The sequence below is a fragment of the Enterococcus sp. OL5 genome (assembly GCF_006491895.1).
Taxonomy (GTDB): Bacteria; Bacillota; Bacilli; order Lactobacillales; family Enterococcaceae; genus Enterococcus_D; species Enterococcus_D innesii.
Map to the genome: position 1 here is coordinate 1 of NZ_VHIL01000016.1, position 57,671 is coordinate 57,671.

The 57,671-nt window shown below is 44.5% G+C and carries 52 protein-coding genes, 1 pseudogene and 1 other annotated feature (1 of these 54 running past the window's edge); of the genes and pseudogenes, 15 read left to right on the forward strand and 38 right to left on the reverse strand.

What is annotated here, in order from left to right; translation table 11 throughout:
* Positions 1-292: 292 nt before the first annotated feature.
* Positions 293-778 (reverse strand): DUF2798 domain-containing protein, encoded by a 486-nt coding sequence (locus FJU10_RS15805; protein WP_077453201.1) that lies wholly within the window; start codon positions 776-778, stop codon positions 293-295.
* Positions 779-1,037: 259 nt separating this feature from the next.
* Here FJU10_RS15805 and FJU10_RS15810 point away from each other — a divergent pair, with 259 nt between their 5' ends.
* Positions 1,038-2,411: an MFS transporter gene (locus FJU10_RS15810; protein WP_077453203.1), complete on the forward strand. Its 1,374-nt coding sequence runs from the start codon at positions 1,038-1,040 to the stop codon at positions 2,409-2,411.
* A gap of 124 nt (positions 2,412-2,535) precedes the next feature.
* Here FJU10_RS15810 and treP read toward each other — a convergent pair whose 3' ends face one another.
* Complete coding sequence (gene treP, locus FJU10_RS15815; protein WP_140966352.1) at positions 2,536-4,515, reverse strand: PTS system trehalose-specific EIIBC component; 1,980 nt, start codon at positions 4,513-4,515, stop codon at positions 2,536-2,538.
* Positions 4,516-4,850: 335 nt separating this feature from the next.
* Here treP and FJU10_RS15820 point away from each other — a divergent pair, with 335 nt between their 5' ends.
* The 3 genes from FJU10_RS15820 to treR are packed head-to-tail and all read left to right on the forward strand — an operon-like array spanning position 4,851 to position 8,914.
* Complete coding sequence (locus tag FJU10_RS15820; protein WP_140966353.1) at positions 4,851-7,478, forward strand: glycoside hydrolase family 65 protein; 2,628 nt, start codon at positions 4,851-4,853, stop codon at positions 7,476-7,478.
* Between the two features lie 14 nt (positions 7,479-7,492).
* Positions 7,493-8,143 carry a beta-phosphoglucomutase gene (pgmB, locus tag FJU10_RS15825; protein ID WP_005232889.1) on the forward strand — a complete coding sequence of 217 codons (651 nt, stop codon included), beginning with the start codon at positions 7,493-7,495 and terminating at the stop codon, positions 8,141-8,143.
* Positions 8,144-8,197: 54 nt separating this feature from the next.
* A complete protein-coding gene (gene treR, locus FJU10_RS15830) occupies positions 8,198-8,914 on the forward strand; it encodes a trehalose operon repressor (RefSeq protein ID WP_005226457.1) in 717 nt (238 codons plus the stop codon).
* Positions 8,915-9,213: 299 nt separating this feature from the next.
* On the opposite strand, the gene rny is transcribed toward treR, so the two are convergent.
* The 7 genes from rny to yfmF all read right to left on the reverse strand — a co-directional run bounded on the left by rny (position 9,214) and on the right by yfmF (position 18,186).
* Positions 9,214-10,788 carry a ribonuclease Y gene (gene rny, locus FJU10_RS15835; RefSeq protein WP_005232891.1) on the reverse strand — a complete coding sequence of 525 codons (1,575 nt, stop codon included), beginning with the start codon at positions 10,786-10,788 and terminating at the stop codon, positions 9,214-9,216.
* A gap of 243 nt (positions 10,789-11,031) precedes the next feature.
* Positions 11,032-12,075, reverse strand: a complete 1,044-nt coding sequence (gene recA, locus FJU10_RS15840) for a recombinase RecA (RefSeq protein ID WP_077453209.1) — start codon at positions 12,073-12,075, stop codon at positions 11,032-11,034.
* A gap of 102 nt (positions 12,076-12,177) precedes the next feature.
* Positions 12,178-13,416, reverse strand: coding sequence for a competence/damage-inducible protein A (locus tag FJU10_RS15845; RefSeq protein ID WP_008376739.1), 1,239 nt, complete (start codon positions 13,414-13,416; stop codon positions 12,178-12,180).
* A gap of 127 nt (positions 13,417-13,543) precedes the next feature.
* A complete protein-coding gene (gene pgsA / locus FJU10_RS15850) occupies positions 13,544-14,125 on the reverse strand; it encodes a CDP-diacylglycerol--glycerol-3-phosphate 3-phosphatidyltransferase (RefSeq protein WP_005232894.1) in 582 nt (193 codons plus the stop codon).
* 132 nt (positions 14,126-14,257) lie between these two features.
* Positions 14,258-15,160, reverse strand: a complete 903-nt coding sequence (locus FJU10_RS15855; RefSeq protein ID WP_074535562.1) for a helix-turn-helix domain-containing protein — start codon at positions 15,158-15,160, stop codon at positions 14,258-14,260.
* A gap of 466 nt (positions 15,161-15,626) precedes the next feature.
* Complete coding sequence (yfmH, locus tag FJU10_RS15860; protein WP_005232896.1) at positions 15,627-16,925, reverse strand: EF-P 5-aminopentanol modification-associated protein YfmH; 1,299 nt, start codon at positions 16,923-16,925, stop codon at positions 15,627-15,629.
* Positions 16,918-18,186: an EF-P 5-aminopentanol modification-associated protein YfmF gene (yfmF, locus tag FJU10_RS15865; RefSeq protein WP_077453213.1), complete on the reverse strand. Its 1,269-nt coding sequence runs from the start codon at positions 18,184-18,186 to the stop codon at positions 16,918-16,920. Before yfmF ends, yfmH begins: the two co-directional genes overlap by 8 nt.
* 161 nt (positions 18,187-18,347) lie before the next feature.
* Between yfmF and mscL the strand changes: the two genes are divergently transcribed.
* The gene (mscL, locus tag FJU10_RS15870) at positions 18,348-18,794 is read left to right on the forward strand and encodes a large conductance mechanosensitive channel protein MscL (protein ID WP_077453215.1); all 447 of its coding nucleotides are present in this window, start codon (positions 18,348-18,350) and stop codon (positions 18,792-18,794) included.
* A 95-nt stretch (positions 18,795-18,889) separates the two neighbouring features.
* Here the strand turns inward: mscL and FJU10_RS15875 are convergent, their stop codons facing one another.
* The 12 genes from FJU10_RS15875 to FJU10_RS15930 form a co-directional block, all read right to left on the reverse strand.
* Entirely contained in the window at positions 18,890-19,342 is a 453-nt protein-coding gene (locus FJU10_RS15875; protein WP_077453217.1) for a GNAT family N-acetyltransferase, read from the reverse strand.
* 61 nt (positions 19,343-19,403) lie between these two features.
* Positions 19,404-19,649, reverse strand: a complete 246-nt coding sequence (locus FJU10_RS15880; protein ID WP_005226417.1) for a Veg family protein — start codon at positions 19,647-19,649, stop codon at positions 19,404-19,406.
* Between the two features lie 87 nt (positions 19,650-19,736).
* Positions 19,737-20,300 (reverse strand): sigma-70 family RNA polymerase sigma factor, encoded by a 564-nt coding sequence (locus FJU10_RS15885; protein ID WP_140966354.1) that lies wholly within the window; start codon positions 20,298-20,300, stop codon positions 19,737-19,739.
* 95 nt (positions 20,301-20,395) lie between these two features.
* Complete coding sequence (locus FJU10_RS15890; protein WP_005226413.1) at positions 20,396-20,914, reverse strand: NYN domain-containing protein; 519 nt, start codon at positions 20,912-20,914, stop codon at positions 20,396-20,398.
* A complete protein-coding gene (gene rlmB / locus FJU10_RS15895) occupies positions 20,911-21,750 on the reverse strand; it encodes a 23S rRNA (guanosine(2251)-2'-O)-methyltransferase RlmB (RefSeq protein WP_010748485.1) in 840 nt (279 codons plus the stop codon). Before rlmB ends, FJU10_RS15890 begins: the two co-directional genes overlap by 4 nt.
* On the reverse strand, positions 21,716-22,138 hold the full coding sequence (locus FJU10_RS15900; RefSeq protein WP_015508687.1) for a Mini-ribonuclease 3: 423 nt from the start codon (positions 22,136-22,138) through the stop codon (positions 21,716-21,718). The genes rlmB and FJU10_RS15900 overlap by 35 nt, the downstream gene beginning before the upstream one ends.
* Positions 22,135-23,547 (reverse strand): cysteine--tRNA ligase, encoded by a 1,413-nt coding sequence (gene cysS / locus FJU10_RS15905; protein WP_140966355.1) that lies wholly within the window; start codon positions 23,545-23,547, stop codon positions 22,135-22,137. Before cysS ends, FJU10_RS15900 begins: the two co-directional genes overlap by 4 nt.
* Positions 23,540-24,076 (reverse strand): serine O-acetyltransferase EpsC, encoded by a 537-nt coding sequence (gene epsC, locus FJU10_RS15910; protein ID WP_026008130.1) that lies wholly within the window; start codon positions 24,074-24,076, stop codon positions 23,540-23,542. Before epsC ends, cysS begins: the two co-directional genes overlap by 8 nt.
* Positions 24,077-24,141: 65 nt before the next feature.
* Positions 24,142-24,340: a binding site (T-box leader), on the reverse strand.
* The gene (gene gltX, locus FJU10_RS15915; RefSeq protein ID WP_140966356.1) at positions 24,337-25,794 is read right to left on the reverse strand and encodes a glutamate--tRNA ligase; all 1,458 of its coding nucleotides are present in this window, start codon (positions 25,792-25,794) and stop codon (positions 24,337-24,339) included. It overlaps the preceding feature by 4 nt.
* Positions 25,795-25,963: 169 nt before the next feature.
* Positions 25,964-27,103: a PIN/TRAM domain-containing protein gene (locus FJU10_RS15920; protein WP_005226396.1), complete on the reverse strand. Its 1,140-nt coding sequence runs from the start codon at positions 27,101-27,103 to the stop codon at positions 25,964-25,966.
* Between the two features lie 172 nt (positions 27,104-27,275).
* Positions 27,276-28,646 carry a DNA repair protein RadA gene (radA, locus tag FJU10_RS15925; protein ID WP_005226394.1) on the reverse strand — a complete coding sequence of 457 codons (1,371 nt, stop codon included), beginning with the start codon at positions 28,644-28,646 and terminating at the stop codon, positions 27,276-27,278.
* A 44-nt stretch (positions 28,647-28,690) separates the two neighbouring features.
* Positions 28,691-29,200, reverse strand: coding sequence for a dUTP diphosphatase (locus FJU10_RS15930; RefSeq protein ID WP_005232909.1), 510 nt, complete (start codon positions 29,198-29,200; stop codon positions 28,691-28,693).
* 189 nt (positions 29,201-29,389) lie between these two features.
* Between FJU10_RS15930 and proB the strand changes: the two genes are divergently transcribed.
* On the forward strand, positions 29,390-30,205 hold the full coding sequence (gene proB, locus FJU10_RS15935; protein ID WP_081117600.1) for a glutamate 5-kinase: 816 nt from the start codon (positions 29,390-29,392) through the stop codon (positions 30,203-30,205).
* Positions 30,202-31,446, forward strand: a complete 1,245-nt coding sequence (locus tag FJU10_RS15940; protein WP_140966357.1) for a glutamate-5-semialdehyde dehydrogenase — start codon at positions 30,202-30,204, stop codon at positions 31,444-31,446. The genes proB and FJU10_RS15940 overlap by 4 nt, the downstream gene beginning before the upstream one ends.
* 103 nt (positions 31,447-31,549) lie before the next feature.
* Here FJU10_RS15940 and FJU10_RS15945 read toward each other — a convergent pair whose 3' ends face one another.
* Positions 31,550-31,951, reverse strand: a complete 402-nt coding sequence (locus tag FJU10_RS15945; RefSeq protein WP_140966358.1) for a DUF4809 family protein — start codon at positions 31,949-31,951, stop codon at positions 31,550-31,552.
* 150 nt (positions 31,952-32,101) lie between these two features.
* Here FJU10_RS15945 and FJU10_RS15950 point away from each other — a divergent pair, with 150 nt between their 5' ends.
* Complete coding sequence (locus FJU10_RS15950) at positions 32,102-32,305, forward strand: hypothetical protein (protein WP_008376766.1); 204 nt, start codon at positions 32,102-32,104, stop codon at positions 32,303-32,305.
* Between the two features lie 54 nt (positions 32,306-32,359).
* On the opposite strand, the gene FJU10_RS15955 is transcribed toward FJU10_RS15950, so the two are convergent.
* On the reverse strand, positions 32,360-33,178 hold the full coding sequence (locus FJU10_RS15955; protein WP_081117597.1) for a ZIP family metal transporter: 819 nt from the start codon (positions 33,176-33,178) through the stop codon (positions 32,360-32,362).
* A gap of 208 nt (positions 33,179-33,386) precedes the next feature.
* Here FJU10_RS15955 and FJU10_RS15960 point away from each other — a divergent pair, with 208 nt between their 5' ends.
* Complete coding sequence (locus tag FJU10_RS15960; RefSeq protein WP_140966359.1) at positions 33,387-35,009, forward strand: ABC-F family ATP-binding cassette domain-containing protein; 1,623 nt, start codon at positions 33,387-33,389, stop codon at positions 35,007-35,009.
* Positions 35,010-35,108: 99 nt separating this feature from the next.
* Here FJU10_RS15960 and FJU10_RS15965 read toward each other — a convergent pair whose 3' ends face one another.
* The 14 genes and pseudogenes from FJU10_RS15965 to dnaA form a co-directional block, all read right to left on the reverse strand.
* Entirely contained in the window at positions 35,109-35,984 is an 876-nt protein-coding gene (locus FJU10_RS15965; RefSeq protein ID WP_016611673.1) for a DegV family protein, read from the reverse strand.
* Between the two features lie 140 nt (positions 35,985-36,124).
* Entirely contained in the window at positions 36,125-37,417 is a 1,293-nt protein-coding gene (locus tag FJU10_RS15970; RefSeq protein WP_005232916.1) for an adenylosuccinate synthase, read from the reverse strand.
* 247 nt (positions 37,418-37,664) lie between these two features.
* Positions 37,665-39,035 carry a replicative DNA helicase gene (dnaB, locus tag FJU10_RS15975; protein WP_005226374.1) on the reverse strand — a complete coding sequence of 457 codons (1,371 nt, stop codon included), beginning with the start codon at positions 39,033-39,035 and terminating at the stop codon, positions 37,665-37,667.
* A gap of 107 nt (positions 39,036-39,142) precedes the next feature.
* Positions 39,143-39,594, reverse strand: a pseudogene (gene rplI / locus FJU10_RS15980) (50S ribosomal protein L9).
* A 15-nt stretch (positions 39,595-39,609) separates the two neighbouring features.
* Positions 39,610-41,058: a DHH family phosphoesterase gene (locus FJU10_RS15985; RefSeq protein WP_005232918.1), complete on the reverse strand. Its 1,449-nt coding sequence runs from the start codon at positions 41,056-41,058 to the stop codon at positions 39,610-39,612.
* A 240-nt stretch (positions 41,059-41,298) separates the two neighbouring features.
* The gene (gene rpsR, locus FJU10_RS15990) at positions 41,299-41,535 is read right to left on the reverse strand and encodes a 30S ribosomal protein S18 (RefSeq protein ID WP_005226367.1); all 237 of its coding nucleotides are present in this window, start codon (positions 41,533-41,535) and stop codon (positions 41,299-41,301) included.
* 23 nt (positions 41,536-41,558) lie between these two features.
* Positions 41,559-42,083, reverse strand: a complete 525-nt coding sequence (gene ssb / locus FJU10_RS15995; protein WP_005226365.1) for a single-stranded DNA-binding protein — start codon at positions 42,081-42,083, stop codon at positions 41,559-41,561.
* A gap of 43 nt (positions 42,084-42,126) precedes the next feature.
* Positions 42,127-42,426, reverse strand: a complete 300-nt coding sequence (gene rpsF / locus FJU10_RS16000) for a 30S ribosomal protein S6 (RefSeq protein ID WP_005226363.1) — start codon at positions 42,424-42,426, stop codon at positions 42,127-42,129.
* Positions 42,427-42,689: 263 nt separating this feature from the next.
* Complete coding sequence (gyrA, locus tag FJU10_RS16005; protein WP_071859208.1) at positions 42,690-45,215, reverse strand: DNA gyrase subunit A; 2,526 nt, start codon at positions 45,213-45,215, stop codon at positions 42,690-42,692.
* Between the two features lie 23 nt (positions 45,216-45,238).
* The gene (gene gyrB, locus FJU10_RS16010; protein WP_140966360.1) at positions 45,239-47,188 is read right to left on the reverse strand and encodes a DNA topoisomerase (ATP-hydrolyzing) subunit B; all 1,950 of its coding nucleotides are present in this window, start codon (positions 47,186-47,188) and stop codon (positions 45,239-45,241) included.
* 5 nt (positions 47,189-47,193) lie between these two features.
* Positions 47,194-48,306 carry a DNA replication/repair protein RecF gene (gene recF / locus FJU10_RS16015; RefSeq protein WP_077453246.1) on the reverse strand — a complete coding sequence of 371 codons (1,113 nt, stop codon included), beginning with the start codon at positions 48,304-48,306 and terminating at the stop codon, positions 47,194-47,196.
* Positions 48,293-48,532, reverse strand: coding sequence for a S4 domain-containing protein YaaA (gene yaaA / locus FJU10_RS16020; RefSeq protein ID WP_077453248.1), 240 nt, complete (start codon positions 48,530-48,532; stop codon positions 48,293-48,295). Before yaaA ends, recF begins: the two co-directional genes overlap by 14 nt.
* A gap of 222 nt (positions 48,533-48,754) precedes the next feature.
* Entirely contained in the window at positions 48,755-49,885 is a 1,131-nt protein-coding gene (gene dnaN, locus FJU10_RS16025) for a DNA polymerase III subunit beta (protein WP_005226354.1), read from the reverse strand.
* A gap of 159 nt (positions 49,886-50,044) precedes the next feature.
* Positions 50,045-51,382 carry a chromosomal replication initiator protein DnaA gene (dnaA, locus tag FJU10_RS16030; RefSeq protein WP_140966361.1) on the reverse strand — a complete coding sequence of 446 codons (1,338 nt, stop codon included), beginning with the start codon at positions 51,380-51,382 and terminating at the stop codon, positions 50,045-50,047.
* A gap of 511 nt (positions 51,383-51,893) precedes the next feature.
* Here dnaA and rpmH point away from each other — a divergent pair.
* The 4 genes from rpmH (at position 51,894) to jag (ending at position 54,131) form a co-directional block, all read left to right on the forward strand.
* Positions 51,894-52,028, forward strand: coding sequence for a 50S ribosomal protein L34 (rpmH, locus tag FJU10_RS16040; RefSeq protein WP_002356012.1), 135 nt, complete (start codon positions 51,894-51,896; stop codon positions 52,026-52,028).
* 148 nt (positions 52,029-52,176) lie between these two features.
* Positions 52,177-52,512, forward strand: a complete 336-nt coding sequence (gene rnpA, locus FJU10_RS16045; RefSeq protein WP_015510644.1) for a ribonuclease P protein component — start codon at positions 52,177-52,179, stop codon at positions 52,510-52,512.
* A gap of 18 nt (positions 52,513-52,530) precedes the next feature.
* Complete coding sequence (locus tag FJU10_RS16050; protein ID WP_077453252.1) at positions 52,531-53,355, forward strand: YidC/Oxa1 family membrane protein insertase; 825 nt, start codon at positions 52,531-52,533, stop codon at positions 53,353-53,355.
* A 17-nt stretch (positions 53,356-53,372) separates the two neighbouring features.
* The gene (jag, locus tag FJU10_RS16055; protein WP_005232929.1) at positions 53,373-54,131 is read left to right on the forward strand and encodes an RNA-binding cell elongation regulator Jag/EloR; all 759 of its coding nucleotides are present in this window, start codon (positions 53,373-53,375) and stop codon (positions 54,129-54,131) included.
* A 204-nt stretch (positions 54,132-54,335) separates the two neighbouring features.
* On the opposite strand, the gene FJU10_RS16060 is transcribed toward jag, so the two are convergent.
* Positions 54,336-54,665 (reverse strand): heavy metal-binding domain-containing protein, encoded by a 330-nt coding sequence (locus FJU10_RS16060; protein ID WP_005226284.1) that lies wholly within the window; start codon positions 54,663-54,665, stop codon positions 54,336-54,338.
* 238 nt (positions 54,666-54,903) lie between these two features.
* On the opposite strand from FJU10_RS16060, the gene mnmE reads away from it, so the two are divergent.
* Both mnmE and mnmG read left to right on the forward strand, forming a co-directional pair.
* Positions 54,904-56,301 (forward strand): tRNA uridine-5-carboxymethylaminomethyl(34) synthesis GTPase MnmE, encoded by a 1,398-nt coding sequence (mnmE, locus tag FJU10_RS16065; protein ID WP_081117591.1) that lies wholly within the window; start codon positions 54,904-54,906, stop codon positions 56,299-56,301.
* 33 nt (positions 56,302-56,334) lie between these two features.
* Positions 56,335-57,671, forward strand: partial view of a tRNA uridine-5-carboxymethylaminomethyl(34) synthesis enzyme MnmG gene (gene mnmG / locus FJU10_RS16070; protein WP_008376950.1) — the 5' portion only. 556 nt of this gene lie beyond the right edge of the window; only the first 1,337 of its 1,893 coding nucleotides appear in the window; its start codon is at positions 56,335-56,337; the stop codon falls past the right edge of the window.

The following is a 57,671-nucleotide window of genomic DNA, read 5'->3' on the forward strand; positions in this document are numbered from 1 at the left end:
CAGACGGAAAATAATTATAAGTTGATTTTTCGATCATGAAAATCAATCGATTTTCAACAATTTCATGTTTTGATGAAAAAATTGAACTTTCCTTTTGATCACACCATATTACTATATAGGTACATCCTGTATCCTATTTCATAGGGTAACCAGAAAAACCCATACCATCCTATGGGTTTTTTGTTGTCTATAAAAGCAAAAAAAACGTGCCGCAAGTCCAGTTATCGCCAAGCCAGCTATTTTAGCTAACCTTGGCAGAGCCTGTCTGCAGTACGTTTTTTCTAATGATCGATTATTCCCCTAGTGCTGGCTGTTCTTGCACAGTGCCAATAGGAAACAAGGCGCGAAACACCCGGCGAACGATTGGGCCTGCAATAAACAATTGCAATGGCAATGCGACGATCACATTTTTCCCAATGTTGCTTAGCCAATTGACGAACACCGAGTGATCAGGGTTTGGGTGCATCAACGCACCAAAAAGTGACATACAGATCACCATGCCGGCGATCATCAATGAAGAAATCAAACCGATTTTTTTCCAAGTAGCTGATTGATGGTCCAAAAATCGAAACGCCAAACCTTTTGCCGGACCAGAAACAATGAACCAATCCAAAATAAAGGCGACACAAAGGGCTAATGGCAATTCATTCCACGCCAATTGGAATGCCAATGCAGAAACACCGACTTGAAACATGAGGTTATAAACACTCATAAAATACACCATGAAAATACACATAAGTGTCGTATAGATCAAACTTTCTTTTTTGTTGATGGGCATGTAACAACTTCCTTTCTCTTTTTCGTACTCGACTATTCTAGCAGAAGAAAATTTTTCGTGTAAGTAAAAGTTTGAAAACTTTCAAAAAAGTTTTTTGCTATTTTTTTTATCCACTTCTCTTGACACTTTCTTATGAAGTCAGTAGAATAGCGATAGATTAAATCGTACAGATAACAAGCGGGTTCGCTTGTCGAGAGAGAGGCGGTTTCTATGAGAATAGAAACGGTCTCTTTTTTTGCGAATTTTTAGAGGTGAGAATATGGAAAACAACAAAAAACTCGTGGGGGCGATCCTCGCAACCGGATTGATGTCATTTGCAGGCGTGCTGATTGAAACAGCTATGAATGTAACGTTTCCGACATTGATCGATCAATTTACGCTTTCAACATCCGATGTGCAATGGGTGACGACCATCTACTTACTGGTCATCTCCATCATTGTCCCAATATCGACCTACCTTTTGAAACGATTCTCATTGAGAACCTTGTTTCTAGCTGCCAACGCCTTCTTCCTTGTTGGCTTGGTGATCGACTTTTTATCGCCGACGTTTGCCATTTTGCTGATTGGCCGCTTTTTCCAAGGTGCCAGCACAGGGATCGCACTGCCTTTGATGTTCCACATCATTTTGACTTACTCCCCCTTTGAAAAACGGGGAGCGGCAATCGGCTTAGGGAATTTGACCACTTCCATCGCTCCAGCGATCGGACCGACATATGGGGGCTTATTGACCGCCCATTGGTCTTGGAATGCGATCTTTCTTTTCTTGATCCCAGTCTTGCTGATCTCCCTAGTACTCGGCCTTTACTCGATCCCTAAAACGGCTGGGGCAAAAGACACTTCCCTGGATTTACTGAGTGTATTAGGAATCGTCTTGATGTTCAGCGGCTTCTTATTGTTCTTGAATCAAGTAGGCACCTTAGCGAGTCTACTGCCGCTGCTTTTCGGTTTCATTGGTGCTGGCTTGTTTTATCAACGCTCAAAAGGCTCGAACCCATTGATTCGTTTGGCTGTTTTGAAAAACCGCAGCTTCAGTTTGTTTCTGTTTGGCTTTCTTGTTTGTCAATTCCTTTTACTGGGCATCTCCTTTGTCTTGCCGAACTTTGTCCAACTCGTCTTGGGAAAAGATGCCTTTACTGCAGGATTAGTTATGCTTCCTGGGGCGGCGATCGGGGCGGTCCTTGCACCGATCTCTGGTCGGTTGCTGGATAAAGTTGGACCGAAAAAACCGATCCTGTCTGGTTTGACGTTGATTGCCATCGGTTGGCTTGCCTTAGCCCTCGTTTTGCGTTCGCCTTTCATTTGGAGCCTAGTTGCCGGACATGTCTTTTACATGATCGGGATCGGCTTAGCCTACAGCAATATGATGACCACCGGCTTAAACAAGCTGACTCCTGCGTTGTACGCGGACGGTAATGCGATCTTTAATACGCTGCAGCAGTTTTCTGGCGCAGTGGCGACGGCTGTGGTGGCGACCATTATCAATTTGGCACAAAATGCGGCGACTGATTACACCCAAGGGACGGTCATCGGCTCTCAAATCGCCTTATTCTTTTTGTGGGCCCTGGTCTTACTGACTTTCCTATTAACGATCAACTACTTCCGCAAAAACACCGACAAAAAAGCTGTAAGCTAACTGTAGCTTTGCCCATTGAAAAACAACGAAAAAAAGCCGCCTTCTCTCGAGGACGGTCCATAAAAAAATCCGCTTCCGATCCCCCTTCTTAGTCAAAGGGCGCTCTCGGAAACGGATTATTTTTTTAGTTTAATTCAGCTGAACCAACCGCTGTTTTGGCTGTCACTGTGCCTGTAGTCGTCAATGAAAGCTGACGCACTTTTTCGGCATTCGTGATGACCGTCAAGACATCGGTCTGTTTGCCAGCTGCGGTAACGGCATCTAGATCCATCACTGCAAGCTTCGTTTCTGGTGTGACCGTATCACCTTCAGAAACAAGAACCTCAAATGGCGTACCTTTTAATTCCACAGTATCTAAGCCCATATGAACAAGAACTTCCGCGCCACCAGGGGTTAAAATCCCGATTGCATGCTTTGTTTCAAAAATGCTAGAGATCGTACCTGCAACAGGAGCATAAATCGTTCCATTCGTTGGCTGAACAGCAAAGCCGTCACCCATCATTTTTTGAGAAAAGACAGGATCAGAAACTTCAGTGATGGCAACTACATTCCCATCAGCTGGAGCATAAAGGGTTTCTTCTGAAACTTGTGCTGCTTCTGGGGCTGCAGTTGTCGGTGCAGCAGTCGTTGGTGCAACAGCCGCTGCTGCAGCTGTATCAGCAGCCAATTGCGGTTCTAATTTATTTAAGAAGGTAACTTTTCTAAAGATGATGGTGCAAACAAAAGTGATCGCAATCGTCACCGCCATTGAGATGAAGACCATTGGATAGTTTTCAATTTTAAATGATAAGAAGCCAGGTAGTCCCCCTACACCAATACCTAATGCACGGGTATTCGTTGCAGTGATCAGCATACCACCAAAGGCAGAACCTACCATTGCTGCGACAAATGGGTAAACATATTTCAAATTGATCCCGAACATCGCTGGTTCAGTAACCCCCATGTAAGCAGAAATCGTTGCTGGAACAGAGACTTGTTCTTCTTTTTTATTGCCACGGTGAAGGAACCAAATCGCCAATACTGCCGTACCTTGCGCAATATTTGACAGCATGATCATTGGCCAAAGGTTGGTTGTCCCAAAATCCGCTACTAATTGAGAGTCGATCGCTAGCGTTGTATGATGCAATCCGGTAATAACCAAAGGCGCATACAGGCCACCGAAAATGAAACCAAATAACCAGTTTAATGGTGAGGTCAAGCCAGCATTTACGACCCAAGAAATGCCTGATCCGATTTGCCAACCGATTGGACCTAATACCATGTGGGCTGCTAAAATAGTTGGCAGCAATGAGAACAATGGAACGAAGATCATTGAAACCGCTTCTGGAATCCATTTCCGGAAGAATCTTTCAAGATAAACCAATAAGAAACCTGCCAGCATTGCTGGGATCACTTGTGCTTGATACCCAATTTTATCAATAGTGAAGAACCCGAAGTCCCACGTATAATTTTGAGCAATTTCTGCAGCAGAAGTTGAACTTACTGAATAAGCATTTAATAATTGCGGTGAAACCAATGTAATCCCTAAAACAATCCCTAATATTTGCGTGGTTCCCATCTTACGTGTAATACTCCAAGTAATCCCTACTGGTAGAAAGTGAAAGATCGCTTCACAGGGCAGCCATAAAAAGCCGTTGACACCGTTCCAAAAAGTAGAAGCTTGCGTAATGGTTTGTCCACCTAGAGCTTCTAGCGGTACACCTTCTAAGAAATTTCTCAGCCCTAGCATCAAACCACCGACAATAATCGCTGGTAATAACGGGGTAAAGATCTCAGCTAACGTAGCGATCGCTCGTTGCACGATATTTTGATTGTTTTTTGCAATCGCTTTACTTTGTTCTTTAGAAACACCTTCTATTCCTGATACATCGGTAAAATCATTGTAAAACGTTGAGACATCATTGCCAATAATGACTTGGAATTGTCCCGCATTGGTAAACATTCCTTTGACACTTGGAATTTCTTCAATTGCCTTTTCGTTTGCTTTTGACTGATCGTTCAAAACAAAACGCATCCGTGTCGCGCAATGTGTTACTGCGGCGATATTTTCTTTGCCGCCAACATATTCCAGCAGCTTCTCAGCATCATCACGATACTTTCCCATAATTAATAAACCCCTTTCATATCCACTTGTATATATATGTTTTAATTACGCACTAATCATAACTTGATAGTTTTGATATTGCAAGCGTTTCAAACCAATTTTTTCACTTTTTCTACAAACAATACAAGTAATTAAAAAAGGAACCGCATTAAAACCTTGATAAATAAACGTTTTTTAAAATATTTGATTAATATAAAATAATATTGCCAATAACTTTATTTACTGTTTATTTGACAAAAAAGAATAAAAAAACAGGTGAGATAAATTGAAATAGCTTACAACTTACGTTATAATCATCTTGCATGTATAGACAAGTTTAAAGGAGGACAACTACTGTGAATACGATTATATTGTCTAAGGAAGAATGGCTATTAACGGATCAAACCGGTACGACCTATCCGTTTTCTGGGACAGACAGTGAACGAGTTGCCGCACTGACCGCGCAGCTGCAGCAAATGGAAGGTGGCGGGATCGTCTCTGAATCGCTGGTGTTTACGAATGAAGAAGGGACTTTTTCACTGGACCAATGGTTGACAGAAAAATTGAATCGTCCCTTTGTTTGCACCACGAAAGAACAGTATGAAGAAAAAAGTGCTGAAATTCCTTGGACCCTCGAATACTATGGCTACACCCCTGGTAAAGATGAATACTCGGTGGAATCACTTTTAACCGTCGGCAACGGCTATCTAGGGCTGCGAGGCACGACGCCTGAGATGACCATTTGTGAAGCGAACTATCCAGGGCTGTATTTAGCAAGTCTTTACAATACGGTAGAATCGGATGTTTCTGGTCATACCATCAGCAATGAAGACTTCGTCAATGCACCGAATCTGCAAAAAATGTACGTGAAGATCGATGATGAAGTGATCGACATCGCCAACAATCAGCTCCTTTCCTTTAAACGGACATTGGATCTGAAGACCGGCTTGTTCCAATCAGTGGCAGAAATTGAAACCAACAAACAAAAGCGTCTGCGAATCGAAACGAAGAAAATCGCCAATATGCAAGACGTTCACCAATACAGCTTGGTCTATCAATTTACCCCACTGAACTTTTCCGGCACCGTTACTTTCGTCAGTGAAGCCGACGGATCGGTTTATAACTATAACGTCGCTCGTTACCGTAGCTTAACCAACCAGCATTTGACCGTGAAAGAGGCAGCAGCTGAACAAAACAAAGCGCATTTAGTGGTCACCACTAACCAGTCACAGATTACCGTTGTCCAATCCTCTGAACTGTTTTCACAGGACCTGCCATTGGCTGAGCTGCACGCTGAAACAAACGACCAGCTCGTCCGTCAGCAAGTAGCCCTTGAGGTGACGGAGGGCCAAACTTATCGGGTCGAAAAATCAGTTACTGCTACCGCTTATCGCCAAGAAGAGCCGCAACCGGCATTTACGTTTTCTTCCTTAGCATTACCTGATTTTGCGACGATGTATACCGCCTCAAAACAAGCCTGGGCTGAATTATGGGCGAAAGCGGCCATCGAAGTCACTGGTGACTTGATGTCGCAAAAAATGCTGAATCTGCATACGTATCATCTGCTAGTCTCCGCAGCACCGAATGCTTATCAGGAGTCCTTAGATGCCAGTATCACTGCCCGTGGCCTACATGGTGAAGCCTATCGCGGTCATATTTTCTGGGATGAACTGTTTATCTTACCGTTTTACATTCTACATTTTCCTGACACCGCCAAAGAAATTTTGCTGTATCGCTACCGCCGCTTAGCTGCTGCCAAAAAAGACGCCCAAAAAGCCGGCTACCAAGGCGCCATGTTCCCATGGCAATCCGGATTGGATGGCAGTGAGCAATCCCAAGAACTGCATTTGAATCCTATCAGCGGCGAATGGAAAGAAGACCACAGTCGCTTGCAGCGCCACGTCTCCTTAGCGATCGCTTATAACATTTGGCAATACTGGCACAACACGCAAGATCGGGTCTTCATGGAACAATATGGGTTAGAATTGATGTTAGAAGTCGCCCATTTCTGGCAAAGTGCTGCCACCTGGGATGATGCTACTCAACGTTACTTTATCGATAAAGTCATGGGACCAGATGAATTTCATGAAAGCTACCCAAATAGTGAACAAGGTGGCTTGAAAAACAACGCCTATACCAATATGATGGTAGTATGGTTGTTTGAAGAGATCGAGAACCTCCAACAACAACTATCAGTAGAGAGCTTCCAAGCAGTATTGGAGAAAACGGCTTTAACCCCAGCGGATATTGCTGCTATGGCAGATATTCGTACCAAATTAGGCTTAGAGATCGATCAAGAAGGTATCATCGCACAGTTTGAAGGGTACTTCCAGTTGGAAGATCTGGATTGGGCCCATTACAAAGAAAAATATGGCAACATCTATCGGATGGACCGCATCTTGAACGCTGAAGGTAAGAGTGCTGACAGCTACAAAGTCGCGAAACAAGCCGATAGTCTGATGATTTTCTACAATTTCTCAAAAGAGCAAGTCAATCAGATTTTGGCAGATCTTTCTTACCAACTGCCAACAGACTATATTGAAAAAAATCTCCATTATTATTTGGCTCGCACCTCCCACGGCTCGACTTTGTCGCGGATCGTTCACGCTCAGTTAGCGGCAATGGTGGATGATCAGGAATTGGCTTGGTCGTTATACCAAGAAGCGCTCTCTTCTGATTACCGTGATATCCAAGGCGGAACCACGGCAGAAGGCATTCACGCCGGTGTCATGGCCGCTACGTTGTTTATTCCGTTAACCACTTTTGCTGGGATTGATATTCGAGAAGAGCAGCTCAAGATCACACCGAACTTGCCAAAAGCCTGGGACAGCTTAGCCTTCCAGCTAGAAGTTCGCGGCACCCACTTTGCAATGAATGTTACACATGAAACATTGACGATCACTGCTGATCAGCCAGTCACGATCTTAGTGAATGGGCAACAAGTTTCGTTAGAAGCAAACAAAGAAGCAATGATTACTTACTAAAAGGAGTGTTACACATGAAAAAAGGTTTTGTTTTTGATTTAGACGGCGTTATCACAGATACAGCTAAATACCACTACATTGCATGGAAAGAATTAGCTGCGGAGATCGGGATCGAGATCGATTTGAAATTCAACGAGCAGTTAAAAGGCATTAGCCGCATGGACTCTTTAGAGCGAATCTTAACACTAGGCAATAAAAATGATGCCTACACAGAGGTCGAAAAAGAAGCCTTAGCGACGAAGAAAAATACCCACTATGTACAATTATTACAAAGCTTGACTCCTGATGATCTATTGCCGGGGGTAAAGACGTTCCTTGATGAAGCCAAAGCAAAAAATATTCCTTGTGCGATCGCTTCGGCGTCCAAGAATGCGCCGTTTATTTTGGACAAACTAGGTGTCATGCAAGACTTTGATACGATCGTTGACCCAGCAACCTTGAAAAAAGGCAAACCAGATCCAGAAATCTTTATCCAAGCAGCGCTGGCACTAGGCATTGAACCGGCAGAAGCAGTTGGCTTTGAAGATGCTCAAGCAGGGATCGACGGCATCAAAGCTGCTGGTATGTATGCGGTAGGCGTTTATTCAGGAGAAGAACTACACGGTGCAGATGTGATCGTTGAAAAATTGACGGATCTAAACATTGACGAACTTTTGGCGAAATAGTCGATTGCATTTCCAAATTGGCCTCGCTATAATAGCCAAAGAGGGGGCAATCCGATGAACAAGTTCAAAGAGATATTTTTAGATTTAGAACAAAAAATTCTAGCAAACGAATACCCTCCGCATTCTTTGCTGCCTAGCGAAAACCAATTGATCAAAACTTATGGTGTCTCCCGCGAGACTGTCCGTAAGGCATTGAATTTATTGCGGGATGCTGGTTATATCCAAAAGAAACAAGGGAAAGGTTCGATCGTTTTAGACTTGAATCGCTTTGATTTCCCGATTTCCGGCTTGACGAGTTTTCGCGAGCTGCAAGATACCCAACGCATTCCTAGTGAAACAAAGGTTGTCGAGATCCGTAAGATCGCCGTTTCGCCAAAGCTGCACGAGACCACTGGTTGGCCTGTCGCTTCTGAGGCATGGAAACTGATCCGTCAGCGGAGAATCGATGGAGAAGTGGTGATTTTGGACAAAGACTACCTTGATGCTTCTATCATCGAAGAGTTGCCAGAAAACCGAGCGAAAGTGTCGATTTTTGATTACTTTGAAAATGATCTTGGCCTTGAGATCGCTTATGCACAAAAAGAAATCACTGTTGACCCCGTCAACAAAGAATTGCGGGATCTAATGGATCTGCGTCCTGAAGATCAGCATGTCGTTACGGTTCGCAGCCTCGTGTACCTAGAAGACACGCGCTGTTTTGAATACACCGAATCGATCCACCGACTGGATAAATTCCGCTTTGTGGACTTCGCCCGTCGGCGCAAGATTTGATGAACGTATAGACGTGAAAAAGACAAAACAGACCTAGACTTCACCGAGAAGTCTGGGTCTGTTTTGTCTTTCAATAGCCTCCCACTCGATGATGCTGGATCGATCCTCCCTCTTTTCGCCTCTGTCGCTAACGATTCATCCTTTTGCTTTCCCGGCGTTTGGCTACCAAGGAACAAAAAAGGCGCGATCATTTATGGGACTGATGAAGCACAGTTGATTTTGAACAACTCAGTCGTCCTTATTAACAGTCAGCCACACAAAAAAAGCAGTATCCTCTGAGAGGATACTGCTTTTGCTTGCTATTTGGCGTAATCCGTTGCGCGGGTCTCGCGAATAACGGTTACTTTGATATGACCTGGGTAATCCAAATCATCTTCGATCTTCTTGCGGATGTCGCGAACCAATCGTACAGCATCCAAATCAGAAATCTCTTCTGGTTTGACCATTACACGGACTTCACGTCCGGCTTGGACTGCAAAACTGGAATCGACACCTTTGAAGCCGTTGGCGATATTTTCTAGGTTTTGCAAGCGGCGAATATAATTTTCCAATGATTCGCTGCGGGCACCTGGACGGGCTGCTGACAAGGCATCTGCGGCTGCAACTAAAACAGAGATAACCGATGTTGCTTCAACATCTCCATGGTGAGAAGCGATCGCATTGATCACCACACCATTTTCTTTGTATTTGGCAGCTAACTCAGCCCCGATCTCAACGTGAGAGCCTTCGATTTCATGGTCAAGGGCTTTCCCGATATCATGCAAGAGACCGGCACGTTTGGCTAACTGGATATCTTCGCCTAATTCTGCGGCAAGAACACCGGTTAGTTTTGCGACTTCGATCGAGTGGTTCAAGACGTTTTGTCCGTAGCTGGTACGGAAACGCAAACGACCTAAAATCTTGATCAAGTCTGGATGAAGGGTGTGAGCACCGACTTCAAAGGCTGCTTGTTCCCCATATTCACGAATATGCTCATCCATTTCTTTCCGAGATTTTTCGACCATTTCTTCAATTCGAGCTGGATGGATCCGGCCGTCTTGAATCAGTTTTTCAAGGGTCATACGAGCAATTTCACGGCGAATCGGATCAAATCCTGATAAGACGACTGCTTCTGGCGTGTCATCGATGATCAAATCGATCCCTGTCAAGGTTTCAAGGGTCCGAATGTTCCGACCTTCTCTTCCGATGATTCGACCTTTCATCTCATCATTTGGTAATGATACGACCGATACCGTGGTTTCAGACACTTGGTCTGCGGCACAACGTTGGATTGCTAGGGACAAGAGATTTTTTGCTTTTCGATCTGCTTCTTCCTTCGCACGCTGCTCAGATTCTTTGACCATGATCGTTAATTCATGGTTCAATTCCTCTTCCGTTGATTTCATGATCAACTCTTTTGCTTCATCTCTAGACAGCGCGGCGATGCGCTCTAATTCTTTCTGTTGTCCATCGATTAAGTTTTCTACTTCTTTTTCTCGCTCGTCAATTAATTGTTGTTTCTCACTAAGTCTGCCTTCTTTATCTTCAAGTGAGCGTTCTCGTTTTTCCAAAGAATCGTCCTTACGATCAAGTACTTGTTCTCTTTGGAGTAAACGATTTTCTTGTGATTTTAAATCAAGTTTGCTTTCTTTCAACTCACTTTCAATCTCTGACCGATACTTCTGATTTTCTTCCTTAGCTTCTAACAATGCTTCTTTTTTAAGAGTTTCTGCTTCTTTCTTAGCGCTTTCGATAATTCCAGCTGCAGAATTTTGGGCGCCGTTGATTTCTTTCTCATGACGAGATTTCGTCACATAAACTCCTAATCCAAGACCGACAATTAAACCGATGATAGCGAGGAGAATGTAAAGTAGTTCCAATGAATCCACCTCCATACTATCTTTTTAAATATTTTGTAATTTTGATTAACAAAGGATAACAAAATTATCAATTCGCTACTTCTTATGTGGAAATCCACATACGTTTATTCTAATGTTTGAACACAAGAGTGTCAACTTTAAATAATAAAGTAAACTTTCGCAACCCTTCCTTTTTACGGATGTTTTTTCAACAATGGACGAATCTAGCAAAAAGCCACAAAAAAGCCAAACAACGAGGTTGTTTGGCTTTTTCAAGACTTATTCGTCTAATGGTAATTCTTCTTGCGCTTCCTCAAGAGTTACGGTCTCTCCTGTTCCAATCCCGTAAGCATCGCGGACGCGAGCAGAAACTTCTAGCATCATTTCTTGGTGTTCACGCATGTAGTTTTTGGCGTTTTCACGACCTTGACCGATACGATCCCCTTTATAGGCATACCACGCACCGCTTTTATCGACGATATCTTGTTCCACGGCCATATCCAGCAGTTCGCCTTCTTGGGAAATCCCTTGACCATACATCATGTCGACTTCTGCTACTTTAAATGGTGGCGCTACTTTGTTTTTGACTACTTTGATCTTCGTGCGGTTCCCGATAATATCTGTACCGGATTTCAATTGCTCAGCACGACGTACTTCCAAACGGATGGTTGAATAGAATTTCAACGCACGTCCACCAGGTGTCGTTTCTGGATTCCCAAACATGATCCCAACTTTTTCGCGAATTTGGTTGATAAAGATCGCGATCGTTTTCGTTTTGTTGATGGAACCAGAAAGTTTCCGTAATGCTTGTGACATCAAACGAGCTTGCAAACCAACGTGGGTATCACCCATTTCACCATCGATCTCCGCCCGTGGGACTAAAGCTGCTACCGAGTCAATAACTACGATATCAACCGCACCACTTGAAACTAAGGCGTCAGCGATCTCTAATCCTTGTTCCCCTGTATCTGGTTGTGATAACAAAAGATCATCGATATTTACGCCTAATTTTTGCGCATACTGAGGATCTAACGCATGTTCGGCATCGATAAATGCTGCTGTTCCGCCATTTTTTTGGACTTCCGCAATGGCATGTAAAGCAACTGTCGTTTTACCAGAACTTTCTGGGCCGTAAACTTCTACGATCCGTCCTCGTGGGTAACCACCTACACCTAATGCAACATCCAAGGCCAATGAACCACTTGGGATCGTTGAAATTTGTTGATCAACTTTTTCGCCAAGCTTCATGATGGCACCTTTACCATAGTTCTTTTCAATCTTCTTTAGTGCAGCATCTAAGGCTGCTTTACGATCATCTGCCAAACGGATAATCCTCCTTATATTCATCACTTTCATGTGTCGTTCATAAGATAATAATAGTCCTTCTGAAGGAAAATTGCAAGAAAAAACGAACAAACATTCGCATTAATTTAATAATTCCTTACGTATTTGATTTAAGCCTGCCATGACAGCACTATGCCGAATATAGGCGCGGTCGCGGTTGAAGTGATACAGCTGGCTCGAGACGCCTTTGTCAGAAGCTAAGGCGATCCAAACAGTGCCTTTGGGCTGGCCTTCTAGTTCGTCTGGACCAGCAACACCAGTGAAGGCCACCGCATAATCGGTCTCTGCTTGTTTGCGGGCATAGACGGCCATTGCTTCCGCACATTCCTGACTAACAGTCCCATAGCTTTCTAAAAGCGCTGGATCGATGCCTAAGAGCTTGCTTTTTGTTCCAGCAGAATATGTCACGAACCCACCGGGAAACACCTCAGAGACGCCAGGAATCCCTCCTAGGGTCGCTTGGAACAAACCAGCGGTCAAACTTTCCGCTGCGGTGACGGTTTTCTTTTTCTCGATCAGTAGCTCGACGACTGTTTCTGCCAGCGAATTTTGTTCCCCATATCCATAGAAATACGCACCGACCCGTGCTTGGACGGTTTCTTCTAATGCATCCAATTGTTTGATCCCTTGCGCCTCGTCTGCGGTTTTGACCGTCAGACGCAACGTGACCTCATTGGGTTTGGCATAAGGAGCAATGGTGGGATTGACTTGATTCTCGATCAAATCGGCCAATTCTGTGACCAACGCCGATTCCCCGATCCCGTAATAGCGCAAAACGCGAGAAAGCAAGACTTCTTCTTGGGGAAACTGCTCTAACAGAAGTGGTTTTGCGTGGGTAAGAAACATCGCCTGCAGTTCACTTGGTGGTCCTGGCAGCAGCAAATAACTGGTAGCGGCTGTCTGATAAAAGATCCCGATCGCTAGTCCATTGGGATTTGGCAAAGACACACCGTCTTTGAAGACTAAGGTCTGCCGCAAATTGTTTTCCGTCATCCTCCGTTGACTGTTTTCAAAGAAGGCTTTCAATTGGTGATAACCTGGTTCATCTCGCACTAATTCCTGTCCCACATGGCGGGCAGTGACTTGTTTCGTCAAGTCATCGTCGGTGGGCCCTAAGCCGCCGCACAGCACGATCAAGTCGCTGCGTTTGTCGGCGATCGTCAGCAATTCCTCTAAGCGATTGGGGTTGTCCCCGACAACACTATGATAAAAAACATCGATCCCTAGACTTGCCAGTTCTTCTGACAAGAAGGTCGCGTTCGTATTCACCACCTGTCCTAAAAGTAATTCGGTCCCGACTGCAATAATTTCTGCTTTCATTCTTTTACTCCTTCATTTATCAGATACGTAAAAGTCTTTCATATTGACAAAAAAAGTCCAGAAAACTTCTGAACTTTCGTGACTTGTATCCTTGTTTTTATCGCTTTTTTATCTAGATTTAGAAATTTTACATAGAATCTTTAAAAACATTCGTATTTTTTATGAAATAATCGACCCCGGAATAGATCGTGAAGATCAAGCATAGATACAACATGATTTGATCGACAGGTAAACCGATCATTGAAAAGGGAATGTTGTTCAAGAATAAGAAAATGATCGCAACCATTTGTGTCGCGGTTTTGATTTTCCCCGGCCACGCAGCAGCCATGACTTCGCCGCTTTGTTCCACTAACAACAAGCGTAAACCTGTCACTGCCAACTCACGGCAAACGATGATCGAAACTACCCAGCCTGGGGCTTTGTCTAATTCGACCAGCATGATAAAAGCCGTCATGACGAGCATTTTATCTGCTAACGGGTCAGCAAACTTCCCGAAGTTGGTAACAAGGCCTCTGGAACGAGCGATCTTGCCATCTAGCCAGTCTGTAATGCTGGCTGCCGCAAAAAGGATCGCTGCAATAAGGTGCGTGTTTTCTAATTGTGTCGTACCAACGGTCATCGTGCCAAGATCGATCGGCAAAACCAAGACCAAAATAAAGATGGGGATCATAATGATCCGTAATACAGTTAATTGATTGGGTAAATTCACGAAATAGACTCCTCTCTGCCGACTATTGTACGAAATAACGGCAAATCATGCCACTACTTCTGCTTTTCAATGGTCGGATGCAACAAATAACTTTTTAGCTAATGATACCTCAATAAGGCGCATTTGTCAGATTTATGCCGCATCGTCTTGGTATTCAATCACGAGACGGACCGTCTTTTGTAACAATTCAAATTGTGGATCAGAAAAGTCCACTTCCTGTCCATTGGCCTTGATGGAGATATTTTGGCTCGCGCCCAGGGTCAAAGTCGCATTCGTGGCGCCTTCTGGCAGCGTCATCGATTGCGTTTCCCCCGCTTGAACAGTGTATTGGTACACATAAGCGTTGTCGACTTGTACACCGACCCAACAAGAAGCATCTAGCCCAGTAAATGCTAATTCAATAGGATTTTCTGCATCTTTCATCGTGATCGTGATCGACGATTGCGTCGAATCACTGGCAGTCATCGTCATTTTCGCTTCGCTGGATTCCGTCGTACTTGAGGACTCTGTCGCTTCACTCGAAGTACTGGTTTCTTCCGTACTTGACGTGGTGGAAGCTGTAGACGCTGAATTTTCTACCACGAGAGAAGAACTCCCTTGGATCATCGGCGTCGTGTTCCGATCTTGCCAAGCCATGTAGCCTACGATACTCACGATCGTAATGGCAACCAGACCTAATAAAATCATCGGCAAATAGCGGACAACAAAGGAGCCGCTTTTTTCTTCTACGTGCTGTGCTTTTCGCGAGCCGCTGACGGTTTCAGGCTGCGGTCTTTTTGGTAAGGGTGCATCTAACGTATCTTTGCCATCAAAAACGGCCACCAATTTGTCGCCGTCTTCTCCAACTGCTGCTGCATATTGGCGAATAAACGCGCGAACATAAAAAGTGCCTGGCAATTGATCAAAACGCTCCGCTTCAATTGCTTCTAAATAGCGTTTTTGGATCTTTGTCATTTGTTGTAATTCAATCAATGAAATGTTTTTATCTAAACGGGCTTGCCGTAATTTTGCTCCAATCGTTGTTTCGTTGGCCACTCGATCATCTACTCCAGTCTTTTATTCATCTTTAAAAAAAGCCCTAAAATCGCTGCGCTGCTTGTCGTAAGGTCAGCAAAGCTGCTCTATCATTTTAAAACAGGGGTTCCCTGTATACGTCAATAAAAAAAGTTCCGTCGCGCCGATTTCCACTTGGACACGCCGTCTACTAAATATAACATTTTTTCCGTGATTTTTTGCAAAAAAACAAAAAAAAGATTTTGCTCCAATAATTAAAGAATACCATAAAAGAAAAAGTCTGAGGATAGCCTAACGACAACTCGCAAACAAATTTTAATACTTTTCGCCAAATTGGCATCAAAATGCAAGGAAAAACCGTCCTTTGACGCAAAAAAGAAAACACTGAATGACCAAAGAGTTGGCCAGCCCTTGATCTGTTGGGCTTTCCTCCTTGAATCATTCAGTGTTGCTTAGATGACAGTTAGTTAACAAAATGCATCTTCGTTTAGGCTTTTTCCGTTGGATACATGTAAAAACGGCTAAACGCTTTAGGATCGATAAAGGAACGAGCCGCTTGCTGAACATCTTCTAAAGTGATGGATTGGATCACCTCCGGTAGATCAAAGAGCGTCGTTTCTCCGAATAAGCTTTGGGTAAACTGGTTTGCAATAAACTCCAATGAGTTCAGTGATTGGAAATATTTCCCTAGCATTTTCTTCTTCAATAACGTCAAGTTTTCTTCATTAATTTCTGGGTCGTGCTGGAAATTCATTAAGATCGCTTCGATCTCCGCCAACATTTCTTTGGGCTCTTCAGAATCCCCCGAGAAATCGGCAAAGTAAAAGCCGCGATCCAAGTTCACTTCAAACCCAAACGTGTCATCGATGATGCCTTGATCATACAGACGCAAATAATTGGCGGACGTATTGCCTAAAACCAATTGGCAGAAAAGATTCAACGCATTTTTGAAGCGTAAGAGCTCTCTTCCTGATTCCGGCAGTTTGTTCAAGTCCCCTTTGATCCCTAACACGCCTTTGGCACGTGTTACTGGCATGGTAAGACTTGATTCTGCTTGAATATCGGCAAAGGTTTCTTCAGGAAACTGGCGAATGATCGCTTGCGTTTCTGGAAAGGTCTTGGCCGCTTGATTGGTCCGAATCCACGCCATCGTTTCTTCCGGATCGATATTGCCTACCACAAAAAGTGTCATATTGCTTGGGTGATAGAAGGTATTGTAGCAAAGATACAAGTCTTCTGCGGTGATCTGCGCAATACTTTCCACCGTACCAGCGATATCGATATGCAAGGGATGCTTTGGATACAGATTTTTGATAATACCGAAAAACTGCTGCCAGTTCGGATCGTCATCATACATTTGGATTTCTTGACCAATGATCCCTTTTTCTTTTTCGACGGTTTCTTCTGTAAAATACGGGGCTTGAACGAAATCGATCAACGTTTCAAGATTCAGCTTGATTTGATCGGTTGCCGAAAAAAGGTAGCTGGTTTTCGTGAAACTGGTAAAGGCATTGGCAGAAGCCCCCTGCTGACCAAAGGTTTGAAAGACATCGCCGTCTTCTTTTTCAAACAGTTTGTGCTCTAGAAAATGGGCAATGCCATCTGGAACTTGATGCAATGCTTCGGGTGAAAACCCGAAATGGTTGTCGACAGAGCCATAGTTCGTACTGAAAAGTCCGTAAGTTTTATGGAAATCGGCTTTTGGCAGCAAATAAACTTTCAAGCCGTTTGGCAATACTTCTTCATAAAGGGTCTCATTGATTTGCTGATAGACTTTTTTATTCATGGGTCGTCTCCTTATCCAGGAAGAATACAGCTTGCAAGGACACGTTTTTGGCCAATGCTTGGACATCTGCCACGGTCACTTGAGCCAATTTCTGCATAAATTCATCTTCCGTCATTTTCGTATTCGGTACCCACTGATTCAGATAGGCTGTTTCGATCAGTGCTTGTGGGTTATCCAACGAAAGCAAGTACTGGTTTTTCAACATCGCTTTTGTTTGTGCCAGTTCTTCCGCTGTGACTTCGCCACGCTGCAAGCTTTGCAGCTGTTGTTCGATCAATTTGAAGACCTTGTCCCGGTTTTTGCCGTCGATCCCTGTTTGGACCGACAAGTACCCGCGAAACGTATCGATACTGCTGGACGCATAATAAGCCAAACTTTCTTTCTCTCGGACATTCATAAACAGTTTTGAATGAGGGAATCCGCCAAACAACCCGTTGAAGACCATAAAAGCGATCCGCTCGGCTTGGTCATAATACACGCCAGTATGATAGCCTAAGTTCAATTTGGCTTGGATGATTGGTTCCCGCAAAATTTTCTCGCGAATGATATTTTCCGCCGCTTGCTGATAAAAGACCGGCATTGCTTGGTCTGGCCGATCGGTAAAGGCCATGTTTTGGAAGAGCGCCGCAACTTCTGCTTCAACCACATCGCCGATCACGAAAAGATCGATTTGATCATTGTCCATCATTGAGCGATAGGTTTGGTAAAGCTCTTTTGCGGTCACAGCTTCTAAGTCTTGGGGACGACCAAAGCTCGGATACTTCTGGTTCTGATCGTTTTCAAAATACAACTCTTGCAGCCCTAAAGAAGCCAATGCTTGCTTGTCTTCGGCCACGCTGTTCATATAGGCGATCAAGTTGTGCTTTTCGATGGTGAAGTTCTTTTCTTCAAATTGCTCCTCGTGAACATTCGGATGGAACAAAACTTCTGCTAAAAAAGCGGCTGCTTGCGGCAAGACGGCTTCATCTGACACATACTTCCCGTTGACAAAGGACATCGCTGCATTGATTTGATGCAGATTGCCTCGTTTGTTGACATTCATACCAAAGCTGGCACCGTAAAGCTCCGCCAGTTGACTGCTAAATGCGGTCTGTGTCGGATAAGCCAAACTAGTCGTTTCTAATAAACTGGTTAATAAAGTCCGTTTGGCGGTCATTTCAGCCTGCAATGGTGCAGTGAACCGAACGAAAAAACGGATCGTTTTATACTTTTTGGTCGGCAGCACCGTTAACCGAACACCTTTTTTTAATTCAATAGACATGTGACACCCCTTCTAGAAGCAAAATTATCTCTTCAATTATAGCATAGCTGACAAACTTTCTCCTTGGCTCATTGATTAAACCTGCTGCAGCGAGCGTTTTTTTTTATAAATCTTGCATTTTTCGCTATACTATCAGTAAGATTTAGAAGGGAGGATACAGGATGATTAAAGAATTTAAAGAATTTATTTTACGAGGAAACGTCATTGACTTGGCGATCGGGGTCGTAATCGGGAGTGCCTTCACCGCAATCGTCACGAGTTTAGTTGAAGGATTGCTGACACCATTGGTTTCATGGATCTTATCACTCTTCGGTAACGCCGATGCCTTTTCTGGCTTGGTCTTTGAACCTGCCAAAAATGTGGTCTTTGATTTTGGCCGCGTAATCACTGCCATTATTACGTTCTTGATTACCGCATTTGTTTTGTTCTTGATTGTCAAAGCAGTCAACAAATTACGCAATCTGAAACAACAACCTGAAGAAGAAGAAGTACCAGAAGTCACTGCAGAGGATTATTTAGAAGAGATTCGTGATCTTTTAAAAGCACAAACACCTACTGCCAACACCGTTGATCCACGCCCAACATCATTGGACGATACGATCAGATAAAAAGACGGCTCTTTGTCAATAAGGACAAAAGAAACCATTCGGATTCATCAGATTCATCAATCTTAGCGCTAAAAGAAGCAAGCACGCGAACCTTTCTAGTGAGTCGCTGTGCTTGCTTCTTTTTTCATCCCGACATGCAGGATCCCGTCTTCATAAAAAGGCGGTGTAATGGTTTTAAAGCCGTACTGGCCGTAGAATTTTTCTAAGTGAGCTTGCGCTTCGATCTCAATAGGCAAAGCCGGATAACACTGCTCAATGCGTTGCAAAACTTCTTTGATCAGACGATGACCTTCGTTTTGCCCCCGGTATGCTGGTGCCACAATGACCCGACCAAAATGCACCGTTTGTTCCTGCTGGAAAATACGGGCGTAGGAAACGATCTGCCCGTCCTCATCGAGGGCCCATAAATGTTTGGCCTGTTCATCGATCGCATCGATCTCTTGATACGCACACGCTTGTTCCACCACAAAAACCGCTGTACGCAAACGGGCAAGTTGATAAAACTCCACCCCAGTCATTTCCCCTAACTCTTTTAGAAAAAACGCCATCCCATCACTCCTTATCTTATTGAACCAAAAAAGAGTCAACAAAGTGTCAACTCTTCTTGTTTCAAACAGCTTCTGATAAAAATTCAATCTCAACAGTTCTGGTTAAAATATCTGAATAACTATAAGAAACCCGCTCGAATGAATTCTCATTTGGATCCAAATCTACAACAAAAACTGAAGGATAAGTTTCTGTCAAAACGCCGCGACGTTCAGTTTGACGCTTACGTCCAGTCTGAGCAACTAGCATAATCTCACTACCGATACGGCCTTCTAAATCTTTCTTGATCGTAGCTAAAGTTGTTGGCATCGCATTCACCTCGAGCATCATCATACCACGAAAAGCAGAAAATTTCAAGTTTACCATAAAATAATTCTACTTTCAATAAGATTTTTGTTAAACACCCTTGATAAGCGCTATCAACTTTGTCCGTCCGCGACTGAAAGCGCTTTTTATCTTTTCGTAAGGCAGCTTTTCTTGCGCGGCAATCTGATCAAGTTCTAATCCTTTTAAATAATTCATTATAACCATTCGTTCTAAAGACGATAAATTTTTCGGATACGCTGCCAACGATTCATTAACGAACAAATAGGTCTCTGCAGTTTCCGCACAGCGATTATGATCGGTCAAAAACCGATTGCCTTCTTGTGAAAGCTTTTCTTCCAGCGAGCAGGCATCGACTTGGGCTTTGCGTTTTTGGGCATGCTGCGCCCGCAACAAGCTGCAGATACGATTTTCAAAGGATCGCTTAAACAAGATACCCAGCGTCGTTCCCTTGTCCTGATCGTAAGTCTTTAGACACTTATTAAAAACGATCCGACCTTCTTGCAGCCAATCATCTAAGTCATAATCCCGCAGATAATATTTTTTATGCAAAATCTCAACGATCGGTCGATATTTTCTGAACAACTCTTCAAATCTATCTGAACGGTGCGATACTTGTCTTTCCTTTGTGCGCATCGAGATCACTCCTTTTGTTTTTGCTTCATTTGCTACAAAAGGAGCGTATCATAAATGGCTCGGTCATCTTCTAATTTACCAGACCAACTTTGTCCCTAACTAAGGTCCCGCAATTTCTTTTCAAGTTCGGCTAATTGCTCCGGCGACCAGGGGGAATTGCGCCGGAAATTTTCAAACCGCAAGTCGGTTTGATGCTCGTGGATGTCTTTTTCCGTTTTTTCCACGCTTTTGTACAATTCCCGTGCCGAAGTCCGCAAGGCACCTTGAGAGAAGATCACCCACTGTTCGGCTAAATCGCTGGTAGCGACGGTGACTTGCGTCAATCGATTGTTTAATTCACCAGCGATTCGTTCGATGTAGCTGTCGGCGGTCTCTCCTTCTTCGGTAAAAATAACTTCCAGCTGATATTTGGTGTAACTTTGTGTCACACCAGGCACCAGTTGGGCATCAAAAACAACGATGATTTTCAACCCTTCATATTTTGCATAATTTGACAGCCGGTTCAGTAAGGCTTCTCGGGCATCTTCTAAACGGTCCTGATTTTTCAAAAGAACCAGCTCCGGCCAAGCGCCAATCATATTGTAGCCATCCACGATCAGCAAAGGGGTTTTCATTGGGACGCCCCATTTCGGCTAGTAAAGGCCTGATACATTAACAAGCCCGCCGCCACACTGGCATTCAAGCTCTGCACGTGACCGGTCATTGGGATCGTCAGCATTTGATCCACTTCTTTTTTCAAGCCTTCTCCCATGCCGCGACCTTCGTTACCGATGATCAAACCGACCGCCCCTTGAGCATTCCATGTGCGGTAATCACTGCCGCTCATATCAGTACCAAAGATCCAAAAACCAGCTTTTTTCAGCTGCTGGACTGCTTGGGTCAAATTAGTCACGCGGGCCACAGGAATATGTTCCACTGCGCCAGTCGATGTTTTCACCACGATCGGCGTGATCCCCACCGCACGGTGTTTCGGAATGATGATCCCGTCTACGCCGCTGGCATCAGCGGTTCGCATGATGGAGCCGAAATTATGGGGATCTTCTAGATTATCCAAAATCAGATACAGCGGCTGTTCTTTCGTTTGGGCCAACAATTCATCCAAGGTCAAATACTGGTAAGGGGTGATCGCCAAGATCATGCCTTGATGGACCCCTTGGTCACTCATCGTATCCAGCTTTTGTTTTGGCACCCATTTGACCGGAACTGCCTGTTCCCGCGCCATTTCTTTCAAACGATCGATTTTTTCTCCCCGTGCTTCTTCGGAAAGAAACAGCTTGTTGCCTCGCCCTTCTTTCAAGGCTTCAGCAACCGCATGATAGCCAAAGACAAAATTATCTTCGATGGCTTCTCCAGCGGCTTCTTTGCGGCGATCCGGTCTATTTTCTTGTCTGGCTTCTGATCGGCCAGCTGTTTTTTTATTTGGACGCTTTCTTTGCGGTTTTTCTCGCATCTTCTTCTCCTACTTTCTTTATACACCAGTCTATTAGCTCGTCTAAGCGTTCTTTTTGCTGCGTGAGGTGCAAATACCCGATCAGCGATTCAAAGCCAGTAGCGATACGATACGTCGTGACATCGGCATTTTTTGCACCCGTATGGCTTTTACTATTACGGCCGCGGCGGTAAAAATCATGTTCTTCTTCGGTCAGGATCTCTTCATCCAACATCTTTTGGATCAACGCCGCTTGGGCTTTGGCTGACACATAGTGGGTCGCCATATGGTGCAGTTGGTTCGGTCGAGTTTGGCCTTGGGCGACTAAATAATCGCGAATATAGACTTCATAGACCGCATCCCCCACATAGGCCAATGCCAAACCATTCAATTGTTTATAATCTCTCATGCTTCTCGTCTCCATCGGGTTCCTTGCGGGGTATCTTCTAAGATGATCCCTTGTTCTTTCAACTCATCACGGATTTGGTCGCTGCGGGCAAAATCTTTGGCTTTGCGGGCGGCAATCCGTTCATTGATCAGCTGTTCGATTTCTTCATCCAGCAATTCTTCTGATACAAAATAAATCCCGAAAATCGTCAGCCATTCGCTGAATTTGGCTAATCCAGCGGCTAATAAAGCCAAGTCTGTTTCTGGGTCTTCGCTAGCTAAGTTCAGCCACTTCGCCAATTCATAGACCACTGTGATCCCATTAGCCGCGTTGAAATCATCGTCCATTTCTTTGATGAAACGTTCTTCAAATTCTTCCAGAACCGGTGCATTGACTTCCTCATCGCTGGCTTGATTGTGACTGCTATTCAAGCGGAATTTGGCATTTTCATAGGTCGTCCGCAATTTTTGCAGATTGGTTTGTGCTTCATGCAAGGTAGTCTCGCTGTATTTGATTGGTCGGCGGTACTGAGTCGTTGCCAAAAAGAAACGCAGCACCTGTGGATCAACTTTTTTGACCATCTCATGCACCGTGACGAAGTTGCCTAGTGACTTACTCATTTTTTCTTCGTCTTCACCGATTGTCACATAGCCGTTATGCATCCAATAGTTGGCGAAGGTCTTGCCGGTTTTTGCCTCGCTTTGGGCGATCTCATTTTCATGATGCGGGAAGGTCAAGTCTTGTCCGCCTCCATGAATATCGATGGTCTCGCCTAGGTGTTTGGTCGCCATCACCGAGCATTCGATATGCCAGCCGGGACGGCCGGCTCCCCAAGGAGATTCCCAAGCGATCTCATCGCCTTTTGCCGCTTTCCACAAAGCAAAATCCAACGGATCTTCCTTGATTTTTTGTTCTTCACCGGTCCGCTGGCTTGCGCCGACTTCCAGCTCATCGATGGATTGGTCGCTTAATTGCCCATAGTGAGCAAATTTACGGGTACGGTAATAAACATCGCCATTGACTGGATAGGCATAGCCTTTTTCTACAAGAGCAGCAATAAAGGCAATGATGTCTTCGATATGATCCATCACACGAGGATTCATCGTAGCAGGTTTGACGTTCAGCGCTGCGGTATCTTCATTGAAGGCGTTGATAAAACGCTCTGCCACTTCTGGGGCCGTCGTGCCTAATTCTTTTGCCGCACGAATGATTTTATCATCGACATCGGTAAAATTCATCAAATAGTCCACTGTATAGCCGCGGTATTCAAAATAACGGCGTACGGTATCAAACGACACAGTACTACGGCCATTCCCGATATGGATATAGTTATAGACCGTGGGTCCGCAAACATACATTTTTACTTTCTTTTCTTCCAATGGCTGAAACACTTCTTTTTCCCGTGTCAGCGTATTATAGATTTTAATCATCGTGGGTAACCTTCTTTCCTTTGATTCGAACGATCTTTGCCGGGATGCCAACAGCAGTTGCTTCTGCGGGGATATCCTTCAAAACCACTGCATTGGCGCCGATCTTTGCACGCTCACCGATCGTGACAGGGCCTAAGATCTGCGCATGGGCTGAGAGAAACGCACCGGTTTTGACCGTGGGATGACGCTTGCCTCGCTCTTTGCCGGTTCCCCCCAGGGTGACTCCGTGAAACAAGACGACATCATCTTCAATGATCGCCGTTTCCCCAATCACGACCCCCATCCCATGATCGATAAAGACCCCTTGGCCGATCTGCGCACCAGGATGAATCTCGATCCCAGTCAAGAAACGCCAAAACTGGGCCGTCAGTTTTGCCAAAAAATACCAGCGATGCTGAAACAAAAAATGCGACCAACGATGCCAAAACAAGGCATGAAATCCTGGGTACGTGATGATGATCTCCAACGTTGATCGTACCGATGGATCGTGTTTTTTTGTTGCCGCAATTGCTTTTTTGAACCAAGTCATCTTCTCACCTACTTTATCCAAACTTCTTGATACGAAAAAAGCGTCTTTCAAATAAGTTTCCTTATTCAAAAGACGCTTTTTTGCGTGGTCCCACTTTTGTTCGCAGTTCGGCACTGCCTTCAAGCGGGTAACGTCCGCTGCTTCGTCTTTGACTTGCGCCAAAGCCACTCCTAGGTGCATTTCCTAGCCTTTTTTGACCACTCTCACCTTCCGTGGCCTCTCTGAAAAAAATCGGCTAGTACTTCGTCTATTCGCTGTGTTTATAACACGTTATTCAAATGATCAAGGGCTTTTTCTTTCCCTAATAATTCAACAGTATCCGGTAGTTCTGGTCCGTGGGTTTGGCCTGAAACCGCCACGCGGATCGGCATGAATAAATTCTTGCCTTTGACGCCTGTTTCTTTTTGGATCTCTTTGATGGCTGCTTTGACTGCTGCAGCCTCAACGACTGGCATCGCCTGTAATTTTTCTTTAAAGGCTGTTAAAACCGTCGGTACGGTTTCCCCTGCCAAGACTTCTTTGGCTGCATCATCTAATTCAGGATGTTCTTCGAAGAACAACTCCGAAAGATCGACGATTTGAGCCGCAAAACTCATTTGTGGTTGATACAAGGACACGATTTTTTTCAACCAAGCAGCTTTTTCTTCGGTCAATGTTTCTTCGATGCGGCCAGCTTTTACCAAGTAAGGAACGCACATTGCCGTCAATTCATCCAAATCCATTTGTTTCATGTATTGGTTATTGACCCATTCCAATTTCTTGGCATCGAAGGCAGCTGGTGATTTGCTCAACCGTTCAGGATCAAAGATTTTGATCAATTCTTCTTGAGAGAAAATTTCTTCCTCCCCAACTGGTGACCAGCCTAAAAGTGCAATAAAGTTGAACATAGCATCTGGCAAATAGCCCAATTCACGGTATTGCTCGATGAATTGCAGAATCGATTCGTCCCGTTTGCTTAATTTTTTCCCAGTTTCGCTATTGATGATCAACGTCATGTGACCGAATTCCGGTGCTTGCCAGCCAAATGCTTCATAGATCATCAACTGTTTTGGTGTGTTGGCGATGTGGTCATCTCCACGCAACACATGGGTGATTTTCATATGATGGTCATCCACTGCTACTGCAAAGTTGTAGGTCGGCATGCCATCACGTTTTTGGATGACAAAATCGCCACCGACATTATCTGATTCAAAAACGATCTCGCCTTTGACCATGTCATGGAATTTGTATTCAGTATTGCGAGAGACACGGAAACGAATCACTGGTTTCAAGCCTTGTGCTTCTTTTTCGGCTTGCTCTTCCGGTGTTAAGTTGGCACATTTCCCTGCATAATGAGGCATTTCGCCACGCGTTCTTTGGCCTTCGCGTTCGGCTTCCAACTCTTCTTCCGTACAATAACACTTATACGCACGATTGCTTGCAAGCAATTGATCGATCAGTGGTTGGTAGATATCGCCGCGTTCTGATTGACGATACGGCCCATATTCCCCTGGATTTTCAGGTGATTCGTCCCAATCCATCCCTAACCATTGCAAGTTTTCAAGCTGACTTTTTTCACCATCTTCAATGTTTCTTTTTTGATCGGTGTCTTCGATTCGGATAATAAATTCACCGTCATTATGACGAGCAAACAAATAATTGAATAAAGCCGTCCGAGCATTCCCGATGTGTAAATGTCCTGTTGGACTTGGCGCGTAACGTACACGTACTTTTGTCATTGTTTTCCTCTTCCTTCATCTGATTTCCAAGCCAGCCAAGCTGCTTGGGGCTTATTGTTCAGTTTAGTGGGAAAGACCCGCGTAAAAAACAGAACCCTCAAGTTGAATTGTACAATCAATAACCCAATTAGTAAAGGCAGCTGGCATATTTTACGCCAGCTGCCGAGGATTATTTCTCTGATTTCGATCCTTCTTTGTTGTCGATGCCGCGACCAGAATGGGCTGGTTTAGCAAAAATCATCCGCCCAGCTGCCGTTTGCAAGGCGCTGGTGACGATCACTTCGATGTGTTCATTCATGTAATGCTGGCCATCTTCCACAACGACCATCGTCCCGTCATCTAGATAAGCGACCCCTTGCTGGCGCTCCGTGCCAGCTTTCACTACTAAGACGTGCATGCTTTCTCCTGGAATCACCACTGGTTTGACCGCATTGGCCAACGCATTGATATTCAAGACCGGCACATTTTGAAATTCAGAAACTTTGTTTAAATTGTAATCATTGGTCACGACGACACCATCCAGCATCTTCGCTAACTTGATCAGCTTGCTGTCGACTTCGGAAATGTCTTCAAAATCGCCTTCGTACATCTCAACAGCGATGCCTTCTTCTTTTTGCAAAGCATTCAAAATATCCAAGCCGCGGCGGCCCCGAACCCGTTTCAAACTATCGCCAGAATCTGCGATGTATTGCAATTCATACAAGACAAAATTCGGGATCAGCAAGACGCCTTCTAAAAAGCCTGTTTTAGCAATGTCATAGATCCGACCATCAATGATCACGCTGGTATCCAAAATTTTATATTTGTGGAAGTGATCCGCGATTTTTCTTTCCAGCATCTGCTGTTCATCTTGCTCTTGGGGCTCTGCCTTTTTGTTTTTCGGGGCAAAGACTTTTTTCCATTCATCGATCCGTGTCGTCCCGATCTGAAAACCGAGATACCCTAACAGGACCATCACTAAGATTGGGGCGATCCCGTTGATAAAAGGAATATCCCAATTGTAAAAAGGAATCGACACGATCACACCGATCATCAGACCGATGATCGAACCAATTGCGCCAAACAAGAGATAGGTTAAGCTCAATTCACTTAGTTTTTCTTCAATTTTGCGAATACCGGCTGCAATATATTTCGCTAATAGTAAAGATAATAAAAAGAAAATAAGGGCTCCAAGCAAACTATTAGTGATGTTATTATTCAGCCATTCGTTTTGGGTTTGCCCAATGGCTTGCCATGCGATAGGCATCAGTGAGATCCCTAGACTTGCTCCGGCAAGTACCATTAGTGCCGTAATGACTCGTTTCTGCATACATGTTCCTCCATACTCCAGTAGGTTTCTTTTGTTCAAAAATCCGTGCTGCCAAACAGGCTCTTTCCGCCAGTCAGCGGTTGTCGATCGGTTGTTTAGTTCAAATGAATGAACCAGCAGCGTCAGGGCAAGAGGAAGGGAGATTGCCCCTTGCTCTTGCGTTGACTCCACTTTAACGGAAGACTTTCCGTAAGGTTTCGGCTAAGGTAGACACGCCTTCGACTTCGATGCCTTTTGGCGGCTGCCAACCAGTCAGATTATTTTTCGGCAAATAAACTTTTGTAAAGCCCAGTTTTTGCACCTCTTTGACCCGTTGCTCGATCGCATTGACTCGGCGAATCTCACCTGTCAAGCCAATTTCACCGATAAAACACTCCGTCGGGCTGGTGCCTTTTTCTTTATAGCTAGACGCGATACTAACAGCGATCGCTAGATCGATCGCGGGTTCATTTAATTTGACCCCGCCGGCTGCTTTTAAGTAGGCATCTTGATTTTGCAGCAGCAAGCCTGCCCGTTTTTCTAAAACCGCCATGATCAGCGAGACGCGGTTGAAGTCTAGCCCCGTCGTCGTGCGTTTGGCATTGCCGAACATCGTTGGCGTGACCAGTGCTTGGATCTCCACCAAGATTGGCCGACTGCCTTCCATTGCCACTACGATCGCCGATCCGGTTGCGCCTTCTAAGCGTTCTTCCAAAAAGACTTGTGACGGATTGGCGACTTCTTTCAACCCGCCTTCTTCCATTTCAAAAATCCCGATCTCATTGGTGGACCCAAAGCGGTTTTTGACGGCCCGCAAAATCCGAAAGCTGTGGTGCTTTTCGCCTTCGAAATACAAGACGGTATCTACCATATGCTCCAGCATCCGCGGTCCTGCGATCGAGCCTTCCTTCGTCACGTGGCCAACGATAAAGATAGCGATGCCATTGGTTTTAGCGATTTTCAGCAATTCTGCGGTCGTTTCTCGCACTTGGCTGACACTGCCTGCCACGCTGGTGATATCCGGTTGGGTCATGGTTTGGATCGAATCGATGATCACATAATCTGGACGGATGTTTTCGATCGCTTTACTGATCTCTGACATGTCCGTTTCCCCATAGAGATAAAATTCCGTGTCGATGGCGCCTAAGCGCTGCGCCCGCATTTTGATCTGTTCGGCACTTTCTTCTCCTGACACATACAAGACCGTTCCGCCGATCGCTGCTAATTGCTGGGAAACTTGCAAGAGCAGCGTCGATTTTCCGATCCCGGGATCCCCACCGATCAAAATCAAGGAACCTGGGACCACGCCGCCGCCTAAGACGCGATTCAATTCAGCGAGTTTCGTTTGGACCCGCGGTTCTTTTTTCGGTACGACATCGGCGATTTTCGTCGGCTGCATCTTTTGACCGGTCAATGTTGTTCGTACACGACGATCAGCAGTTTCTTGGATCACTTCTTCTACCATTGAATTCCAGCTGCCGCAATTGGGGCATTTTCCTAAATACTTAGGGGAACTATACCCGCAGTTTTGACAGACAAATTGACTTTTTGCTTTTTTTGCCATTGATCTCCTCCACTACTTCTATCAAACAGACCCCCAGGCAGGATTTACTGATTCGAGGAGCCAAAGCCGCCGGTTCGGCTGGCAGTGGTTGTATCTTGATCAGCTTTTAAGAACGGCAAGAAAATTCCTTGACCGATCCGCTCGCCTTTTTTAATGACGACATCTGTGGGGCCGAAATTGGTAAACTGAAACATGATATGCCCTTCATTATCTGGATTGTCATAGTAATCGCTGTCGATGACGCCGACACCATTCGTCAAGACTAAGAAACGTTTCAAAGGATTGCTGGAACGATTTGTCAGCTGCAAATACTCGTCTTCCCCCATATAGGCTTTGATCCCCGTGGGAATCAAGGTTGGCTTCAACTGTTTTGCGGTCTCTTTCGCAAAAAGCGCTTTGACCCCGTCGATCACGCCCGCTTTCCAAATGCTTGGCACCACGATTTCTTCCGCTGCTTCAAAGTCGTAACCAGCCGCATGATGGGTGGCACGTTGAGGCAAGGTGATGCTTTTTTCTTTATATGATGTAATAATTTCAAATCCTCGTAATTTCATGGGTTCCTCCAATAATAAAACATATAGCTATTTTAGCATAGGAAGAACTATTTTCTTCATGGAAAACACAATTATCGAAAAGTCTTTACAATTTCTTCGTTTAAAAATAGCTCAAAAAGAAAAAAGAGCATGACGAAACGCCCATTTGCGAGTACAATAGAAAAAATATCAAAAAATAGGCGGTGGCATATGCGCGCAGATCTTTCAAACAAAAACCGAATCGTTGTAAAAATCGGCACCAGCTCGTTGATTTATCCCAATGGTGCCATCAATCTAGCTGGTATCGATGAATTAGCCTTTGTCTTAGCAGCTTTACAAAACCAAGGCAAAGAAATCATCTTAGTTTCCTCTGGTGCGATCGGTGTTGGCATGAACAAGTTGAATTTGAAAGAACGACCCGTGGAGATCCCGCAGCAGCAAGCTGTGGCCGCCGTTGGCCAATCGGAACTGATGACGATCTACAACCAGCGTTTTCAAAGCTATAGCCAGCAGACTGCACAGATCCTGCTGACCAGAGACATCATCGAATTTCCCCAAAGCCGTCAAAACGTTAGCAACACCTTAGAACAGTTACTTGCGATGGGGATCATCCCGATCATTAATGAAAACGACACAGTGGCAGTGGATGAATTAGACCATCTCACCAAATTTGGCGACAATGACCAGCTGTCAGCGATCGTCGCTCAGTTGACGAAAGCCGAGCTTTTGATCATGCTTTCTGATATCGACGGCTTTTATTCCGCCAATCCGCTGAATGATCCTGAGGCTGTTTTGTATTCCGAGATCAATGAAATCACCCCGGAACTTTTAGAACAAGCTACGGGAAAAGGCAGTCCTTATGGAACCGGCGGTATGACCAGCAAATTAAAAGCCGCTCAACGTATCTTAGACTTGAACAGTCACATGCTGCTGGCTAACGGCAAGCAGCCGAAAATTATTTTTGACTTGCTCGCAGGGGAACCTGTCGGCACCCACTTTTATCAACGAACGGAGGATGAGCAATGAGCAATTTACAAACGATCGGTCAACAAGCACAAGCAAGCGCCCAGGCATTAAGCTTACTGAGTGCCAGTGAAAAAAACCACCTACTGGCAGCGATGGCCGATGCTTTAGAAAAAGCTACCGAGAAGATTTTAGCTGCTAATCAACAAGATCTAACCGCCGCAAAAGCCAAAGGAACCAGCCAAACGATGCTAGATCGTCTGTTGCTGACAGAACAACGGATCACCGAGATGGCTAACGGCATCCGAGAAGTCGCCCAATTGCCCGATCCAATCGGTGCCGTGGATAAAATGTGGCGCAATGCTGACGATCTTTTGATTGGTCAACAGCGGGTACCTTTAGGGGTCATTGGCATCATCTACGAAGCCCGCCCTAATGTCACTACTGACGCGGCTAGTCTGTGTTTCAAATCAGGAAATGCCGTGATTTTGCGTGGTGGAAAAGAAGCCTTTCACTCCAATCAAGTCCTCGTGACTATTTTACAAGAGGCATTAGCTGCCAACGGACACTCCCGCCATGCGATCCAGTTTATCGAAGACACGAGCCACGAAACAGCGGCTGAACTAATGCGGCTGACGGATTACTTGGATGTTTTGATCCCCCGGGGGGGCGCCGGCTTGATTCGACGTGTCAAAGAGACCGCCACAGTACCAGTGATCGAAACCGGCACCGGCAACAACCATATCTACATCGACCAAGCAGCCCAGCTGCCGATGGCTCTGGCGATCGTCACGAACGCAAAGACGCAACGCCCTTCTGTCTGCAATGCCATCGAAACGATCCTCGTCCATGAAGCAGTGGCGGCAGAATTTTTGCCTATGGTAGAACAGCAATTTGCCGATCAAGTCGAATTGCGAGGAGATGAAAAAGCGTTGGCGTTTTTGAACAACGCGCAGCTTGCCACTGAAGAGGACTGGGCAACCGAGTTTTTAGACTATATCTTAGCGATCAAAGTGGTGGCTTCGCTAGAAGAAGCCATTGCCCACATCAATCGCTACAATACGAAGCACTCCGAAGCGATCATCACTGATGATTATTTCGCTTCCCAACGCTTCTTGAAAGAAGTTGATGCGGCGGCGGTTTACGTCAATGCCTCGACCCGTTTCACCGATGGCTTTATGTTTGGCTTTGGAGCCGAGATCGGCATCTCAACGCAAAAACTCCATGCCCGTGGGCCAATGGGGTTAGAAGCACTGACTTCCACCAAATACATTGTTTATGGCGAAGGCCAGATCCGTAAGTAACGATACGAAAAAACAGCCACTTGCTGTAATGCCCCCCAATATTTAGAATAAAAAGCTAACTCCAGGAGGTCGCTACATGCGCAAGCGGCTTTTTTTCGTCCTCTTATGCTTGTGCAGCCCGCAGAACGAAGGAAAGCGGTTCGATGCCGAACAATTCTGTCAGCACTCGATTGGTTGTGGCAAAAACGTCAGCTTCGCAACTCTTTTTCGGACAAGCAATCGTCTGTCCTTTGCTGGAAAACGTATCCTGACGGCTGCCCTCTACGAAAATTACTTCTTGCGTTCCTTTTTGATAGATCAGTCCTTCGTCTTCTTCTAATAATAAGCGAGTCTGCCACTGATTGATCTGGGCAATGGGCATCACCAAGGAAGCAGCATCCAAGTTTTCTAGTGAAAAACTACGACCATCCGGCAGCTGCAGCGTGAAGGTATTGAGTTCATAAGGCAAACAGGCATTGCACCCTCCTTCTGTGATGACTTGGCTCGTGAGAATTTCTGCATTCATTCTTTTTGACTCCTTTCATGAATGATTCATGTTTAGTTTATCACAAACCTATGGCCCACGGCGGAGCAATTATTCCGCCTTAAGTTGGATGTGTTTCTTTTTCTTTCTTGCTATGCTAAGGATAAGAAAAAAAGTCTAGGAGGAGTCACTATGAATACAGAAAGTTTATTAGGAAGAATCGTTACTGTCGTTGCAGTTTTAATCGCAGCATCTCTTGTTTTATCCGTCGTATTAGGCATTGTTGGTGGGTTGATCGGATTGATTTTCCGTTTCGGGATTCCTTTGTTGCTAGCCGTTTTGATCGTTCGCTGGTTAACCTCGATTCGCCAAAAGCCAAGAAAATATTATCGTTAATTGCAGGAAAACCAAAAACACCTGACTTTCCAAAAGTCAGGTGTTTTTTATCGATCAGCCTAATGCGACATCTAAAACCATCATTAAGATAAAGCCTAGCATGACGCCAAAGACCGCAAAATGGCGGCGACTCGTCAAGGTTTGCTGCGCTTCTGGAATCAATTCTTCCACCACTACATAGATCATAGCACCCGCTGCAAAAGCCAACGCATACGGCAAGACAGCGGACATACTCGTTACCAACAAAGCCCCGATCACACCGGCGATCGGTTCTACGATCCCGGACGCTTGCCCATACATAAAGGCTTTGGTTCGGCTTAACCCTTCTTGACGCAAGGGGATCGAAACGGCTGCGCCTTCTGGAAAATTCTGAATCCCGATCCCGATCGCTACCGAAAGCGCCGCTAAGATCGCTGCTCGCGGATCATCGGCACTAGCCGCCGCCCCAAACGCTACCCCTACCGCCAAGCCTTCTGGGATATTATGCAGCGTGATGGAAAAAACCAGCAAGATCGTTCGCTTCAAATGACTGGGCAAACCTTCTGTTTCATGATTTGGACCAAAATGCATATGCGGGAGCGTCTTATCTGCTGCATATAGAAACAAACCGCCCAAACCAAACCCGATGCTGACCACGAGCCACGGAATGTCGCCATTTTCTTCGGCTCGTGCGATCGCAGGATCTAGTAACGACCAGAAACTAGCAGCGATCATCACGCCAGAGGCAAACCCCAGCATCGTATTCAGGACATTTTTATTGATTTCTTTGAAGAAAAAGACTAGCGCTGCCCCAAACGCCGTCATACCATACGTAAAGATCGTCCCCGCCAGCGCTTGCTGCCATGGCGACAATCCAACCAACCAATCCACCATTCGTCTGCTCCTTTGTCTAACTATTCTACCAATACTCTAGCATAGGAAGCCGTCAGGTTCTACTAGGAAGCCAACAGCAGCCAAAATTTTTCTTTCACCAGCCCTAAGCCTTTCCTGATGAAATCCTCGGCTTTACTTGAAAGTTTCAACATTCATCGCTATAATGCTAGGAGACTCCATGTCAATTTATATAAAGTGAGGAAAAGAATTGATTACAGTAAGTGATGTAAGTTTGCATTTTTCAGACCGCAAACTGTTTGATGATGTTAATATTAAGTTTACGCCTGGTAATTGTTATGGTTTGATTGGTGCAAATGGTGCTGGTAAATCAACTTTTTTAAAAATTTTATCTGGTGAGATCCAACCTTCGACCGGGAATGTTTCTTTAGGTCCTGATGAACGGATGGCTGTCTTGAAACAGAACCACTATGATTACGAAGAGTTTCCCGTGATCGAAACGGTTATCATGGGCCATAAACGTCTCTACGAAGTGATGAAAGAAAAAGATGCGATCTACATGAAGGAAGACTTTTCTGATGAAGATGGGATTCGTGCCGCCGAACTAGAAGGCGAATTTGCGGAACTTGATGGTTGGGAAGCAGAGCCAGAAGCAGCCGTTCTTTTGCAAGGCTTGAACATTCCCGATGAATTGCATCATGTCTTGATGAAAGATCTAACTGCTGGTCAACGGGTGAAAGTCTTACTCGCACAAGCCCTTTTCGGTAAGCCAGACGTCTTGCTCCTAGATGAGCCTACCAACGGATTGGATATCCAATCTATCAACTGGTTAGAAGAGTTTCTGATCAACTTTGACAACACCGTTATCGTTGTTTCCCATGACCGCCACTTCTTAAATAAAGTTTGTACCCATATGGCCGATTTAGACTTCGGCAAAATCAAATTGTTTGTCGGCAACTATGATTTCTGGTTGGAATCAAGCCAATTAGCAGCGAAATTACAATCCCAATCAAATGCCAAAAAAGAAGAGCAGATCAAAGAACTGCAAGACTTTATCGCACGCTTTAGTGCCAATGCATCAAAATCCAAACAAGCAACGTCTCGGAAAAAAATGTTGGATAAAATCACCCTTGATGATATTCAACCTTCGTCCCGCCGCTATCCGTTTGTTGGTTTTAAACCAGAACGTGAAATCGGGAATGACTTGCTGCAAGTCGACAATGTCAGTGTGACGATCGACGGCAAAAAGATTTTAGACAATATCTCTTTCACCTTGAATAAAGACGACAAAGTCGCTTTTGTTGCCAATAGCGATATCACCACCACGACGCTATTCAAAGTCATCATGGGGGAAATCACTCCTGATACAGGTAGTGTTCGTTGGGGCGTCACCACGCAGCATGCCTACTTGCCAAAAGATACGACCAGCGAATTCGATACGGATACCCCGATCGTTGATTGGCTGCGTCAATACGCAAGCAAAGAAGAAGACGACAATACCTTCTTGCGCAGCTTCCTCGGTCGCATGTTATTCTCTGGTGATGAAGTATTAAAACCCGTCAACGTCCTTTCCGGGGGCGAAAAAGTTCGCTGTATGTTGTCGAAAATGATGCTTTCAAAAGCCAACGTATTGGTGTTGGATGATCCAACCAATCACTTGGACTTAGAATCGATCACCGCATTAAACGATGGTTTGATGGCCTTCACCGGCTCATTGTTGTTTGCTTCTCATGACCACCAATTTATTCAAACCCTTGCGAACCGTATCATTGCGGTCTCTAGAAAAGGCGTGGTGGATCGTGCCGAAACGACCTACGATGAATTCTTAGAAAACAAAGATGTCCAAAAACGCGTAGCAGAATTGAATCAATAAGCTGCTTTAAATAAAAGAACGCTCCAGTTGCCCGCCACCAAGGCTGCAACTGGAGCGTTTCTTTTATTTTGCCTAGGTGCTTCAGGCATTTTGTGCAGATTAGGCTTGTTCTAAACGGGCTTTGCCGAATGAAAACAGCGCCAAGCAGCCATAGCCGGTATGACTGGAGATCGTTGGACCTAATGGATAATGATGAATAATAATGTCAGGAACTTTTTCGGTCAAACGTTTGATGACTTTCTCCGCTGCTTCGGCATCGCCGGCATTGGCAAAATAAACCGTATTGGTTTTTGATTCGTGAAGATTGGCGATGGTTTGATCCACGATTTTTTGGATCGCTTTGTTGCGTCCCCGCACTCGATCAACGCTGCGTAATTTTCCCGCAGTATCGACGGTAATGATTGGTTTCACGTTCAGCAATCCGCCGATCGCTGCCGCCGTTTTGGAGATTCTGCCGCCGCGTTCCAACTGTTTTAAATCATCGACGGTGACCCATGAATCTAAACGCAGTTTGTTTTCTTCTACCCATTGGCTGACTTCCAGCAACGAACGTCCTTGGGCTTTTTGTTGGGCTGCTTCAGCCACTAAGAAGCCTTCCCCTAAACTAGCTGAGCGCGTATCGATCAAGGTGATCGCAACTTCTTTGTATTCTTCTTTTAGTAAGGCTACGGCTTGGACGGCACTTTGGAATGAGCCGCTCATTCCTGAAGAAAAACCTAAATAAAGGACCGGTGTGCCCGCTTCGACATATGGCCGAAAATATTCCATATAACGTCCGACATTGATTTGAGAAGTCGTCGGTTGCGCATGCTCTTTTAGTTTTCCTAAAAACCATTCCGTATCAAATTCTTTGCCCATATCATCGATATATTCTTTGCCATCTAATTCAATCAGCATTGGAATATAGGCGACATCTAGCTCCGCTAATCTTGCTGCTGGTAAATCACAGCAGGAATCTGTCATGATTTGAAACATGGTTTCACCCCTCTCGTTACCCCCTATTATAGCAAAAAAAGAACAAGACAGAAGAAATTCTCATCAAAAGCAGCCAAACTTATCGTTGACTGCTTTTGACGTAGGAGTTCTTTGTCTTGTTCTGATGCTTTCGCGTCAGATTAAATTTGCGCCCAAACACTTTCTAAGATGTTGGTTTGGCTGCGGTCTGGTCCTACCGAGAAGGTCGAAATGCGGACACCGACTAATTCAGAGATGCGATGCACGTAATTGCGTGCATTTTCTGGCAGATCCGCTAATGTTTTGCAGCCAGTAATGTCTTCAGACCAGCCAGGAAGTTCTTCGTAGACTGGTTTGCAGCGGTTCAACTCTTTCAAGCTTGCTGGATAATGATAGATCAATTCGCCGTCTAGTTCATAAGCGGTACAGATTTTCACGGTTTCTAAACCGCTCAAGACATCGATCGAGTTAAGGGATAGGTTCGTGATCCCCGATACCCGTTTTGAATGGCGCATCACGACGGTATCAAACCAGCCCACACGGCGAGGACGTCCTGTCGTTGTTCCGTATTCACGACCGATCTTACGAATTTGTTCACCTGTTTCATCAAACAGTTCCGTTGGGAATGGACCATCTCCTACCCGAGAGGTGTAGGCTTTGCAGACACCAACGACTTTGTTGATTTTTGAAGGGCCCACACCACTACCGATGGTGACACCTCCAGCAACGGGGTTGGATGACGTTACGAAAGGATAGGTTCCTTGGTCGATATCCAGCATCACGCCTTGTGCCCCTTCAAATAAAACTCGTTTGCCTTCATCTAAGGCATCGTTAAGGATCACCGAAGTATCCGTCACATATTTTTTGATTTGTTGGCCATATTCGTAATACTCTTCAAAAATGTCTTCAAAGGCAATTGGTTCTGCATCGAACATTTTCACGAATTGACGATTTTTTTCTTCTAAGTTGATGCGTAGACGTTCTTCAAAAATTTCTTTGTCTAAAAGATCAGCGATCCGAATGCCGACTCTGGCCGCTTTATCCATATAGGCTGGTCCGATCCCTTTGATCGTCGTACCGATCTTGTTGTCACCTTTGGCATCTTCTTGCAGCTGATCCAAATGGATATGGTAAGGTAAAATAACATGTGCACGATCAGAGATCTTCAAGTTTTCTGTTATTATATTGTTTTCTTTCAAGTATGCTAATTCTTTAACTAATGATTTCGGGTTCACAACGACCCCGTTTCCAATGACACTGATTTTATCTGCATAAAAGATCCCAGAAGGAATCAAATGCAGTTTATAGGTCACACCGTCAAATTTAATCGTATGGCCGGCATTGTCTCCACCTTGATAACGTGCAATGACTTCCGCGTTTTCACTCAAAAAGTCCGTAATCTTTCCTTTACCTTCATCGCCCCATTGTGTACCTACTACTACTACAGATGACATATAATGACCTCTTTCTTTAATTAGTGCATTCCTTAAGTATTGTAACAAGATTCGCAAGCTCTTTCAATCTAAAATCGAATAATCGTTTTAAATTCTCATTTTTCAGGGGTAAAAAACGAACTATTTTCTTTGTAATAATTATTTATACACGTAAAAACGAATAAAGTCGGCACATAAAAAAAGCCCTACTGCCATCAGCGCAATGCAGACGGCAGCAGGAGCCCTTGTTTCTCAAATCATTGGTGCCTTACCCGAACTCTTCTCGTGGCGAGACCGAGGAGAATTTATTGTATTCTTTGATGAATAGAAGTTCGACCGTCCCCCGGGCACCACTCCGGTTTTTTTCAATAATGACTTCGATCACATTGTTGTTTTGTTGTTCCTCTGGTTCATCGTCATCGTCGCCTTCACTGCGGTAGTAGTCATCCCGATACAAGAAAGCAACGATATCGGCATCCTGCTCGATCGACCCTGATTCCCGGATATCACTTAAAACAGGACGTTTGTCTTGTCGCTGTTCCACACCCCGAGAAAGCTGAGACAGTGCAATCACCGGCACTTTCAATTCCTTCGCCAGTTTCTTTAATTGGCGAGAGATCTCAGAGACTTCTTGTTGGCGGTTTTCGCGACCCGTTCCTTCAATCAACTGCAAATAGTCGATCAATATCAAGCCGAGATTGCCTTTTTCTTGCGCGAGTTTCCGACAACGTGCCCGAATCTCAGAGATCTTGATCCCGGGGGTATCATCGATATAGATATTGGCGTTAGAAAGACTGCCCATGGCAACGATCAAATTCCGCCACTCTTCTTCTGAGAGCTGCCCCGTCCGCAAGTGACTGGCCTCAATCGAGCCTTCCGCACAAAGCATCCGGTTGACCAATGATTCAGCCCCCATTTCCAGACTAAAGATCGCCACAGAACGATCGGTTTTCGTTCCGACATTTTGTGCGATATTCAAGGCAAATGCGGTTTTCCCTACCGCGGGGCGGGCAGCCAGAATAATCAGCTCTTCTTTTTGCAGCCCCGCCGTCATTTTGTCTAAAGCCGCATAACCCGTAGGTAATCCGGTGATTTCTTCATTGTTTTGCGCCAGTTGATCGATCGTTTCGATCGTCCGATTCAAGACTTCCGCTATCGATTGGAAGCCATTGCTGTTGCGCTTTTCGGATACTTCTAAAATACTTTTTTCTGCTTGATCAATGATCGACTGCACATCTTCATCTTGTTCAAAGCCTTTGGTTACGATACGGCTCGCTGTTTGGATCAGATTGCGTAACGTAGCTTTGTCGTCAACGATCTTCGCATAATAAGCAATACTTGCTGCTGATGGTGAAGCTTGACTCAATTCAGTCAGATACGTCAGGCCGCCAACATCTTCAAGACTATTGCTTTTTTCAATTTCTGCTTTCAACGTGATCAAGTCGATCGATTCACTACGGTCGTTCAACTGGATCATTGCTTGAAAAATTATTTGATGGCTGCGGCGATAAAAATCTTCTGGGGCGATTACTTCCATTGCATCGATGATCGCATCGGCATCTAAAAAGACTGCCCCTAGGACCGCTTGTTCCGCTTCAATATCTTGTGGGGGAACTTGATTTTGCCAAACTTCATTCATGCCATTCGCTCCTTCGTCCATTCATTCTACAAGATTCCCATCCAAAGTACAAGATTGCTTGGACGTTTGCCGAAAAAAACCCAACATATGACTGTTGGGAGTAATGCTTATTCTTGAATGGTATGAACATTGATCGTTGCTGTTACTTGTGGGTGCAATTTTACAGGTACTTGCGTGAAGCCTAATGCACGAATCGGCTGATCCAATTCGATTTTGCGTTTGTCGATCTTGATTTTGTATTGCTTGTTCAAGGCATCGGCAATTTGTTTTGATGGGATCGAACCGAACAAGCGGCCATCTTCCCCTGCTTTAGCATTGATCTTCACAACGGTTTCTTCTTTTTCAAGAAGTGCTTTTAACTCTTTCGCTTCTGCTAAGACTTCGGCATCTTGTTTTTCTTTGGCTTTTTGTTTGCCTTTTAATTCTGCCATGCTTTCATTGTTGGCAGGTTTAGCTAAGTTGTTTTGATCAGGAAGTTTTGTGCGTAGCCATTAGGGACTTCCTTGATATCGCCTTTTTTGCCTTTGCCTTTGACATCTTGTAAGAAAATAACTTTCATCTTGGTCACTCCTTGTTATTGTTCATTTTTCGTTAATTCCGCTCGCAGCTGGTTTTCTACATCACCAATGCTGCTGTTTTTTATTTGCGTGGCTGCGTTGGTAAAATGTCCCCCGCCGCCTAATGCCTCCATCAAGGTTTGTACATTGACTTTACCGGTGCTTCTAGCACTGATACCGATCAAATCTCCTGGCTGTTTCGTAATGACAAACGCCGCATGGATCCCATTGATCGATAGCAGAGTATCGGCCGCTTTCGCAACAGTGACACTATCGTAGACCCGATCTTCATCCGCTGCAGCAATCACGATATCTTCTCGGAAATGCTGGCTGCGAGAAACCAGTTCACTGATCATCAAATAGGAATCGAGATCCGTACTCAACATGTATTGAACCAATGAGGTATCTGCGCCTTGATTTTTCAAATAGCCAGCAATATCAAAGGTCCGACCAGTGGTTCGCACCGTGAAGTTCTTCGTATCCACGTAGATGCCCGCTAATAAAGAAGTCGTAATAAATTTCGGGACTTGCGATCTGCGAGAAGCACGATACTGGATCAATTCTGCTACTAGTTCTGATGCCGAAGATGCGGAAGATTCAATATACGTCAATAAAGGCTTATCGGGAAACTCATCCCCGCGACGATGGTGATCGATCACTGCGATTTTGTCAAATTCATCATAGACCGCTTGCGAGATCGACATCGACGGCTTATGGTAATCTACCATCACTAAGACACTTTCTTCATTTGATAAATTGACTGCTTCTTCCCCAGTGATCACAAATCGTTCCAGCTCGGGATATTTTTTCAATTCTTCCAATGCCCGCTGAATGTCGGCGGTGATCTCTTTCGGATTTAAAATGATGTAGCATTCTTTGTCGCTCATCATCGCCATGTAAGCCACCCCAAAAGCCGAACCTAAAGCATCCATGTCCGGGTAACGATGACCCATGATAAAGATCCGCTGGTTTTCAGCAAAAATCTTTCTCAACGCCGTACTCATGGCACGAGAACGAACACGCGTTCTCTTTGGTGTGCCGTCTGTATTGCCACCAAAGAATTGCGGTTTCGCTTCTTCTTTGGCTTCTTTTAAAACGACTTGATCGCCGCCGCGAACTAACGCAATGTCGAGATTGTTTTGTGCCACTTCCCCGATCTCTTCAAAAGACTCTTCCCCATAGGAGATTCCCATACTGATCGTTAATGCCAGATCATTTTTTTCCGCAACTTGCCGTACTCTAGTCAAAAATTGGAATTTTTCTTCCTTCATCCGCTCAATATCTGAATACTTCGCGACGAAAAGAAACCGCTCGGAATTGATTCGTTTGTAAAAAACATGATTCTCACTTGCCCAATCAGAAATCAATGTCGTGATCAGCGAGTTCAAATAAGAAACTTGTTTGTCGTCTTTTTTCTCAATCAAATCATCGTAATTATCAATTGAAATCAACCCAATTGCTGCCATCTTTTTTACCCCTCAATGTATCATCCCATTTTTTTGAAGCTTTGTTCCTTATTTTACCATAAAACAATCAAATAGGCGATTGATGCAAAAAAGTTCCACGTGAAACTTTTTTGGTGAAACAACTATGAACAAATTTCTGTTATTCGTTATTCTATCTGTTTATAAAATAACATTTTTTCTTCGATGGATAAAAAAAATTGACAAGCTTCAAAAGAAACTTGTCAATGAAAATCATTCGATTTATTCTTCGCCTACGAATGGAAGTAATCCCATGATACGCGCACGTTTGATTGCAATGGTAAGTTTGCGTTGGTTTTTCGCACCAGTACCAGTTACACGACGTGGTAAGATTTTACCGCGTTCTGAAATGAAACGTTTTAGTAATTCAATATCTTTATAATCGATATGTTCAATATGGTTTGCAGCAATGTAGTCTACTTTACGACGTTTGCGTCCGCCTCTTCTTTGTTGTGCCATCCTATTTCCCTCCTATCAATTTCTTAGAATGGTAAATCATCGTCTGAAATGTCGATTGATGAGTTTCCGAATGGATCGGAGTTGTCTCGATCAAAATTAGGCATTCCTGATGGTTGAGAGGATTGAGTTTGATTTGAGTTATTGTTACCAAATCCAGAAGAACTGTTTGAGTTATACGTATTGTTACTGCCAGATCCGCTATCAGTTGTGCGTCTTTGCTCGGAAGCATTCCGCGACTCTAATAATTGGAAGTTGTCAGCAACGACTTCTGTTACATAAACACGTTGGCCTTGTTGGTTGTCGTATGAACGGGTTTGAATACGTCCAGTAACTCCTAATAAAGTTCCTTTGCGTGCATAGTTTGCTAATGTTTCCGCTGGTTTTCTCCAAATAACACAGTTGATGAAATCAGCTTCGCGCTCTCCACTTTGGTTGGTAAAATTGCGGTTTACCGCCAAGGTAAAGGTTGCGACACCAGTGCCATTAGAAGTGTAACGTAAATCAGGATCTTTGGTTAGTCTTCCTACTAGTACAACATTATTAATCAAAGTTCATCATCTCCTCATCGCTTTTGTTTCATGTGAAACAATATTATGCTTCTTCTTTGACAATCATGTGACGGATAATGTCATCATTGATTTTCGCAAGACGGTCAAACTCGTTGATTGCACTTGCAGTTGTTGAAGAAGAAACTTTAACGATGTGATAGATACCCTCACGGAATCCATCCATTTCATACGCTAGACGGCGTTTTTGCCAATCTTTTGATTCGATAACTTCAGCGCCGTTATCAGTTAAGATTGAGTCAAAACGAGCGATCAATGCGGCTTTTGCTTCTTCATCAATGTTTGGACGAATGATGTATAAGATCTCATATTTCGTGTTTTCCATTGATTTTTCACCTCCCTGTGGACTTTGGCCCCTAGTTTTCTAGGAGCAGAGAGAGTGGTCTAATTAGACTACTCACAAATAATTATTATACACTTTTTTCGTCCCTACTGCAAGCTGTTTTTTTGCATCCCTGCATCTACCCATCACCGCAAACAATCGCTTACACTGATAAATACGTCAGCTGCTGCCGATTTTTTGAAAAAGAGTAAAAAGACAGCAAGCTGCAGGTTCGCAGGTTGCTGTCTTCCTAGAAAATGTATTGCTTATTCTTGTGTATCCGTGGTGTCTTCCGTTGTTTCTTCCACAACTGGCACGTCTTGTACCGCTGTTTCTTCGGCAGTCGCTAGTTCTTCTTCGACTTCCGGTTCAACCGTTGCCATCGTCACTACTTTGGCATTGTTTTCCATCTTCATCAAACGAACCCCTAAGGTTGCCCGACCAGTTTGGGAAACAGTCGCTACATTGAAACGAATCAAGACGCCTTTATCGGTGATCACCATGATGTCTTCCTCACCGCTGACCGTCGTCAAGCCGGCTAATGGACCGTTTTTCGCCGTAATGTTGGCTGTTTTGATCCCTTTTCCGCCTCGACCTTTGATTGGGTATTCAGAGCCTTTGGTGCGTTTGCCATAGCCGTTCTCAGTGATGACCAAGACTTCACTGTCTTCTGTGATCACCGCGGCACCTACGACGTAGTCTCCGTCTCTGAGACGAATGCCTCGCACACCAGCAGCTGTCCGGCCCATATCCCGCACAAGGGCTTCTTTGAAGGTCACCGAGTAGCCATCGTGGGTTCCAATGATCACGACATCTTCGCCGTGGGTTTCGATCACGTTGACCAACTCATCATTTTCCCGAAGACCGATCGCAATCAGACCATTGGCACGGATATTCGAAAAGGCCGTCACTGAGGTCCGTTTGACCACACCTAGACGCGTCGTGAAGAACAAGTAGCGTCCTTCTTGAGGCCCACCAGAAGCCGAAATGATCGCTTCGATCCGTTCGCTAGAATCGATCCCTAGCAGATTGATCACAGGGATCCCTTTGGCTGCCCGACCATACTCAGGAATTTCATAGCCTTTGGCTTTGTAAACTTTCCCTTTATTGGTGAAGAACAGTAATGTGTCATGAGTCGAACAAGAAACCAACGTCTTCACGAAGTCTTCATCGTGGATCCCCATTCCTTGAACGCCACGTCCGCCGCGGCGTTGCGCACGGAATTCAGATTTAGCTACTCGTTTGATGTACCCATTGTTCGTCAAGGTAATGACGATTTCTTCTTCTTCGATCAAATCTTCATCTTCAAGACTTAAGACTTCCCCAACCAATAATTCAGTCCGGCGATCATCACCAAAGCGTTGGCCTAATTCTTGCAACTCCGTTTGGATGATCTCTAGGACCCGTTGTGGATTTGCTAGAATGTCTGTCAAATCAGCGATAAATTCTAACAAGCCTTGGTACTCGTTTTCGATCTTGTCGCGTTCCAAACCGGTCAAGCGACGCAAACGCATATCTAAAATCGCTTGCGCTTGGCGATCGGACAATTTGAAGCGCTCCATCATGCTATTTTTTGCTTCATCATCAGAATTTGATGCCCGGATCAAAGCAATGATCTCATCGATATGATCCAATGCGATCCGTAACCCTTCCAAGATGTGGGCACGAGCTTCTGCTTTGTTTTTATCAAACTGTGTTCGTCGAGTCACCACTTCTTGTTGGTGCTCGATGTAGTTTTCTAAAATTCGTTTCAAGCTCAAAATCTTCGGCACGCCTTTTTCAATGGCTAACATATTAAAGCCAAAAGAAGATTGCAGTGCAGTCATTTTGTAGAGATTGTTTAAGATCACCGATGCACTGACATCGCGACGAACGTCGATCACGATCCGCATGCCTTCACGAGACGATTCATCCCGCAGATCGGTGATTCCTTCGATCCGTTTGTCACGGTGCAGCTCAGAGATCCGTTCGATCAATTTGGCTTTATTGACCATATATGGCAATTCAGTCACTAAGATCCGTTCTTTACCGTTGGGCATTTCAGTCACTTCGACTTTCCCGCGAACAGTGATCGAACCTTTCCCTGTTTCATAAGCACGGCGAATACCGGATTTCCCCATCACGATCCCACCAGTTGGGAAATCTGGTCCTGGTAGGACTTCCATCAATTCACTCGTTGTGACTTCTGGATTTTCCATCAATAGATCGATGGCTGCAATAACTTCATTCAAGTTATGAGGCGGGATATTGGTCGCCATCCCAACAGCGATTCCCGTCGTCCCGTTGACCAAAAGGTTCGGGAAGCGTGCTGGTAATACCGCTGGTTCTCGTTCTGTATCATCATAATTGCTTTGGAAATCAACAGTATCTTTGTTGATGTCCCGCAGCATCTCCATCGCCAGTTTGCTCATGCGGGCTTCGGTATACCGCATCGCAGCGGCACCGTCACCATCGACTGAACCAAAGTTTCCGTGGCCATCGACTAGCATGTAGCGATAGCTAAAGGGCTGTGCCATCCGCACCATTGATTCATAGATCGCACTGTCACCATGGGGATGGTATTTCCCCATGACATCGCCGACGATCCGGGCTGATTTTTTATGGGGTTTGTCTGGTGTCACCCCTAATTCATTCATTCCATATAAAATTCGGCGGTGAACCGGCTTTAAGCCATCCCGCACATCTGGTAAAGCCCTAGCAACAATTACACTCATTGCATAATCGATAAAGGACTCGCGCATTTCACTGGTCAGATTGACGTCATGAATATTTTGTTTTGCTTCTTCACTCAAGCTGTTTCCTCCTCTACGATTGGCTAGATGTCAAGATTTTTCACGTAGTGCGCGTTTTCTTCGATAAAGGCCCGTCTTGGTTCGACGCGATCCCCCATCAGCATTTCAAAAATTTGATCGGCTTCTATGGCATCATCTACGCTGACCCGCAGCATCATCCGGTTGTCAGGATCCATCGTGGTTTCCCATAACTGGTGGTCATCCATTTCCCCTAGACCTTTGTAGCGTTGAACCGTTGGTTTTGGTGTCGCAGGTAGTGATTCAATCGTATTTTTCAAATCTTGTTCGGCATTCTTGCCGGGTTGGATATAGTGGATATTTTTCCCTTGTTTGACACCGTACAATGGCGGTTGTGCGATATAGACATAACCAGCTTCAACGATTGGACGCATATAACGATAGAACAGCGTCAAAAGTAGGGTCCGGATATGGGCACCATCGACATCGGCATCGGTCATGATAACTAGCTTGTGGTAACGGGCTTTTGCTACATCAAAATCAGCACCAAACCCAGTTCCCATGGCTGTAAACAATGAACGGATCTCTTCGTTTGCTAAGATTTTGTCCATGCTGGCTTTTTCAACATTTAAAATCTTCCCGCGGATCGGTAAGATCGCTTGGAATTCGCGACTACGGCCTTGTTTTGCTGAACCGCCGGCAGAATCTCCTTCGACGATAAACAATTCGCATTTTTCTGGATCATTACTGGAACAGTCGGCTAATTTCCCAGGTAAGTTACTGATTTCTAACGCACCTTTTCGGCGAGTCATTTCCCGGGCACGTTTGGCTGCTTGACGGGCTTTTGATGCCAAAAGTCCTTTTTCCACGACTTGACGACCCACATTCGGGTTTTCCATCAAGAATTTCGTGAAGTGTTCCGAAAAGAGACGATCGGTGACTGTCCGCACTTCGGAGTTTCCTAATTTGGTTTTCGTTTGTCCCTCAAACTGAGGATCTGGATGCTTGATGGAGATAACCGCCGTCAACCCTTCCCGAACATCTTCGCCGGTTAGGTTTTCGTCGTTTTCTTTCATCAATTTTGACTTGCGGGCGTAATCATTGATCACCCGGGTCAAGGCAGTCTTAAACCCGAATTCATGGGTTCCGCCTTCATAGGTATGGATATTGTTGGCAAAACTTAGCAGATTGCTGTGGTAGCTATCGGTATATTGCATGGAAACTTCAACCGTGATTCCTTGTTGCTCTCCTTCTAAATAGATCGGATCTGGGAAAATCACTGTTTTACTCGCATTCAAATGCTCCACATAGCTCTTGATCCCGCCGTCGTAATGATATTCTTTCAAGACGGGTTTTTCTTCCCGTTTGTCTTCGATCGAGATTTTTAAACCTCGGTTCAAGAAGGCTAATTCCCGAACCCGCGTCGCTAATTTGTCAAAATTGAATACAGTTGTTTCCGTAAAGATCTCTGGATCTGGAACAAAGTGGACGGTCGTTCCGTGGCGGTCGGTTTCATCGATCACTTTTAAGTCATCAACGACTGCCCCACGATGGTATTCTTGATAATACACTTTACCTTCCTTGTAGACTTTTACATCTAAAGTCGTGGATAGCGCATTAACGACGGAGGAACCTACCCCGTGCAGTCCACCAGATACTTTGTAGCCGCCGCCGCCGAATTTCCCGCCGGCATGCAGGATCGTAAAGACGGTTTCTACCGCTGGACGACCTGTCTTGGCTTGGATATCAACGGGGATCCCCCGACCGTCATCGACGACCGTAATACTATTATCTGGTTCAATGATCACTTGAATACTTGAGGCAAAGCCTGCTAGTGCTTCATCGATCGAGTTATCGACGATTTCCCATACTAAGTGGTGCAAACCTTCTGAACTGGTAGAACCAATGTACATCCCAGGTCGTTTGCGGACGGCTTCTAGCCCTTCCAGCACTTGGATCTGACTGGCATCATAGGCTTTCGCACGTTCAACTAAGCTTTTTTCTTCTTCTGTCATTCAGTCTATTCTCCTTTAATATGTCCTTGCTCTACATAAAAAATCTCTGCTTCCACAGACATTTTGTCTTTCACATGTTCTAATGTCGTCGTTGTCAGAAAGGTCTGAACTTTTCCTTCAATGGTCTCCAATAAATGCAGTTGTCGGGAATCATCCAGCTCACTCATGACGTCATCTAATAAAAGGACGGGATATTCTCCCGTTTCTTCTTTCATCAAATCGATTTCTGCCAATTTAACACTTAAGGCCGTCGTTCGCTGCTGTCCTTGCGAACCAAAGGTCTGAACATTTTTCTCATTGATCAAAAAATCCAGATCGTCTCGATGGGGGCCTGCCAGCGTGACTTGCCGAAATCGTTCACGGTCTTTGACTTGTGCCAAGGCTTTGACAAATTGCTGTTGGATCTCCTCCAGCGTATTCGCCTCACCGGGCACATTCGATAAGTAGTCGATCTGCAAGGTTTCTTTTCCTTGGCTGATCTTTTGGTGCAGCTGATTTGCCCAATACGCCAAGCGCTGAACAAACCGTTGTCTGGCTAAAATGATTTTACTGCCGAAAGCCACCAGCTGTTCCGTCAAAACATCTAAATAGATCTCATCGGTCTGTTTTTTTTCATTCAGCTGTTTTAAGTATTGATTGCGCTGTTTCAAAACGGATTGGTATTGAACGAGATCATAGAGATAGATTGGATCGATCTGCCCAATTTCCATATCGAGAAATTTGCGGCGGACTTGGGGACTTCCTTTTACAAGGGAGAGGTCTTCTGGAGCAAATAAAATGACATTCAACTGCCCTATGTAACTACTGAGCTTTTTTTGCTCAATGTGGTTTACTTTCGTTTTTCGTCCTTTTTTTGACAAAAACAGTTCTAACGGGATCGTTGAGCGTCCCCGACTGACACTGCCAGAGATCCGCGCACCTTCTGTGTCCCAGCGAATAAGTTCTTGCTCACTGGAGGTGCGGTGGCTTTTGGTCATCGCCAATACATAGATGCTTTCTAAGATATTGGTTTTTCCTTGCGCGTTTTCGCCTAAAAAAATGACCAGACCTTTCTCAAAAGTCAGTGTCAGCGAATCATAGTTCCGATAATTGCTTAAATGCAACTCATTCAGCCGCATCGGCGTCTTCCTTCTTCACCATAAAAAAAGTACCTTCATCAGGTAGCTCAATACGCATTCCCGCATACAATTTGCGCCCTCGTCGATTTTCTGGTTCGCCGTCGACAAAAACGGTGTGCTCTGCAAGGTACCATTTCGCTTGGCCGCCGCTGCTGATCACGCTGACTTCTTTGAGCATTTGTCCAAGTGTCATATATTCCGTTTCTAACGGTATTTGCATTTTCATAATTCCCCTCAATTCTATCAAAGAGCGTTTAGCTCTATTATACTCTTTTTTTGCCAAGAAAACAAATTCATCGGCATATTTTTCATTCTCAGAAGACTTACTGCTTTTAGATAAAAAAGAAGCCAAAATAGAAAAAAGGGCTTAAAAACGATTTTAAGCCCTTTTAACTCATTTATTCATTTTCAGATGATTGTTTCAACTTTTTTCAAAAGACATGAAAAACTAGTTGGTGCGTACCGGTGTGATCAGCTGAATAAAGCTGCCTTTGCTCTCTGTTGGCTCCAACGTAAAGGGCCGGATCGCTGAAATAAAGCGGATTACGATGCTGGTGTCACCAAATGCTCGTAGTGCAGCTTTCATATAGTCAGGATTAAAAGAGATCTCTAATGGGTCGCCGGTCACTTTTTCAAAAGAAAGGTCTTCTTCCACTTTCCCGATTTCTGGTGAGTTTCCATATAAGACAACGGCTTCCTCGGAGATCGCCAAACGAACGATGTTGTTACGGCCTTCATGAGAAAGCAATGACGCCCGTTCGATAGCTTGTAACAATTCTGGCACAGAAAATTCAATTTCAGTATTGAAGCTTGAAGGGATCAGACGATTGGTATCTGGGTAAGTTCCTTCCAATAAACGAGAATAGAATTTCATAGTTTTCGTTTGGAACAATACTTGGTTATCCATAATGCTGATTTGGATCGCTTCTTCCTCATCCGTTAAGGAACGAGAAAGTTCCGTTAGGCTTTTGCCGGGAATCACGATATTGAAGGCTGTTTCCCCGCTTTCCAAGGGAATCACCCGTTGGCTCAGACGGTGTGAGTCCGTCGCAACAGCTAATAATTTTTGATTTTCTAAGACAAAGTGGACCCCAGTCAAGATCGGACGGCTTTCGTGTTGCGAAACCGCAAAGACTGTTTCACTAACGACCTTATTCAATACGTGCGCTGGAATCTCGATCGAATCTTGACTTTCGACAACTGGTAAATGTGGATAACTATCGGCATCTAAGCCGTTGACGGTAAAGTTGGCTTTTCCAGAAGTGATCGCTACTTGATTATTGTCTAAAACTTCTAACGTTAAGGTACTTTCAGGCAAACGACGAACGATTTCACTAAAGAAACGTGCTTGTAAAACGATCGCTCCTGTTTTTTCGATTTGCATTTGCGCTTTTTCGTTTTCCACACTTAAAAAAGTTTCAATGGAAATATCGGCATTGCTCCCAGTCATGGTCAATCCTTTTTCTGAAAGGGACAATTTTACCCCAGTTAAGATCGGGATGGTGGTTTTGGTTGAAATTGCCCGTTGGACAGTTTGTAATTCTTGCATGAACTCTGTTCGATTTAAAGTTAGCTTCATAGCGATACTCCTTTAATTTATAGTTATTAAATAAAAGTAATAGTAGTAATAGGCTTGTTAGTAATGTGGATAACTCGAGAAAAGAGTGATTAGACTAACGAAAACGCCTGTGAATAACTTGTGGACAACTTTTTTGGTTTTTTATTTATTATCCACAGATCAGCTGAAGAGGATTTGTTTGATTTCAGCGATCTCATTTTTGAACGTAGGATCTGTTTCGACTAAATGCTGAATTTTTTCGTGGGCATGAATGACCGTGGTATGGTCTTTGCCGCCAAATTCGCCGCCGATTTTTGGTAAAGAACTATCGGTCAATTCTCGAGAGAGATACATCGCGATCTGCCGTGGCACGACGATGCCTTTGACCCGTTTTTTCCCTTTTAGATCATTGACATGAATGTGATAGTATTTTGCGACTTCTTCTTGGATCTGCAAAATCGAAACTTGGGTCGAGCCATGGCTTGATTTCAAGGCTTTGATGGCTTCAGCTGCCAAGCTGGTTGTAATGTCTGAGTTTTGCATCGTAGCAAAAGCTTGTACCCGGACGAGTGCTCCTTCAAGTTCCCGGATATTCGAATCGATCTGTCCAGCAATATAACTTAAGGTATCGTCGGGGATCTCCAAGCGTTCGGCTTCGGCTTTTTTCCGCAAAATCGCGGTCCGCGTCTCTAGATCCGGCGGGGTGATGTCAACGGACAAGCCCCAAGCAAAACGAGAAACCAAACGTTCCGGCAAAGTTGGGATCTCATTTGGCAAACGATCACTTGTCAGGACGATCTGTTTATTATTGCGATACAGTTCTTCGAAGGTATTAAAGAATTCTTCTTGGGTTCCTTCTTTATTGACTAAGAATTGAATATCATCCACCAACAAAAGATCAACATTGCGGTATTCGTTTCGAAAATCTTCCATTTTGTTCTTTTGAATAGAAGTAATGAAATCATTGGTGAAATTTTCACTACTAACATACTTGATTTTGGCATTGGGACGTTTCAGCAACATTTGATGACCGATCGCATGCATCAAGTGGGTTTTCCCTAAACCAACGCCACCATAGAAGAACAGCGGATTATAAATAGACCCAGGATCTTCAGCAACAACTAAAGCAGCAGCATGGGCCATTTGATTGCCTTTCCCGATGACAAAGGTATCAAATGTGTATTTTTCATTTAAAATCGATTTCGGCGGCTGCTCGTTTTCTTCTGCAGTTGTTTTAATAGTAGATGGGGCTGTTTTTAAAGCTTCTGCTTCTTCGACAGTCACAAAACTAGGAATCAATTCTTCACCAGTTTTCATAAATCCCATTTCAACAATTTTGGCAGCTAGATTTTTTTCCCAATAAGATTTATGAAGATCGCTGGGTACTTCGATCAGCAGCTGATTTTTTTCAAACGACAAGACATTGGCAGTCTCGATCCAAGCGCTATAACTGGCCGGATTCAGCTCTTCTTTAAAGGATCGTTGAAGATCTTGCCAAATAGAATCAGCAGATGGCATAAATTGTCCTCCTATAACTAAGAATAGATATAACTAAAATAGCACGGATTGAAAAAGTTTTCCACAGATTACGATAAAAAAGGTTAGAAAAAAATACTTTTCCACAAAACGGGATAAATGAAAAAAGGAAATGCACATGTTCGAAATTCGACTATCCACAGGCAGAAAAAGAATGTGAATAACTGTAAAAAAATCTCCTTTATCCACAGATGGATGTGAAGATCACGCCTTGATAATACTAGGTTTTAGGGTAGTTATCAACAGATTGAAAAACGATTGTGGAAAACTTTTCTACAGGCTGTTTGTTTGTGGAAAAAGCCAAAATAACTCTGGGGAAAAAGTTATCCACAAAAATTGGCTATAAACAGCAAACCCACACAAATCAAGGGGATTGTGGATAAAGAATGCCCGATTTTGAGCAAACTTCTTATTGACAAACTAGTACTTGACTCGTTATACTATCAAAGTATGTCTGTGCGCATAAGCATTATCCTGATGGAGGTGGAAATAAATGAAAAGAACGTATCAACCAAATAAACGTAAACGTCAAAAAGTTCACGGATTCCGTAAACGTATGAGTACAAAAAATGGACGTCGTGTTTTAGCTAGCCGTCGTCGTAAAGGCAGAAAGGTTATTTCTGCGTAAGCCACTGAATGCCAGTGGTTTTTTTTTTATGCCGTTTTTGCGGAATATAGTGTCTGACTTTTGGCAAATATGGTATTATTGACAGGTGAGTGGTTACGGATTCAATCCGTTTCGCGAAGCTTAATTGAAAGAAGTGAAGGAACCGAAGATGAGAAAATCCTATCGAGTAAAAACAGAGCAAGATTTTCAAAAAGTTTTTCAGGCAGGAAATTCTTTTGCAAATCGGAAGTTCGTGGTGTATGTCTTACCTAAAGAGCAATCACATTTTCGAGTTGGTTTATCTGTAGGGAAAAAAGTCGGTAATGCAGTGAAGCGAAATGAGATCAAGCGCAAGATCCGTGCGAGTTTAACGGAAATGAAGCCGCGGATCGAACCAGCGGTCGATTTCATCGTGATCGCTCGTCCAAGTATCGCCACTTGTTCCTCAAAGGAAATCTACTCGAATTTAGAGCATGTTTTAAAGCTTGCCAAAATTATTCATTAATGGAAAGGAATTAGTTACGTGAAAAAAGGGAAACGCGTCTTACTATTTTTGGGAGTTCTCTCATTAGTAGTTGTCTTATCTGCCTGCGGTGCAACAGGTGAAGTAAATGCACAAAGTACTGGTCTGTGGGATCGTTACATCGTTTATTATTTTGCAGAGGCGATCAAAGCCCTCTCCTTCGGCAATGCCGGGATCGGGATCATCCTCTTTACATTGATCATTCGGGTCATTTTGATGCCGTTGATGCACTTCCAAACCAAAAGCATGCGCAAAACGCAAGAATTACAACCAAAGCTAAAAGCGCTGCAGCAGCAATATGCGTCAAAAGATACAGAAACACAAAGCAAGTTAAAAGAAGAAACACAACGTTTGTATGCGGAAAACAATGTCAATCCCTATGCCGGCTGTCTGCCATTATTGGTACAAATGCCGATTTTGATGGCCTTGTGGCAATCGATCTCACGGGTTCCTGCTTTGCAAGAAGGAAAATTCTTATGGCTGCAGCTGGGTGATCGTGACCCATACTTCATCTTGCCGATTTTAGCGGCGCTCTTTACTTTTGCAAGTACCTATTTATCAAGTATGAGCCAAGTGGAATCAAATGCGAGTCTGAAAATCATGAATTTCGCTATGCCGATGATGATCTTGCTGATGGGGATCAACATTGCCAGCGGACTTTCCTTGTACTGGGTCGTTTCCAATGCATTCCAAGTTGTGCAAACGTTGATTCTAAATAACCCATTCAAGATTCGCCAAGAAAGAGAAGAAGCCGCCCGCAAAGAACGCGAGCGTGAACGTGCGCTGAAAAAAGCAATGAGTCCTAAAAAGAAACGGAAAAAATAAGAGGAGGTTGCACTGCAATGCCGATTTATGAAAATCTGACAGTAGCTGAAGCAATTCAAGAGGGATTGCAAGTCCTTGGTATCACCAAAGATCAAGCAGTAATCGAAGTCCTGGATGAAGGAAAAAAAGGCTTCTTGGGGCTAGGAAAAAAACAAGCACGGGTCTCCATTGAAAAAAGAATCGTTGAAGAACCGGCACCCGTTGAAGAAGTACCAGCAAAACCGCTAGTAGAACCAGATCCTGTGACGACAGAGGATGCAAGCAGTGTGATGGAGGCGGCCGCGAGCGAACCTGTTTTGCTGACGGATCTTTCCGATGAGGAAGCACTGGCTCAGTTGGGACTCTATCTGACAAATATTTCAAAAGCATTGAATGCACCTGCCTTAGTAAAAACCGCTCGTCAAGACGGCGTGATCGTCTTTCATTTAGAAACGCAAAAACAAGGCATTTTGATTGGGAAGCATGGCAAAACCTTGAATGCACTGCAATATTTGGCGCAAGTTTACATTCACCGCATCGCGAAAAACAAATTGTCGATCGTTGTGAATGTCGGGGATTACCGTGAAAAACGTCAAGCGATCTTAGAACGTTTGGCCAGCCGTACTGCTGAAAAAGTCAAACGAACAGGCCGCCCGGTCTTTTTAGAGCCGATGCCGGCGTTTGAAAGAAAGCAGATCCATTCCGTATTGAGTAAAGATGCGTATGTTCAAACTCATTCTGAAGGGGATGAACCGTATCGCTACTTAGTAGTGGAACCTGCGGACAAACGAATTTAATGAAAAAAGGGAAAGGCGCTCTGACAAGCCTTTCCCTTTTTTGATGGGAAAAAGCAATTGACAACAAATTTAAAACCAAGTATCCTTGACTAGAAATCATTCTTATCAAAGTCAACATACGTTACGTAGGTCAGCCTTTGGTATCAAAAAAGAGTCCGTATGCCGCGGACTCTTTTTTGTATTTTTTTTTGATGATAGAGGCAATTAACCGCCGATCGTTGATTGAGTAAATTGAACCACCGTACCATAGGCAAAGATCTCAAGATAGGTTTTGTCGCCTTCGACGATGCGATCGTGTTCGAAATGACAGTTGATCACCGCGTTCGCGCCATAGCTGTGGGCTGTTTCTTTTAAGCGATAAGTCACGTCTGCCAACAGATCGTTCAAGTTCACAGATGTATCAAATAGATCTACTTCGATTTTGTCTGCCGCAAAGACGATATCCCGCACGACATAAGGCCGATTCACGTTTCCTGTCGATAAAATGATTTCCTTAATGCGGGCAGCACTGTTTGATGATTTGATGGTTTCCATAATAGATCACTCTTTTCTTATTCTTTGCTTTTATTTTAAAGGTTTTTGCGGACAGATGCAAAATTTAAAAGTTTTTCAAGGAAGCTTGCGACTGGCGCCAAAATGTGCTAATCTATTTCCAGAATTTAATTGACAAGCAGTCAAAGTGCTAAGTCTACTCATTTTTATTGATTTTCAATCAATTTGACGGGTGGAGTGGGCACTTTTTTTATGTGAAAAAATAGGAGGAGTATGCAACATGGCGAATATTACGCAAGAATTTGATACGATTGCCGCAATTTCCACCCCGCCCGGCGAAGGAGCCATCAGTATTGTGCGATTAAGCGGGGAAGAAGCGATCGCAATTGCGGATCGGATTTTTCAAGCAGGCAATAAAACCCTCGCCCAAGTTCCAAGTCATACGATCCATTATGGTCATATCGTGGATCCAGAGGAAAGTCGTTTGATGGATGAAGTGATGCTTTCAGTGATGAAAAAGCCACGGACCTTTACCCGAGAAGATGTCGTTGAGATCAACTGTCATGGCGGGATCGTGGTCGTCAATCAACTCTTGCAGCTGGTTTTACGCCAAGGGGCACGGCTGGCTGAGCCGGGGGAATTCACGAAGCGGGCCTTTTTGAATGGACGTGTCGACCTTTCTCAAGCCGAGGCGGTGATGGATCTGATTCGTGCCAAGACCGATAAAGCGATGAACCTCGCCGTCAATCAGTTGGATGGCAATCTTTCCCACTTGATTCGGACTTTACGCCAAGAGATTTTAGAGACGCTGGCGCAAGTTGAAGTGAATATCGATTACCCTGAATACGATGATGTGGAAGAATTGACGACCCGCTTATTGCTAGAAAAAGCCACGATGGTCAAAGGGCAGATCCAAGCCTTATTAGCAACAGCCCAACAAGGAAAAATTTTGCGAGAAGGTCTGAGTACTGCGATCATCGGCCGGCCGAATGTCGGCAAATCCAGCTTATTGAACCATTTATTAAGGGAAGAAAAAGCCATCGTGACAGACATTGCTGGTACGACTCGAGATGTCATTGAAGAGTATGTCAATGTTCGCGGGGTACCGTTGAAACTGATCGATACGGCTGGTATCCGCGAAACAGAAGATGTCGTTGAGAAAATCGGGGTCGAACGCAGCCGCAAAGCACTGGCAGAAGCGGAGTTGATTTTGCTGGTTCTCAACCAAAGCGAAGGCTTGACCCAGGAAGACAAACAATTGCTGGAGCTGACTGCTGGCAGCCGTCGGATCATCTTATTGAATAAGACCGACCTTGAGCCAAAATTAGCACCCGCTGAGTTAGCACAGTACGCAGCAGATGAACCGATTTTTTCTGTCTCTGTGTTGACGAGTGAAGGCTTAGACCAACTGGAACAAGCCATTGCCGATCTATTCTTTGGGGGGAAGACCACTGATAAGGATGCTTCCTATCTTTCTAACACCCGCCACATTGCCTTATTAGAAAATGCCGTTCAGTCGTTGTCTGAGGTCATCCAAGGGATTGAAGCAGGAATGCCTGTTGACTTGGTTCAAATCGATATGACACGCTGCTGGGACTATCTAGGAGAAGTTGTCGGCGATAGTGTCCAAGATGAGTTGATCACCCAATTATTTAGTCAGTTTTGTTTAGGAAAATAAAGAATGCGCCACTGGCGTAAAAAGGAGAACACCATGCAAGAATATCAAGCAGAAAGTTATGACGTGATCGTTGTTGGGGCCGGCCATGCCGGATCAGAAGCTGCCTTGGCAGCTAGCCGCATGGGGGCAAAAACCCTCTTGCTGACTATCAACTTAGACATGGTCGCATTCATGCCTTGCAATCCCTCCGTCGGCGGACCCGCGAAAGGTGTCGTGGTGCGCGAAATCGATGCTTTAGGCGGAGAAATGGGCAAAAATATCGACAAAACCTACATCCAAATGCGGATGCTCAATACAGGAAAAGGTCCCGCTGTGCGGGCCTTGCGAGCGCAAGCCGATAAACATGCCTATGCGGCTGAAATGAAACGAACGATCGAAAAAGAAGCCAATTTGACACTGCGCCAAGGAATCGTTGAAAAGCTGATCGTTGAAGAAGGCGAATGTCGTGGCGTCGTGACCTCTACAGGCGCTCGTTACCAAGCCCAAGCTGTAGTGATCACTGCAGGAACAGCGTTGCGAGGAGAGATCATCATTGGAGAGTTGAAATATTCTTCTGGTCCAAACAACTCGCAACCATCGATTGGACTAGCCGATCATTTGAAAGAGCTTGGTCTAGAGATCGCTCGTTTTAAAACCGGTACACCACCGCGGGTGAAATCCAGCACCATCAACTATGAGGTAACGGAGATCCAGCCTGGCGATGAACAACCGAATCACTTTAGTTATAGCACACCCGATGAAGCCTACAATCAAAACCAAGAACCTTGCTGGTTGACCTATACGAACGAAGGGACCCACCAAATCATCAACCAGAATTTACACCGGGCGCCGATGTTTACAGGGATCGTCGAAGGAGTAGGTGCCCGTTATTGCCCATCCATCGAAGACAAAATCGTGCGTTTTGCAGACAAATCTCGTCACCAACTATTCTTGGAACCAGAAGGGTTGAACACCGAAGAAGTGTATGTTCAAGGGCTTTCTACTTCTATGCCAGAAGACGTCCAAGTCCAAATGCTGCATTCCATCGCAGGTTTAGAAAAAGCGGAAATGATGCGGACGGGCTACGCCATTGAATATGATGTCGTGGTACCTCATCAATTGCGTCCAACATTAGAAACCAAAGTCATCGAAAACCTCTTTACGGCAGGACAAACCAACGGAACCAGCGGCTATGAAGAAGCGGCCGGTCAAGGCTTGATCGCCGGCATCAATGCCGCTTTGAAAATTCAAGGCAAAGAACCCTTCATTATGAAACGCAGCGACGGTTATATCGGTGTGATGATCGATGATTTGGTGACTAAAGGAACCAATGAACCATACCGTTTATTGACCTCTCGTGCCGAATACCGCTTATTGCTGCGTCATGATAA

Bases quoted from the DNA above. Each gene is read 5' to 3' on its own strand.
- cysS (WP_140966355.1), bottom strand. From the start codon at position 23,547: ATGATTAAAATCTATAATACGCTGACACGGGAAAAAGAAGTGTTTCAG.
- FJU10_RS15985 (WP_005232918.1), bottom strand. From the start codon at position 41,058: ATGGCAGCAATTGGGTTGATTTCAATTGATAATTACGATGATTTGATT.
- recF (WP_077453246.1), bottom strand. From the start codon at position 48,306: ATGCGGCTGAATGAGTTGCATTTAAGCAATTATCGGAACTATGATTCG.
- proB (WP_081117600.1), top strand. From the start codon at position 29,390: ATGCGCGCAGATCTTTCAAACAAAAACCGAATCGTTGTAAAAATCGGC.
- rlmB (WP_010748485.1), bottom strand. From the start codon at position 21,750: ATGCGAGAAAAACCGCAAAGAAAGCGTCCAAATAAAAAAACAGCTGGC.
- yaaA (WP_077453248.1), bottom strand. From the start codon at position 48,532: ATGAAAATGCAAATACCGTTAGAAACGGAATATATGACACTTGGACAA.
- pgmB (WP_005232889.1), top strand. From the start codon at position 7,493: ATGAAAAAAGGTTTTGTTTTTGATTTAGACGGCGTTATCACAGATACA.
- gyrB (WP_140966360.1), bottom strand. From the start codon at position 47,188: ATGACAGAAGAAGAAAAAAGCTTAGTTGAACGTGCGAAAGCCTATGAT.
- treR (WP_005226457.1), top strand. From the start codon at position 8,198: ATGAACAAGTTCAAAGAGATATTTTTAGATTTAGAACAAAAAATTCTA.
- FJU10_RS15890 (WP_005226413.1), bottom strand. From the start codon at position 20,914: ATGAAAACCCCTTTGCTGATCGTGGATGGCTACAATATGATTGGCGCT.
- treP (WP_140966352.1), bottom strand. From the start codon at position 4,515: ATGGGAAAGTATCGTGATGATGCTGAGAAGCTGCTGGAATATGTTGGC.
- FJU10_RS15965 (WP_016611673.1), bottom strand. From the start codon at position 35,984: ATGTTTCAAATCATGACAGATTCCTGCTGTGATTTACCAGCAGCAAGA.
- radA (WP_005226394.1), bottom strand. From the start codon at position 28,646: ATGGCAAAAAAAGCAAAAAGTCAATTTGTCTGTCAAAACTGCGGGTAT.
- rpmH (WP_002356012.1), top strand. From the start codon at position 51,894: ATGAAAAGAACGTATCAACCAAATAAACGTAAACGTCAAAAAGTTCAC.
- dnaN (WP_005226354.1), bottom strand. From the start codon at position 49,885: ATGAAGCTAACTTTAAATCGAACAGAGTTCATGCAAGAATTACAAACT.
- FJU10_RS15805 (WP_077453201.1), bottom strand. From the start codon at position 778: ATGCCCATCAACAAAAAAGAAAGTTTGATCTATACGACACTTATGTGT.
- dnaB (WP_005226374.1), bottom strand. From the start codon at position 39,035: ATGAATGAAGTTTGGCAAAATCAAGTTCCCCCACAAGATATTGAAGCG.
- FJU10_RS15970 (WP_005232916.1), bottom strand. From the start codon at position 37,417: ATGTCATCTGTAGTAGTAGTAGGTACACAATGGGGCGATGAAGGTAAA.
- yfmF (WP_077453213.1), bottom strand. From the start codon at position 18,186: ATGTCTATTGAATTAAAAAAAGGTGTTCGGTTAACGGTGCTGCCGACC.
- FJU10_RS15955 (WP_081117597.1), bottom strand. From the start codon at position 33,178: ATGGTGGATTGGTTGGTTGGATTGTCGCCATGGCAGCAAGCGCTGGCG.
- FJU10_RS15810 (WP_077453203.1), top strand. From the start codon at position 1,038: ATGGAAAACAACAAAAAACTCGTGGGGGCGATCCTCGCAACCGGATTG.
- FJU10_RS15930 (WP_005232909.1), bottom strand. From the start codon at position 29,200: ATGAAATTACGAGGATTTGAAATTATTACATCATATAAAGAAAAAAGC.
- rny (WP_005232891.1), bottom strand. From the start codon at position 10,788: ATGGAGGTGGATTCATTGGAACTACTTTACATTCTCCTCGCTATCATC.
- FJU10_RS15940 (WP_140966357.1), top strand. From the start codon at position 30,202: ATGAGCAATTTACAAACGATCGGTCAACAAGCACAAGCAAGCGCCCAG.
- rpsR (WP_005226367.1), bottom strand. From the start codon at position 41,535: ATGGCACAACAAAGAAGAGGCGGACGCAAACGTCGTAAAGTAGACTAC.
- rnpA (WP_015510644.1), top strand. From the start codon at position 52,177: ATGAGAAAATCCTATCGAGTAAAAACAGAGCAAGATTTTCAAAAAGTT.
- rpsF (WP_005226363.1), bottom strand. From the start codon at position 42,426: ATGGAAAACACGAAATATGAGATCTTATACATCATTCGTCCAAACATT.
- dnaA (WP_140966361.1), bottom strand. From the start codon at position 51,382: ATGCCATCTGCTGATTCTATTTGGCAAGATCTTCAACGATCCTTTAAA.
- FJU10_RS15880 (WP_005226417.1), bottom strand. From the start codon at position 19,649: ATGCCAACAACTTTAGCTACGATCAAGAAAGATTTAGAAGGCCGTATC.
- yfmH (WP_005232896.1), bottom strand. From the start codon at position 16,925: ATGAATAAAAAAGTCTATCAGCAAATCAATGAGACCCTTTATGAAGAA.
- FJU10_RS15945 (WP_140966358.1), bottom strand. From the start codon at position 31,951: ATGAATGCAGAAATTCTCACGAGCCAAGTCATCACAGAAGGAGGGTGC.
- epsC (WP_026008130.1), bottom strand. From the start codon at position 24,076: ATGACTTGGTTCAAAAAAGCAATTGCGGCAACAAAAAAACACGATCCA.
- FJU10_RS15920 (WP_005226396.1), bottom strand. From the start codon at position 27,103: ATGCAGAAACGAGTCATTACGGCACTAATGGTACTTGCCGGAGCAAGT.
- FJU10_RS15875 (WP_077453217.1), bottom strand. From the start codon at position 19,342: ATGGCGTTTTTTCTAAAAGAGTTAGGGGAAATGACTGGGGTGGAGTTT.
- mscL (WP_077453215.1), top strand. From the start codon at position 18,348: ATGATTAAAGAATTTAAAGAATTTATTTTACGAGGAAACGTCATTGAC.
- FJU10_RS15885 (WP_140966354.1), bottom strand. From the start codon at position 20,300: ATGCGCACAAAGGAAAGACAAGTATCGCACCGTTCAGATAGATTTGAA.
- FJU10_RS15950 (WP_008376766.1), top strand. From the start codon at position 32,102: ATGAATACAGAAAGTTTATTAGGAAGAATCGTTACTGTCGTTGCAGTT.
- mnmE (WP_081117591.1), top strand. From the start codon at position 54,904: ATGGCGAATATTACGCAAGAATTTGATACGATTGCCGCAATTTCCACC.
- FJU10_RS16060 (WP_005226284.1), bottom strand. From the start codon at position 54,665: ATGGAAACCATCAAATCATCAAACAGTGCTGCCCGCATTAAGGAAATC.
- gltX (WP_140966356.1), bottom strand. From the start codon at position 25,794: ATGACAAAAGTACGTGTACGTTACGCGCCAAGTCCAACAGGACATTTA.
- FJU10_RS15845 (WP_008376739.1), bottom strand. From the start codon at position 13,416: ATGAAAGCAGAAATTATTGCAGTCGGGACCGAATTACTTTTAGGACAG.
- FJU10_RS15900 (WP_015508687.1), bottom strand. From the start codon at position 22,138: ATGAGAGATTATAAACAATTGAATGGTTTGGCATTGGCCTATGTGGGG.
- jag (WP_005232929.1), top strand. From the start codon at position 53,373: ATGCCGATTTATGAAAATCTGACAGTAGCTGAAGCAATTCAAGAGGGA.